Raw genomic sequence first — 43,976 nt, forward strand, 5'->3', positions numbered from 1 at the left:
CCCTCTGGGCCGGCGCCGTGGTCGCCGTGACCGTCGCGGCGGTGCCGATGACGACCGCGTTCGGCGCCGGCACGGTCACCACCACGTTCGTCAAGGCACAGGACTGGGGGACCGGTCACGAGGCGAAGGTGACCGTGACCAACGGCACCAGCGCCACGGTCGCCACCTGGCGCATCGAGTTCGACCTGCCGTCCGGCACCACCATCAGCAGCGCGTGGGACGCCGACGTCACCAGCAGCGGCAACCACTACGTCGCGGTCAAGAAGAGCTGGGCCGGAGGGCTCGCCCCCGGCGCGTCGTTCAGCTGGGGCTACAACGGCACCGGCGCGTACAAGGCGCCGCTGAACTGCACCGTCAACGGCGCGCCCTGCGGCGGCGGCACCCCGACGACCTCACCGACCACGACCGCGCCGCCCACCACGGCACCCCCGACCACGGCACCGCCCACCACCGCGCCGCCGACCACCGCGCCCCCGACCACCACCCCGCCGCCCAACACGGGCGGCAAGAAGGTCGTCGGCTACTTCGCCGAGTGGGGCGTCTACGGGCGCAACTACCACGTCAAGAACATCCAGACCAGCGGCTCGGCCGCGAAGCTGACCCACATCCTGTACGCCTTCGGTAACACCACCGGCGGTCGCTGCACCATCGGCGACAGCTACGCCGACTACGACAAGGCGTACACGGCGGCGGAGAGCGTGGACGGCGTCGCCGACACCTGGGACCAGCCGCTGCGCGGCAGTTTCAACCAGCTGCGCAAGCTCAAGGCGCTCAACCCGCACCTCAAGGTGATCTGGTCGTTCGGTGGCTGGACCTGGTCCGGCGGCTTCACCCAGGCCGCCCAGAACCCGGCCGCGTTCGCCGAGAGCTGCTACAACCTGGTCGAGGACCCGCGCTGGGCGGACGTCTTCGACGGCATCGACGTCGACTGGGAGTACCCGAACGCCTGCGGTCTGAGCTGCGACACCAGCGGTCCCAACGCGTTCAAGAACGTGATCGGCGCCCTGCGGTCGAAGTTCGGGTCCAGCGCCCTCGTCACCGCCGCGATCACCGCGGACGGCAGCAACGGCGGCAAGATCGACGCCACCGACTACGCCGGGGCCATCGGCAACCTCAACTGGCTCATGCCGATGACGTACGACTACTTCGGCGCCTTCGCCGCCCAGGGCCCCACCGCCCCGCACTCGCCTCTGACGTCGTACACCGGTATCCCGCAGCAGGGCTTCAACTCCGACGCGGCGATCCAGAAGCTCAAGAGCAAGGGCGTCCCGGCCAACAAGCTGCTGCTCGGCATCGGTTTCTACGGGCGGGGCTGGACGGGCGTCACGCAGGCCGCCCCTGGTGGCAGCGCCACCGGTGCCGCGCCGGGCACCTACGAGGCGGGCATCGAGGACTACAAGGTCCTCAAGAACACCTGCCCGGCCACCGGCACGATCGCCGGCACCGCGTACGCCAAGTGCGGCAGCAACTGGTGGAGCTACGACACTCCGTCGACCATCAACGGCAAGATGACGTACGCGAACAACCAGGGCCTCGGCGGCGCCTTCTTCTGGGAGCTCTCCGGCGACACCAGCAATGGTGAGCTCATCGGCGCCATCAAGGGCGGTCTCGGCTGAGCCGAAGGCCGACGCACCACCCCACACGGCGGGGAGGGGCCCGCACCGCCCCTCCCTGCCCGTGCCGAAGCGGCCCGGTCGACGCCCAGCGTCGGCCGGGCCGCAGGCCTTGGGCGGGTCGGGCCCGATGTGGCAGACTCGCGGCTCGGCAGGTTTCGATTTCCCTGGTCGACGGAGGTGGTCATGCGCTCGATCCACCGCGGGCTGGTGGTGGCCGCCGCCGCGTTCGTGCTGCTCCCGGCCTCGTTGGCCGGCTGCGGGATCGGCCGCGACGACGCCGACGAGCAGATCGCCAAGCCGAAGGGGTCCCCCGCCCAGGAGACCGCGGTCCAGCGGTCCCCCGCCGAGGAGGCCGCCGCCCGGTCCCGCGAGCGCGTGCAGGCGTACCTCGACGCGATGATCGCCAAGGACGTCGCCGCCGGCCGCAGTCAGCTCTGCGCGCTGCTGCACGGCGGGTTCGACCTCGCCGCCACCGGCCCGAACGGCGACTTCGCCGACCACTTCGAGGTGCCTGAGGCGACCATCACCGACGTCCGGTCGGGCAAGCGCGGGCAGGAGGTCAGCGTCTCGGTCTCGGTCATCGCCGGCAAGAGCAAGGTCACCCGCCCGCTGCTGTTCACCGTCACCCGCGACGGCGGCGACTGGTGCATCGCCGGTGAGGCGCCAGGGGGCCATCCGGCCGCCAAGCCCTCGCCCAAGGGGCTCGCTCCCTCACCCGCGTCCTGACCGGCGTCGGTGGGATCGATCTCCCACTTGCCGGAACCGTCACCCTCGCCGCCCGGTCACACCCACGGTCGCCGTACGCTTTCTCTCATGCGCCATGAGTGGCATCAGCTGAGCCATCCCGCGGTGGGCAGCCCGGGCCTGCAGACCAGCCGTCCGACCGTCGACTCCGCCGAGGACGCCGCCCTCGGTCTGGACCGCTGGCGGGAGCTGCCCCGCGAGCAGGTCCCACCGTGGTCCGACCCGGCCGCCGTCGCCGAGGTCTGCAAGGTGCTCGACACCGTGCCGTCGGTCGTCGCGCCCTACGAGGTGGACCAGCTCCGGCAGAAGCTGGCGCTGGTCTGCGAGGGCAAGGCGTTCCTGCTCCAGGGCGGTGACTGCGCCGAGACGTTCGCCGACAACACCGAGAGTCATCTGCTGGCCAACGCCCGCACCCTGTTGCAGATGGCCATCGTGCTCACCTACGGAGCGTCGCTGCCGGTCGTCAAGGTAGCCCGGGTCGCCGGCCAGTACACCAAGCCCCGCTCGCTGCCCACCGACGCGCGTGGCCTGCCCGCGTACCGCGGCGACATGATCAACTCGCTGGAGGCCGATCCCGCCGCCCGCGTCGCCGATCCGCAGCGCATGATCCGCGCGTACGCCAACTCGGCCGCCGCGATGAACATGCTGCGGGCGTACCTCGCCGGCGGGCTCGCCGACCTGCACGCCGTGCACGACTGGAACAAGGGCTTCGTGCGGACCTCCCCGGCGGGGGAGCGCTACGAGGCGATCGCCCGGGAGATCGACCGGGCGTTGGCCTTCATCCGGGCCTGCGGGATGACCGACGACGAGGCGCTGCGGACCGTCACCCTCTACTGCTCCCACGAGGCCCTGGCCCTCGAGTACGACCGGGCGCTCACCCGGGTCTCCGACCGTCGGGCGTACGGGCTGTCCGGGCACTTCCTGTGGGTCGGCGAGCGCACCCGGCAGATCACCGGCGCGCACATCGACTTCATCTCCCGGATCGCCAACCCGATCGGCGTCAAGCTCGGCCCGACGACCTCCCCGGACGAGGCGATCGAGCTGTGCGAGAAGCTCAACCCGGACAACATCCCCGGCCGGCTCACCCTGATCAGCCGGATGGGCAACCACCGGGTCCGCGACGCCCTGCCGCCGATCGTGGCCAAGGTCACCGCCTCCGGTGCCAAGGTGGTCTGGCAGTGCGACCCGATGCACGGCAACACCCACGAGTCGTCCAACGGCTACAAGACCCGGCACTTCGACCGCATCGTCGACGAGGTGCTCGGCTACTTCGAGGTGCACCGTGGCCTGGACACCCACCCCGGCGGCATCCACGTCGAGTTGACCGGTGAGGACGTCACCGAGTGCCTCGGCGGTGCCCAGGGCATCGAGGACCTCGACCTGCCCGACCGGTACGAGACCGCCTGCGATCCTCGGCTGAACACCCAGCAGTCGTTGGAGCTGGCCTTCCTCGTGGCGGAGATGCTCCGAGGCTGACGCTGCGACCCCTGTCGGCAGCCTGAAGCCTGGCTCCGAGGCTGACGCTGCGGCCCCTGTCGGCCGCCGAGAAGAATGACCGTGGCCAGGTGTGCGAGACCCGCCACCGGCTGTCGAGAGGATGACTGTGACTGAGCTTGTTGACCTGCGTTCCGACACGGTGACCCGGCCTACCGCCGGGATGCGCGAGGCGATGGCCGCCGCCGAGGTCGGTGACGACGTCTACGGCGACGACCCCACCGTCAACGCGTTGGAGGCGGAGGTCGCCGCGCTGTTCGGGCACGAGGCGGCGCTCTTCGCCCCGAGTGGGTCGATGGCCAACCAGATCGCCCTGCAACTGCTGGTGCCGCCCGGCGACGAACTGCTGTGCGACGCGGACGCGCACGTGGTCACGTACGAGATCGGCGCCGCCGCCGCGTACGGCGGGATCTCCTCGCGGACCTGGTCGGCCGTCGGCGCGGACATCGACCCGGAGGTGGTCGCCCGGATGATCCGTCCGGACGGCTACTTCGCCGTGCCCACCCGCGCGATCGCCGTCGAGCAGACCCACAACCGGGGTGGTGGCGGCGTGATCCCGCTGGCCACTCTGCGGGAGCTGCGCGGCGTCGCCGACGACGCGGGAGTGGCGCTGCACTGCGACGGCGCCCGGATCTGGCACGCGCACGTCGCCGACGGGGTGCCGCTGACCGAGTACGGCCGGCTGTTCGACACGCTTGCCGTCTGCCTCTCCAAGGGGCTCGGCGCGCCGGTCGGTTCGCTGGTGGTGGGCAGCGCGGAGAAGATCGAGCGGGCTCGGATGATCCGTAAGCGGATGGGCGGCGGCATGCGCCAGACCGGCATCCTCGCCGCCGCCGGCCGGTACGCGCTCGCGCACCACGTCGACCGGCTCGCCGAGGACCACGCCAGGGCGGCCCGGCTCGCCGAGGCGGTCGCGCCGTTCGGGGTGCTCGCCACCACGGTCCGCACCAACCTCGTTCCGCTGGACCTGACCAAGCACGCGTTGGACGCCCGCGCCCTGGCCGCCGCCGCGCGCGAGGAGGGCGTACTGATCTCGGTGCTCGGCCCCCGGACCGCGCGCCTGGTCACCCACCTGGACCTCGACGACGACGCGGTAACCCGCGCCGCGATCGTCCTGACCAGGGTCCTCGCCGCCTGACCCACTCCCTGTCGATCAAGAGCTTCGCGTCATCCGAAGACCGGATTTTGACGCAAAGCTCTTGATCACCACCACGAGCGGACGGGTGGGGGTACGGGTTAGGGGTTGAGGCGGGTCAGGGTTTCTATGTCGGCCCGGTGGCCCAGTTGCTTCTCGCTCGGGGTCTCCACGACCACGGGGACGCCGGCGGTGGCCGGGTGGGCCATCAGCTCGGCGAAGGCCGGCTCGCCGATGGTGCCCTTGCCGATGTTCTCGTGCCGGTCCCGGGTGGAGCCGCACAGATCCTTGGAATCGTTGGCGTGCACCAGCCGCAGCCGGTCCGGCCCCACGGTGGCCACCAGCGTGTCCAGGGTCGCGGTCATCCCGCCCTCGGCGGCCAGGTCGTGGCCGGCCGCCCAGGCGTGGCAGGTGTCGAAGCAGACCCCGAGCATCGGATGCCGGTCCACCGCGTCGAGGTAGGGCCCCAGGTGCTCCACCCGGGAGGCGAGGGAACGGCCGCCACCGGCGCTCGGTTCGACCAGCAGCATCGGCCCGCCGGCCTCGGCGGCCCGGTCGAGCAGGGGCAGCAGCTCCCGGCGGACCTGCCGCATCGCCTCCTCGGCGTACCCCTCGTCGACCGAACTGCCGGCGTGGAACACCACCGCCTGCGCGCCGATCGCCGCACCCCGGCGCAGCGCGTGCGCCAGCGTCAGCGCCGATCGCTCGACGGTGGCCGGAGTGGGTGAGCCGAGGTTGACCAGCAGCGAGGCGTGGATGAACGCCGGGATGCCCCGCTCGGCGCAGCCCTCGCGGAACAGCGCGTCCTGCGCCGGGTCGCCGGGCGGCAGCGCCCAGCCCCGCGAGTTGGAGACGTAGACCTGCACGGCTGCGGCACCGGTGGCGTCGACGTAGGGCAGGGCAGCCTTGGCCAGCCCGCCCGAGGTCGGGGTGTGCGCGCCCACCGGCCGCGTGGAGATCGCCGGCATCAGAAGCACGTGATGACGACCGGGGTGCCCGGAGGCACCTGCGAGTTCTCGCCGGGGGCCTGGATGCGAACCACCGCGTTCGGGTTGACGGCGACCGTCACCGGGAAACCCTGACTCTCCAGCACCTGCTTGGCCTGCTGGCAGGGCAGGTCGACAACCCGGGGCACCACGACCAGCGGCGGGCCCTTGCTGATCTCCAGCTTGACCTCGGTGCCCTTCTCCACGCCCGCGCCGTCGGCCGGGCTCTGCCCGAGGATCTCGTCCTTGGGCTTGTCGGAGTCCTTGAAACTCTCCACCGGCGTCAGGCCGAGCTGGCCCAGTTTGGTGCGCGCCTCGGTCAGGCTCTTGCCCACCAGGTTCGGCACCGTCACCGGTGCCCGGCCACGGCTCAGGATGAGCGTGATCTTCGTGCCCGGCTTGACCTCGGCGCCCACCTTCGGGGAGCTGTCCAGGACGACGCCGGCCGGCAGGGTGTCGTCATAGCGGGTGGCGCCCTTGGCGACCACCAGTTGCGCGTTGACCAGATCCGCCTCGGCCAGCTCGTACTCCTTGCCGATCACGTCCGGCACCGGGAAGCGCTCCGGGCCCAGCGAGAGGGTCAGGGTGATCGTGCCGCCCTTGACGATCTTGCTGGACGACGCCGGGCTCTGCCCCAGCACGCTGTCCTTCGGCGCCTTCTCGTCGAAACGCGGCTCCCCGTACGCCAGGGTCAGGCCGGCGCGGTCGGCCTGGGCCTGCGCGTCGGTCTTGCTCAGGCTGACCAGCTGCGGGGCGGAGGTGTAGCGGCCGACGCCGAACCACCAGCCGCCCAGCGCGGCCACCAGGCCCAGCGCCACCACCACGACCGCGACAGCCAGACGACCCTGCGAGTTGCTCAGCACCGTGTTGCGCAGCTCGGCGAACCGCGCACCCAGGCCCTCGGCGGGCTCCGGTGCTGCTCGCCGACGGCCCGGGCCCTGGCTGCCGCCCTCGGGCAGTCGCGCCCAGGTGGGCCGCTCCGCCGGGCGGATCGCGGCGACCATCATCGTCGGCTGGGAGACCGGCGGCTCGTCGGTCACCCGGCGCAGTACGGCGGTGCTGGTGCTGTTGACGCTGCCCAACTGGTCCCGCGCGACCTGAACCTCGGCCAGCAGCGCGCCGGCGTCGGCGGGCCGGGCGGACGGGTCACGCCGCGTGGCGCGCTGCACCACGGTGTCGAGCGCCGGCGGCAGGCCGGGCACCAGGGTCGAGGGCGCCGGCACGTCCCGGTCGACGTGCTGCCAGGCGACGTCCACCGGACGGTCCCCGTCGTACGGCACCCGACCGGTGAGCATCTCGAACAGGACGATGCCGGCGGAGTAGACGTCGGTACGCGGATCGGCCCGACCCTCGGTGACCAGCTCCGGGGCGACGTACGCCACGGTGGCCATCAGTTGGTTGCCCTGCTCGTCGTCGGCGCTGGCCTCGACCGCGCGGGCGAGCCCGAAGTCGGCCACCTTGACGACGCTGTCCACGAGGTTGGCGACGCCGCCGGTGGGCGCCTCGGCGACCAGGACGTTCTCGGGTTTGACGTCGCGGTGCACGAGGCCGGCCCGGTGCGCGGCGGCGATCGCGGCGAGCATCTGCTCGGCGATGGCCAGCGCCTCGTCCGGGTTGAGTCGGCGTCGCTCGGCCAGCACGTCGCGCAGCGTGCGGCCGCGGACGTACTCCATCACCAGGTACGGCAGGCCGGCGTGAGTGCCCTGGTCGTAGACCGCGACGACGTTCGGGTGGGTCAGCCGGGCGATGGTCTTCGCCTCGTCGGTGAACCGGGCCACGAAGTTGGCGACCCGGGCACGCGCCTCGGGCGCCTGGGTCGGGTGAATGATCTTGACTGCGACGGTGCGCTCGAGGCGTTCGTCGGTGGCGGTGTACACGGTCGCCATGCCGCCACGGGCCACGCGACCGCGAATGCGGTAGCGCCCGTCGATCAGCGAGCCCAGCAACGTGTCGGCGACCTGTGTGTCCATCGGCAGGCAGTCTATGTGTCCAGAGGGTGGGAGTTGAACAGGATGCTACAGCCCGGGGACGTACCCGGTCCGTCCCGTCGTGACCGCCACCCCGGCGGCGGCCCTGAGCCGCTGCTCACCGGCGGTGCCCACCCTGCGGACGCGGACCGGTGGTGCGGGGTGCCGGTGGTCCGCGCCGACGGCGGCGTGGCAGGGTGATCGGGTGACCGAATCCGTACCCGACCCCGAGCTCGCCGGCCCCACCGACCCGGCCGACTGGCTCGCCCTGCCCGACGTCGCCGAGCGGCTCGACGTGTCGATCAGCAAGGTCCACCAGATGATCCGCGACCGGGAGCTGCTGGCGGTCCGCCGCGACGGCATCCGCCGGATCCCCGCCGATTTGGTGGCCAACGCGACAGTTCTGAAGCACCTGCCCGGCGTGCTCAACCTGCTGGCCGACAACGGCTACGACGACGAGGCGGCGCTGCGCTGGCTCTACGAGCGGGACGACACGCTTCCCGGCAACACGCCCGCCGCGGCCCTCTCCGGCGACCAGGCCCGCGAGGTCAAACGCCGCGCCCAGGCCCTGGGCTTCTAGCCCCCCACCCCAGCCCCCGCACCGGCGCGCCCGTGCGTCCCGGCCTCGTCCTGGCCTCGTCCCGGCCTCGTCCCGGCCTCGTCCTGGCCTCGTCCCGGCCCCGTCCTGGCCCCGTTGATCATGAAGTTATTGCCCGCTGCCGCGGCGTGTCGCGGCAATAACTTCATGATCAACGCAGTGAAGGGGGTGGGGGCAGGGGGAGAGGGGGCGGGGGTTAGTCGGCTCGGCGGGTTGCGGCTATGGCCAGGTCTACCAGGGCCTGGCGGGCTTCGGTGTCCAGGTCGACGGCGGACAGGGCGGCCAGGGCGGTGTCGGTGAGCGTCACGATGCGCTGTTCGGTGCGGGTCAGGGCGCCGCTCGCGTGGATCAGCTCGCGCAGGCGGGCTACACCCTGCTCGTCCAGGTCCGGGTTGCCGAGCTGACCGAGCAGCAGCTCCCGGCCCGCGTCGTCGGTGGCCTCCACGGCCGCCGCCACCAGATAGGTGCGCTTGCCCTCGCGCAGGTCGTCCCCGGCGGGCTTGCCGGTCTGCGCCGGGTCGCCGAAGACCCCGAGCACGTCGTCGCGGAGCTGGAACGCCTCGCCCAGCGGCAACCCGTACGCCGAGTAGGTCGTCCGGACGTCCTCGCCGGCGTCGGCCAGCGCGGCGCCGAGCAGCAGCGGGCGCTCGACGGTGTACTTCGCCGACTTGTACCGGGCGACCTTGCTGGCCCGTTCCACCGACGTGTCCCCGGTGACCTGGGTCAGCACGTCGAGGTACTGCCCGACGGTGACCTCGGTGCGCATCTCGTCGAAGACCGGCCGGGCCCGGGCCACGGCCCGCAGGTCCAGGCCGGCGGAGTGCAGCAGCTCGTCGGACCACACCAGGCACAGATCCCCGAGCAGGATCGCGGCCGAGTCGCCGAACCCGTCCGGGTCGCCGCCCCAACCGGCCGCCCGGTGCCGGGTGGCGAACCGCCGGTGCACCGCCGGCTCGCCGCGCCGCGTGTCGGAACGGTCCATCAGGTCGTCGTGGATCAGGGCGCTGGCCTGCACGAACTCCAGTGCCGCGAGAGCGGTGAGAACCTCGTCGCCGTCCACCCCGCCGGCACCCCGGAATCCCCAGTAGGCGAAGGCCGGGCGCAGGCGCTTGCCGCCACCGAGCACGAACGCCTCGATCGCCTCCGCCACCGGGACGAGGGCCTGGTCGACTCGGATCAACCGGGCCCGCTGGCCGGCCAGGAACTCGGTGAGCGCCTCGTCGACCCGCTGCCGCAGGCCGGCGCGGTCGACGGGGGACACAGGAGCAGCGTGGGTCACGCCACGACGCTAGCGGGTCGCCACGGTCCGCGCCCCACCGCCACGCGTAGTCCCGCCGGCCCGGCCCGGGCCTGTCCGCGCACCGGCCGCGCCGTGTCGGCCCGATCCGCCGGCCGCGGGCGGACCGGTCCGCCGGGCGTGCACGGCCGCCTCGGCGAGGACCGCCGCCGGTACGTCCAGCACGACGGCGAGCCAGCCGAGCCAGAAACTGCCGGGTACGCGTCGCTGCCGTTCCCACCGGGACACCTCGTGACGGCTCAGCGTCGGCACGCCTGCGGCGGCGCACAACTCGGCGGCGGCACGCTGCTGGCTCCATCCTCGGGCCCGCCGATGCCGCACGAGCAGCGGCCCGAGCTGGGTGCGGTGCGGCGGTGGGGACGAGGTCACGGGCCCTCCCGGCGGACGTCGACGCGGTGCCACCCCGCCCGCGCGACGGGCCGGGCGCACCTCGGTTGCGTGACCCCCACGCCGGAGCCGGGCCGCCCCCGCCGCCCCTCCCGCGCCCCCCATTCCTACCCCGGGGGTACGACGACTTCTCCGCCGGCACCCAGGGAGGAGGCCGACATGTTCCTGGTCAATGGTCTCGGCTTCGCTGAAAAAGAAAGTCCTCTACCCGATCGGGTAGAGGACTTTCTGTGTTCGGAGTCATTGGTCACGAGCACCCTTGACGGCTTGTTCTCTCCGGAGCGCAGTCAGCTCAGGGCATCGGTCTTGACGACTGCAACGAAGGCTTGCCACTGGTCAGGGCCGAATACCAGCGCTGGCCCGTGCTGGTCCTTGCTGTCCCGGATAGCAACGACTCCCGAGAGGTTGTCAGCGACCTCAATGCATGCCCCGCCGTTGTTGCCGCTCTTCGTGCTCTTGCGCCAATGTGCGCTGGTCAGGTCCATGATGCTGCCGCTTCCCTGATGAGGTTGAGAGACTGCGCTCGGGGGAGCGCTTCGCCAACTATGCGCGACCACCGTCCCTCCAGGGTAGCGACTTCCTCTCGATCGTCGATGATCTGCGCTCTGACCTGCGCGTCGATGTGAGCTGCCCGGGTTCCATCGGGCAGTTCGGCCATGATGAACGGCCCGCCCAGCCCGGGATGCATCGGCGTACCCAGCGGGACGACGTGAACCCGTACGCAGGACAGTTCTGCGCAGGCAAGGATGTGCGCACACTGGGCACGCATCAGGGTGCCGTCGTCCTTGGCGTTGGCTGGCCGGCGAAGGACTGCTTCGTCCATGACGGCCACCAGCAGAGGGGGCCGTGAGCGGTGAAGGATCGACTGACGCTCAATGCGAGCTAAGGCGAATGCATCGACCTCCTCCAGGGTCAGTGACTCCATCTCCAGCGTTGCCCTGGCGTACGCCTCGGTCTGTAACAGCCCCGGAACCCACGCCAGCTCGAACCATCGAAGCCCCAACGCCTCCCGCTCAACGTCGACCCATTGACGGAACCATGAGGGCTCGCGCCTCTTGAGTACGTCCGGCCAAAGGTCCTTTACGTCCTTACCGAGGATGGCCGCTACTCGGGAGCGTGCTACTGGGCGGGGGATGCGTCCGCGGCTCACCCATCGCTGTGCCGTCTTGGGGTCTACACCGGTCTGAGCTGCAAGGCTCTCGGCTGTCTCGCCGGCTTCCGTCATGGCTGCGATGAGTCCGTGGTTCACAGCGCTCTCCTCATTGGACGTCCGTGACGCTCAATGAACATACATTAACGCAGTGTAGGGGTCCTATCGCTATCCGGCACAGTGCAGAAAACGACGATGCGGAGGGGCAGATGCACCGTTGGAAGTGGTTCCAGAGACCAGGCAGACCCGTGGATGTCATCGAGCGGACGAGCTTCCCCGAGCAGACAGGTGCGTACCGCGCCATTGAGGCACCCAAGCGAAGCAAGACGAGACGCCAGGCTGCGAAGCGTCGCAACCAGCAGGCCGGCCGTCATGATGCTTGAGGAGCCTCGACCGGAACCCCCGTTCCTCGTGATCATGGCTAGCTACGTGATCGACTTCCACCACCGCAACGTCTGCTCGAAGTGCACACCGGACGGCTCGTGCCCTCGACTGTGGAGGCCAGTGGACGCCTGAAGAGTTGGCGGGAGAGGAACAGTCGATGAGGCTCAATCCCGGTGACATTCTGCTTCTCACCAGGGAAGCGAGCATCCAGTTCACAAAGCCAATGACGTTCAGGGTGATCGGGGTAGTGACGGACTGGATCACCTATGACGGCTGGGTGTGGGTCGATGGTTATCAGCTGGACAAGAAGGGTGATGCCGTGGAGAGGCGGCGGATCTTCGTCCGGTCGGCGGGCTTGCAGGTCATCACTGCGGCAGTAGGCAACGGAAGGGTCAGGCGTCCACAACGACGATGACTCCGGCCTCGATCCGCTGGCGCAGCTCGTCAGCAACCTGTCGGCAGCGGCGTGGCTGCCGTTTAGGCACGTTCGTCACCGTACTCCCGATTTTCTTGACCCCTCGCTCATCGCTTGCTCACCATGACGCGCGGTCGGTTGGGACCGCTCGACTCGTGCGCACGGTGGGAAGCTTCTGGGTCCCGGTGGCGCCGCCCGCTAGAGTCGGGTCGTGGCGCTCGGTCTTCCCTCGGTACTCCCCAATCCGCAGCCGGCGATCGGGGCGCTCATCCGTGACCGCCAGCCGACGTTCTCGTTCGAGTTCTTCCCGCCCAAGACCGAGGCGGGGGAGCGGTTGCTCTGGCAGGCGATCCGCGAGCTGGAGTCGCTGCGTCCGTCGTTCGTGTCGATCACCTATGGCGCGGGCGGTTCGACCAGGGACACCACCGTGGCGGTGACCGAGCGGATCGCCACCGACACCACCCTGCTGCCGATGGCCCACCTGACCGCCGTCAACCACTCCGTGGCGGAGCTGCGGCACGTCATCGGGCGGCTCGCCGGGGTGGGGGTGCGCAACGTGCTGGCCGTACGCGGCGACCCGCCCGGCAACCCGGGTGGCGAGTGGGTCCGGCATCCCGAGGGCGTCGACTACGCCGAGGACCTGGTCCGGCTGGTCCGTGACTCCGGTGACTTCAGCGTCGGTGTGGCGGCCTTCCCGTACAAGCACCCCCGCTCACCCGACGTGGCCAGCGACACCGCGCAGTTCGTCCGCAAGTGCCGGGCCGGCGCCGAGTTCGCGATCACCCAGATGTTCTTCGAGGCCGACGATTACCTGCGCCTGCGTGACCGGGTGGCCGCCGCCGGCTGCGCCACCCCGATCCTGGCCGGGGTGATGCCGGTGACCCAGATCGGCACCATCGAGCGGTCCGTGCAGCTCTCCGGCGCGCCGTTCCCGCCGGCGCTGGCGGCACGCTTCGAGCAGGTGGCCGACGACCCGGAGGCGGTGCGTCGGCTCGGCATCGAGCAGGCCAGCGAGATGTGCCGCCGGCTGCTGGACGAGGGCGTACCGGGAATCCACTTCATCACCCTCAACCGGTCCACCGCCACCCGGGAGGTCTGGCAGAACCTCAGGGCCGGCGCGCGGGTGTGAACGCGGAGTCGGCGACACCTGATGCCCGGCACGACGGTTGATCCCCAGGTGGGCACACAGCTGAACTGGGACCAGTACGCCACGGCGTGGGCGCGGCTGCACGGCGGGTTCGACCCGCGGGTCGCCGCGCCGGTCGTACGCGCCTGGCTGCGGTTCGCCTACCACGTCGGGTACGTGCTGGGCCGGCTGCGGGTCGGCCCCACCCCGGTCACCGCTGCCGGGGTGCTGCTCTGCTTCTGCGTACCGCTGCTGGCGACCCGGCCGGACGACGGCCCGTTCCTCGGCGCGCTGTTCGTGCTGTTCGCCGCCGTGGCCGACAGCGTGGACGGCGCCGTGGCGGTCGCCACCGGCCGCACCACCCGGCTCGGGTACGTCTACGACTCGCTGGCGGACCGGCTCGGCGAGGTGGCGTGGCTACTGGCGTTCTGGCTGGTCGGCGCGCCGGGCGCGCTCGTCGTCGCGGCCGGCGCGCTGTCCTGGCTGCACGAGTACGTCCGGGCCCGCGCGGTCTCGGCCGGGATGCGGGAGATCGGCGCGGTGACCGTCGGCGAACGTCCCACCCGGGTCTCGGTCGCGCTGGCGGGCCTGGTGGTCGCCGGGCTGGCCGGTCTGATCGAGCCGGACCTGGCCGCCGGCACCATCACCATGGCGACCGCCGTGTGGGTGCTGCTCGCCGGCTTCGGGCTGGGACAACTGCTGTCCACCGTCCGCCGCGCGCTCCTCGACGCGGGCTGAGCGACCCCGCGGGCTGAGCGACCGGGCCGGCTGAGCGACCGGGCCGGCTGAGCGACCGGGCCGGCTGAGCGACCCCGCCGGACTACCAGGCGGGACCGATCTCGTCGGCGACGATCTGCGCGGAGAGGGTCACCATCGGCAGGCCACCGCCGGGGTGGCTGGAGCCGCCCACCAGCCACAGCCCGTGCGCCGGACCCCGGTTGGCCGGGCGGAGCAGACCGCCGGCGGTGCCGTAGATCGTGCCGCCCGGCGCCCCGGTCGCGGCGTCCAGGTCGGCCGGGGTACGGACCTCGCGGAACAGCAGCCGGTCCCGGACGTCCACGCCGCGTTCGGCCAGCACGTCCAGGATGCGGTCGGCGTACGCGTCCGCCAACCCGGGACGTCGCCAGTCGACCGCGCCACCGGCGGTGCCCTGCCGGGCGGCGTTGACCAGCACGAACCACGCCTCGTGCCCGGCCGGGCGGACCATCGGGTCGTCGGCCACGGTGACGAACACCGTCGGGTCGACCGCCGGCCGGGCCCGTACGCCCCGGCCGGGGTCGCCGAAGACGGCGTCGAACTCCGCGTCGTAGTCGCGCGGGAAGAACACGTTGTGGTGGGCCAGTCCGGTGCTGCCGGACACGCCGAGCAGCAGCACGAAACCGGCGAGGCTGCGGTCGGTCAGCGCGGCCAGCCGGCGCGGGTGCGGCAGCAGGTCGCGGTAGACGGTGAGGGCGTCGGTGTTGGCCACCACCACGTCGGCGGGGACCGGCGCGGCGACGCCGGCGAGGCGTACCCCGTGCACCCGTCCGCCGGTCGCGTCGATCCGGGTGACCCTGGTGTCGGTCTGCACGACCACGCCCAGGTCCAGGCAGCGCGTCAACAGCCCGTCGGCGAGCGTGCCCAGCCCGCCGCGCAGGTACCAGCCGCCGAAGGCCAGCTCGGCGTAGGGGACCGCGACCAGCGCCGCCGGCGCTCGGCGTGGGTCGGCGCCGGTGTAGGTGGCGTACCGGTCCAGCAGCATCCGCAGCCGCGGGTCGGACAGGTGGCCGCGGCCCAGGCCGCGCAGGGTGCGGCCCGGAGCGATGGCGGCCAGGTCGCCGATCCGCCAGGCCAGCGACGCGAGGTCGCGGGGGGAGTCGACAGTACGGCGCAGGATGTCCCGCGAGGAGGCCTCCCACACCCGTGCGGCCCGGCGCCACAGCCGTTGCCAGTCGGTCGCCGCCCGGTCACCGAAGGCGGCCCCGATGCGCGCGGCGAACTCCACCGGGTCGGCGCACGAGTCGAGAGTCGGGCCGCCACCGGGAAAGACGTGCCGGACGATCGGGTCCAGCGGGACCAGGTCCAGGTACTCGTCGAGCTTCGCCCCGGTCGCCTCGAACAGGTCGTGGAACACCTCGGGGAGGGTGAGCAGGCTCGGCCCGGTGTCGAAGTGGAACGCCCCGGCGGGGGTGTCGTGCGCGTACCGGCCGAGCTTGCCACCGACCGCGTCGGCGGCCTCGAAGACGGTCACCTGGTGCCCGGTGGCGGCCAGCCGGGCGGCGGTGGCGAGGCCACCCACCCCGGCGCCGACGACCACGATCCGCGCCATGCCGTGCCTCCCTAGCTGACCGGGCGGCCCCGCCAGGTGAGGCGGCGTCGCTTCCGCAGATGGTACGACCGTAGGGTCAACCAACCGAGGACCACGACCGACACGGGGTGTGCGAGCGCGTCGGGCCACCATTGACCCCCGGTCGCGCGGGCGGTGAGCGCCCGCCCGGCCACCCCCAGCAGGTATGCGATGAGCGCAACCATCGACACCCGGGGAGCTGTCCAGGCGAACCCCAGCGCGACCAGCGGCGGAGCGGTGTAGAGCAGCAGCAGCGCCGCCACCACGGCCGCCGCCGCGCTCGGGTGCCCGAACGACGCCCACAGCGACTTCGAGTACCCGTCGCGCAGTTGCGGCCAGTCGTCGTACATCCGGCAGGTCGCCAGCCGGGAGCCGTCGGCCAGGGCGATCCGACCCCCGGCCCGCTTGACCGCCCGGGCCAGCTCGACGTCCTCCAGGACCTTGTCGGCGACCGCGGCGTGCCCGCCGGCTGCGGTGTAGCCGGCCCGGTCCACCACCAGGAACTGCCCGCCCGCCGCGGCCAGTGACGGCCGCGGCGAGCACTCCATCGCCCGCAGCGGCAGGAAGGTCAGCCAGAGCCACTGCAACAACGGCTGGACCAGCCGGTCGGCCGCCGTCGCCACCACGATCCGGGGGTACGGCGACAGCAGCGTCACCCGGGCGGCGCGCAGCTCGGTGACGGCCGCCGCCACGGCGTGCGGGGCGAGCACCACGTCGGCGTCGACGAAGACCAGCGCGGTGGCGTCCGGGTCGGCCCGGGTGGCGAGCTGCCAGCAGGCGTGCGGCTTGCCCAGCCAGCCCGGCGGCGGGGTCACCCCGCTGAGCAGGGTGACCCGGGGGTCGTCGCCGGCCACCGCGCGGACCACGTCGGCGGTGCCGTCGGTGGACCCGTCGTCCAGGACCACGACGCGCAGCCCGGGCACACCCCGCTGGGCGAGCAGGGCACGCAGGCAGGGCGTGACGCGGGTGGCCTCGTCGCGCAGCGGCAGCAGGACGGCCACCGACTCGCCGACCTCGTCCGGTGCGTCGGTGGGCCGGCGCAGCCAGCGGGCGGCGTTGACCCAGGTGTGCGCGGTCAACGCGGCGACGGCGACCAGCAGGGCGTACAGGACGGTCATCGGGTCGCGTCGACGCCGGTACGGTCCGGCTGGTGGTCCTCGCGGCGGGTCTCGCCAGCCCGGCGGGCGCGCAACAGGGCCACCGTCAGCGGCACGGCGGTGACCGCCATGCCGGCCGCGCCCCAGAGCGCCGACGCGGGCAGGTCCAGGAAGACCGCGTGGGCCAGGATGCTGGAGAAGTACGTCCACAGGTAGAGCGCGACCATCGGGTGGTCCCGTCGGTCGGTGTGCTCGACGGCCGGGCCGGCCAGCGGTCGCAGCGCGCTCATCAGCAGCACCGCGAAGAGCAGCCAGCCCAGGTAGTTGCTGACCGGGATGCCCGTCAGGCCGGGCAGCGCGGGGGTGGCGTCGCGCCACACCCAGTAGCCCTCGGCGACCATCTGCGGGTCGAGGAAGAGGTCCCAGGCGGCCAGCCCCAGCGCGGCCAGCGTGATCCTGCCCACCCACCGCCCGACCGTCGTGCCACCACCTGTCGTGCCACCGCCGGTCAGGCGGACCGCGGCCAGCCAGGCCGGCCAGGCCATCCAGGTCCAGGCCAGCGGGATGATCAGCGGTACGCCGGCCAGCTTGGGGCCCAGCTCGCCCGAGTAGTCGTAGCTGCCGAACGGCACACCGGTGGCCACCCCGATCGCCTCGATCGCGAACCCACCGCCGGTGGCCACCGCGACCAGTGCCGCCGCCACCCGAGGGCCCCGGCTGAGCAGCGCGTGGCCGACCGAGAGCAGCCAGCCGAGCACGACGGTGGCCACGGTGAGGCCGGCCCGGGTCGCGCCGGTGGTCAGCGGGTAGCAGATCTGGGCGAACACCAGGACGCCGAGCAGCGTCCAGGAGATCCGCCGGGTCATGACGCCGGGGGCTCGAGCGGCAGATCCCGACCGAGTACGCCGAAGGGCCGCTCGTCGCCGGGGAAGTGGAAGTCGCGCAGCACGTCGACGAAACCGAAGCGCCGGTACAGTCGCCAGGCCCGCGAGGTCTGCTCCTCGGCCTCCGGCGTGGACAGCAGCGTGGTGTCGCCCTCGGCCATCGTGAGCAGCGCCCGCAACTGGCCGGCGCCCAGGCCGTGCCCCTGCGCCGGCGGGCGTACGTGCAGCTCCACCACCTCGAAGCAGTGGGTGAGCCAGCGCTTGCGGGTCGGGCCGTCCAGCGCCCGGTGCACCTGGTCGTGCCACCACTGGCCGGAGCTGCCCAGATAGCCGTACCCGAAGCCGGCGAGGTGACCCTCGCTGGTCAGGCTGGCCACGGCCCGGAAACCGGGTCGGCGGACGTGGGTGGCGATGTAGCCGCGCCGGGCCTCCAGCAGGTCGGTGCGGTATCCCATCGCCTCGCCGTAGACGGCGACCACGTCGTCCAGCCGTCGGACGAGATCGTCCGGCGTCCAGCGCACCAACCTCATGCCCGTCCACCCTTCACTGTCGCCTGGTCGCCGTCGGCGACCCACCCGAGGACCGTCCGGTCGCCGACCACGTCGCGTACCTCGAACCGGGCGAACAGCTCCTCGGCGTACCAGCCCGCGGTGGGGGTTCGCATGATCGCCGCCCGATGCTCCGGGTGACGGTACGCGAACGCCACCAGGTCCGTCGGGTCGCGCCACACACTGACCGTGCCCTGCCATCCCAGCGGGGCCTCACCGACGCCGAAGCGGGCCAGCAACCCGGGCGCGTCGCGCAGGGCGGCGGCCACCGGCGGGATCGCCCGCCAGAAGGTGGCCGCCCGGCGGGCCCGTAACCGGGCGCGGGTCAACGCCAGCACCGGACCGGTCACCCGACCGCCCGGCGGTTCGCCGAACGGTCGCTGACCGGACCACTCGCCCCGGCTGCTCAGCGGGCGCAGGTCGACCCGGGCCTGGGCGTGGGCGATCCGTGCCCAGGCACGCCCGACCGGCGAGTCGTCGAAGCCGGCCGCCGCGGCGGGGGAGTCCCAGACGGTCAGCGCCGCCCATCGGGTCAGGTCGGCGTCCCCCGGCCCGAAGCCGGTGCCGGTCCCGGTGCCCAGCAGCTTGCCGAACCGTACGCCCGGCAGGGCGCGCAGCCGGCGCGGGTCCACCGCCATCCGGGTCAGCGCCCGGGGCAGCGCGTTCCGGGCGGTCCGCCACACGTGCAGGGTGACCAGCTCCGGTACGGCGTCCTGTGCCGCCCGCACGTTCGGGTGTGGCTGCATCCCGTCATTCTTCCCGGTCCGCGTGTGCCGCTTCACCCCGGCACACGTCACAGCGAGTCCTGGCGCGTCACACGTTGCATTTTCGTCGGAGGGGAGGTGTACTGTCAGCAGCAGTTAGAACGAGTGTTCGATTGCCTCGAACGTTCGTTCCAACCAGCCGGAGCGCGGTGTTTCGCGGCACCAGCTCCGGCCCGGTGCGGCTCCGCGGGCCGCACCTGGGTTTCCGGGCAGTCGCGAGCCCGGTCCCATCAGGCAGGAGCGTCGCCCGCCGCCCACGACCCCCGGGCGGCGGGCGACGAACCCGCCGGTACGCCGGCCGGGTGTGGTGTGGGGAAGCATCCACACCCGGCCGGCCACCCCCGGTGCGTCTTCCTCCGCACCACCCGACCTCGGCGTCTCGCCGGCGGCACCACCGCCCCGGCTCACGCCCCGGCCATGTGGAGGAGACAGTCCATGCCGACCAACCCGGCTCAGGCACCGACGGTGCCGGCGCACGTCCTGCCGCACCGCACCCCTGCCCAGCTCCTCACCCTGGCCCGCCGCGGGCTGGTCGAGGCCGGCCAGACCCGACCCGACGGCCTGCGTTACGCGGCCGCCCACCTGGCGGCGCTGCGCGCGGCGGCCGCCCTGCTCGCCGCCCGGGCCCGCCCCGCCCCGAGCCGGCGCAACCGGATCACCAGCGTCTGGGTCCTGCTCTGCGCCGTCGCCCCCGAGCTCGACGAGTGGGCCCGTTTCTTCGCCGCCGGGGCCAGCAAGCGCGCCGCCGCCGAGGCCGGCATTCCCCGTGTGGTCAGCGCCCGGGAGGCCGACGATCTGCTCCGCGCCGCCGAACAGTTCGTCACGGTGGTGGAGACCGCGCTCGGCGTGGCCCACCAACCGGCCCTGGACGGCCTCGCGGCGTGAGACAGCCGTGACGCCGGCCGCCTGGAAGGGAAGCCGGGCGGCTGGCGTCACGGTGCGTCGGTCCTGATCTGTTCCACAGCAACGACGGGGGGTTGGTCCCATGGCGGGCCGCATGGTGGTCGGTTCCGCCGCGCTGGCCGATCTGGTACGCCCGGCGAGCGCACCCGATCCGGTCGGCGGGCACCGCGTGCTGCCGGTAGCGCCCGAACTGACCGGCCTGTTGCCCAACCGGGGCCTACGCCGGGGCAGCACGATCGCGGTCGCCACCGGTCAGCCCCGACGCAGTGGGGGCACCTCGCTGGTGCTCGCCCTGCTGGCCGAGGCGTCCCGGGCCGGTTCGTGGTGTGCGGTGGTCGGAGTGCCGACGTTCGGCGCGGGCGCGGCAGCCGAGCTGGGCATCTCCCTGGACCGGCTGGCCCTGGTGCCGAATCCGGGTCCCGAGTGGGCCACGGTGGTCGCCGCGCTGATCGACGGGGTGGACGTCGTGGTCACCGCCGTACCGGCCGCGGTCTCCGCCTCGGTCGCCACCCGGCTGGCCGCCCGGGCCCGGCAGCGCGGCAGCGTGCTCGTTCCGTACGGCCGCTGGGACGGCGCGGACGTGACGTTGCAGGTGGTCCGCGGGGTCTGGGAAGGGCTCGGCCAGGGCCGGGGGCGGCTGCGTCGCCGGGAGGTCACCGTGTCGGCGCGCGGGCGTGGAGCAGCCGCTCGTCCCAAGGAGATCAAGGTCTGGCTTCCCGGCGCCGAGCTCACCCGCGTCATCCCCCGGACGGTGCGGTCGAGCGTGGACCGACCGTCCGTACCGCTCGCCCTGGTCGGGTCGGGGTGACCGGCTCGCCGACCCGGACCCTGCTGCTGTGGTGCCCGGACTGGCCGGTGCTCGCCGCCGAGATCGTCGACGGGGTTCCGGCCACCGGTCCGGTCGCCGTGCTGCACGCCAACCGGGTGATCGCCTGCTCCGAGCGGGCCCGCGCCGACGGCGTACGCCGAGGGTTGCGCAAGCGGGAGGCGCAGGGCCGTTGCCCGCAGCTCACCGTCGTGGAATACGACCCGGCCCGGGACGCCCGGGCGTTCGAGCCGGTGGTCGCCGCGCTGGAGGAACTGGTCGCCGGCGTCGAGGTGGTCCGTCCGGGGGCCTGTGCGGTTGCTGCCCGGGGCCCGAGTCGCTATCTCGGCGGCGAGGAGGCGGCCGCCGAACGACTCATCGAGCACGTCGCCCAGTCGTGTCTGGTGGAGAGCCAGGTGGGCATCGCCGACGGGGTGTTCGCCGCGGGGCTGGCCGCCCGCGCCGGCCAGGTGGTGCCGCCGGATGGGACGCCGGCGTTCCTGGCCGGGATGCCGGTCGAGGCGCTCGGTCGGTCCGCGCTGGCTGACCTGCTGCGCCGGCTGGGGGTGCGGACCCTCGGTCAGTTCGCCGCGCTACCGGCCGGCGACGTGCTGGCCCGATTCGGGTTCGACGGCGCGCTGGCCCACCGCCTCGCCGCCGGCCGGGACCACCGGCCGCTCGCCGTCCGGCAGCCGCCGGCGGACCTGACGGTGACCTCCGGGTACGACGAGCCGATCGACCGGGTCGACGCGGCGGCGTTCGCCGCCCGGGCCCTGGCCGAGCAGTTGCACGACCGGCTCGCCGGGCACGGGCTGGCCTGCACCCGGCTCGGCATCGAGGCGGTCACCGAGCACGGGCAGGAACTGCACCGGGTGTGGCGGCACGACGGTCTGCTCACCGCCGCCGCCATCGCCGACCGGGTGCGCTGGCAGCTCGACGGCTGGCTCTCCGGCAGCAACGGCCGCGCCGGTGCCCGACCGGCCCGCCCGACGGCCGGCATCATCCGACTGCGGCTGATCCCGGACGGGGTGATCGCCCAGGGTGGCCTGCAGACCGGTCTCTGGGGGGAGACCGGCGAGGAACGGGAACGGGCGCACCGGGCATTGAGCCGGGTACAGGGCATCCTCGGTCCGGAAGCGGTGGTCACGGCGGTACTCGGTGGTGGACGTTCCCCGGCCGACCAGGTGCGACTCGTGCCGTGGGGCGACGAGCGGCTCCCCGGCCGCCCCGACGTTCCGCCGTGGCCGGGTCGGCTGCCGCCGCCCGCGCCGGCCGTGGTGCTGCCCAGCCCACTCGCCGCGACCGTGCACGACGCCGACGGCGAGCCGGTGGTGATCAGCGCGCGGTTGGCGGTGAGCGCCGCCCCGGCGCGGCTGGTGGTCGGCGTCGGCCGGCCGGCGGAGATCGTGGGTTGGGCCGGGCCATGGCCGGTGGACGAGCGCTGGTGGGCGCCGACCGAGGCCCGCCGCCGAGCCCGGTTCCAGGTCAGCCTCGCCGACGGTGCCGCTCTGCTGCTCGCCGTGGAGGCCGGGCAGTGGCTGGTGGAGGCGATCTATGACTGAGCCGGGCCGGTCCATGACCGGCGTCGGTGGGACCGGCGTCGGTGGGGGAGCGGATGTCCCGATGAGCGTGATGACTCAGAGGCATCAAGATGCCTGTGAGTCATCACGCTCATCGCACCCATCGCCGCCGGCGGTGCGGTCGCTGTCGTGCTCGGTCAGCGCGGCCGGAGCGGTTGGATGAGCTTCCACAACCCGAAGATGCCCTGGTCGGAGCTGGAACGCGTGCTCTCCGGTCGGGCCGGCGGCACCCGAGCTGACGGCAGTCGAGGAGGCAGAGGCGAGCGGCACCTGCACGTGGTCGACCCGCTCGCCGTGGACGCCGACGGCGGTGACTCCCCGGCCTGGAGCCGCCACCGCGAGCGGTACCAGCCGCCGGAGCTGGCCCGCCCCGACGGCGTGGTGCCCTACGCGGAGCTGCACGCGCACACCAACTTCAGCTTCCTCGACGGTGCCAGCCACCCGGAGGAGCTGGCCGAGGAGGCGGCCCGGCTGGGGCTCACCGCGCTCGCCGTCACCGACCACGACGGCTTCTACGGGGTGGTCCGCTTCGCCGAGGCGGCCCGCACGTTGGGTCTGCCGACCATCTTCGGCGCGGAGCTGTCCCTCGGACTGCCCGGCCCGCAGAACGGCGAACCCGACCCGCACGGCGCGCACCTGCTGGTGCTGGCGCACGGCCACGAGGGGTACGCCCGGCTGGCCACCACCATCGCCCGCGCCCAGCTACGCGGCGGGGAGAAGGGCCGCCCGGTCTACGGGGACCTGGAGGAGGTCGCCGCCGAGCTGCGTGACCACGTGCTGGTGCTGACCGGCTGCCGCAAGGGGCACGTGCCGGGTGCGCTGCTCACCGAGGGAGTGGACGCGGCGGCCCGCGAGCTGGACCGGCTGACCGCGCTCTTCGGCGCGGAGACGGTGGCCGTGGAGCTGACCGATCACGGGCATCCCGTCGACGCCGACCGCAACGACGCGCTCGCCGAGCTGGCCGCCGCCGCTGGGCTACCGACGGTGGCCAGCAACAACGTGCACTACGCCAGCCCCGGCCGGCGTCGGCTGGCGACCACTGTCGCCGCGGTACGGGCCCGGCGCAGCCTGGACGAGATCGACGGCTGGTTGCCCGCCGCGGCCACCGCCCACCTGCGCAGCGGCGCGGAGATGGCGGCCCGGTTCGCCGCGTACCCGGGTGCGGTGGCGCGGGCTGCCGAGTTCGGCGCCGAGCTGGCCTTCGACCTGCAACTGGTCGCGCCGCAGCTACCGGCGTACCCGGTGCCGCCGGGGCACACCGAGATGAGCTGGCTGCGCAAGCTGACCGCCGACGGGGCGCGGGAGCGCTACGGGCCGCCGCAGGCGCACCCGACGGCGTACGCGCAACTCGAGCACGAGCTCAACATGATCGAGGAGCTGGGCTTCCCCGGCTATTTCCTGGTGGTCTACGACATCGTCACGTTCTGCCGCGAGCAGGACATCTACTGCCAGGGTCGGGGATCGGCGGCCAACTCGGCGGTCTGCTACGCGCTGCGGATCACCAACGTGGACGCCGTCCGGCACCGGCTGCTCTTCGAGCGGTTCCTCGCTCCGGAGCGGGACGGCCCTCCGGACATCGACGTGGACATCGAGTCCGACCGGCGGGAGGAGGTGATCCAGCACGTCTACACCCGGTACGGCCGGGAGCACGCCGCGCAGGTCGCCAACGTCATCTCCTACCGGCCCCGTTCGGCGGTGCGGGACGTGGCCAAGGCGTTCGGCTTCTCACCCGGTCAGCAGGACGCGTGGAGCAAACAGATCGACAGGTGGGGTTCGGTCGCCACGGTCGACGTCGAGGGCATCCCGGAGCAGGTGGTGGAGTACGCCAACGAGCTGCAGACGTTCCCCCGGCACCTGGGCATCCACTCCGGCGGGATGGTGATCTGCGACCGGCCGGTGATCGAGGTCTGCCCGGTGGAGTGGGGGCGGATGCCCGGGCGCAGCGTCCTGCAGTGGGACAAGGACGACTGCGCCGCCGTGGGCCTGGTGAAGTTCGACCTGCTCGGCCTCGGCATGCTCTCCGCGCTGCACTACGGCTACGACATGATCGGCATGAGTCTGGACCTCGGCGACATGACGCTGGACGACCCGGAGGTCTACGACATGCTCTGCCGGGCGGACTCGGTCGGGGTGTTCCAGGTGGAGAGCCGCGCCCAGATGGCCACCCTGCCCCGGCTCAAGCCCCGCGAGTTCTACGACCTGGTGGTCGAGGTGGCATTGATCCGTCCCGGCCCGATCCAGGGCGGTTCGGTGCACCCCTTCATCCGGCGTAAGAACGGCCAGGAGCCGGTGACCTTCGCGCACCCGTTGATGCGCAACGCGCTGGAGAAGACCCTGGGCGTGCCGCTGTTCCAGGAGCAGTTGATGCAGCTCGCCATCGACCTGGCCGGTTTCGACGCGGCCGAGGCCGACCAGCTGCGCCGGGCGATGGGCGCCAAACGGTCGATCGAGCGGATGACCCGCATCGCCGACCGGCTCTACGCCGGGATGGCAGAGCGGGGCATCACCGGCGAGTTGGCCGACGACGTCTACCGCAAGCTCACCGCGTTCGCCAGCTACGGCTTTCCGGAGAGCCACGCGATGAGCTTCGCCTACCTGGTGTACGCCAGCTCCTGGCTCAAGCGCTACCACCCGGCGCCGTTCCTGGCGGCGCTGCTCAACGCCCAGCCGATGGGCTTCTACTCACCGCAGACCCTCGTCGACGACGCCCGCCGGCACGGGGTGGAGGTCCGCCGCCCGGACATCAACGCCAGCGGAGCCCTGGCGGTGCTGGAGTCCACCCCGGACACCCGATGGGGCAGCGAACCGGGGGAGCCGCCGCACGCCTGGGGGTTGGGCGGTCCGGCCGTCCGGCTGGGGCTGTCCAGCGTACGTACCCTCGGATCTGACGTGGCCGAGCGGATCGAGGCCGAGCGGACGGCCGGCGGGGCGTACCGCGACATGCCCGATCTGGCCCGGCGGGTCGGCCTCACCGCGGCGCAGCTGGAGGCGCTGGCCACCGCGGACGCCTTCGCCTGTTTCGGGTTGACCCGGCGGGAGGCGCTGTGGGCCGCCGGCGCGGCGGCCCAGGACCGACCGGGCCGGCTGCCCGGCACGGTGACCGGCGCGGCGGCGCCCGTGCTGCCCGGCATGGAGGCCGTGGATCGGTTGGTCGCCGACGTGTGGGCCACCGGGTTGTCGCCGGAGAGCCATCCGGCCCGGTTCATCCGGGGACAGCTCGACGTGCTTGGCGCGGTGCCGATCGCCCGACTCGGGCGGGTGGAACCGGGCCAGCGGATCAGGGTCGGCGGCATCGTCACGCACCGGCAGCGTCCGGCGACGGCCGGCGGGGTGACCTTCCTCAACCTGGAGGACGAGACCGGGATGCTGAATGTCACCTGCTCACCGGGGCTGTGGCAGCGCTACCGGCGGGTGGCCCGGACGAGCGCCGCGCTGGTGGTCCGGGGGCGACTGCAACGGCACGAGGGGGTGACCAACCTGGTCGCCGACCGGCTGGACGCGATCGAGCCGCCGGTCCGCCCCGCCTCCCGTGACTTCCGCTGATCCAGTGATTCACATTACGGTTTCTGGCGCCCGGGAGCGGGAGACTCGTCCTGAGCGGGCAGAGCGGCCCGTGATCCGTGAGGGGGACTGACAAGTGATGGGAAATCACGCGTACACCGGCGGTGGAATCGCCAACGCCCGACGGACCCGGCTGGGTACCGGCTGGATGCCGTCGCACCTCACCGACCCCCGCGAGTACGAGGTGACGAACGGTCCGGTGGCCAACGAGCGTCGATCCCGGGCTGAGGACGCGGTCGAGGGCACCGAGTCCTGACCACTAGGCTCGACCGGGTGGAGCAGACCCGAGGCCGGTTCGCCGCGCCGCCGCTGACCCCCCGGACCGCCGTGATCTGGTCGGTGCTGCGCGCCGAGCTGGACCGGCGCGGCGCCGCCGAGCTGACCGTCCTGGACGTCGGCGGCGGCACCGGCGGTTTCGCCGTCCCGCTGGCCCGGGCCGGGCACCGCGTCACCGTCGTCGACGCGAGCCCCGACGCGCTGGCCGCGCTCACCCGCCGGGCCGCCGAGGCCGGCGTCGCCGACCGGATCGTCGCCGTGCAGGGCGACGGCGACGCTCTCGCGGGGCTGGTCGAGCCGGCCGGCGTCGATCTGGTTCTCTGCCACGCCGTCCTGGAGGTCGTCGACGACCCGACGCCGGTGGTCGCCGCGCTGGCCACCGCACTGCGCCCGGGCGGCGCGGCGAGTGTCCTGGTGGCGGGTCGGGCCGCCGCCGTGCTGGGCCGCGCCATGAACGGGCACCTGGACGTCGCGGCCACGCTGGCCGCTGACCCGGCCGGCAGCGCCGGGCCGCGCGACACCCTGCGCCGCCGCTACGACGCCGCCACGGCCGGCGCGCTGCTCACCGCCGCCGGGCTGGAGGTCGAGGACATCCACGGTGTACGCGTGCTGGCCGACCTGCTGCCCGCCGCGGTGTCCGACGGACAGCCCGCAGCCCTGGTCGAGCTGGAACTGGCCCTAGCCGCCCAACCCCCCTACCGGGACCTGGCCGCCCAACTGCACCTGTTCGCCCGCCGACCGGCATGACCGGGCCGGTTCCGCCCGCCGACGGGCATCCGCCGGGTGGGGGTGGCCCGGCGGTCGACGTCGCCCCGCCGCTGACGATCCTCGCACCGGACCAGGCCGGCGGACGGCTCGCCGACGTGCTGCCCAGCGCGCTCGCCGTGCTCGGCGTGCCCGACTCGCCCGACCCGCTCGGGCTGGCGTCCGCCCTGGCCGGGGTACGCCGGATCGCCGTCCTGCTCGTCGACGGGCTCGGCTGGTACCAGGTGCCGACCGCCGCCCCGTACGCGCCGACCCTCGCCGGGTTGGCCGCGACAGTGGGTCGGCCGATCATCGCCGGGTTTCCGTCCACCACACCGACGAGCCTCGTGACGCTGGGCACCGGCGTCGCCCCCGGCGCGCACGGAGTGCTCGGCTTCACCGTGCGCGTGCCCGGCACCGACCGGGTCCTCACCCACACCGACTGGGCCGCCGACCCGCCACCGCTGCGCTGGCAACCGGTGCCCACCCAGCTCCAACGGGCCCGCGCCGCCGGCGTGACGACGACAGTGGTGAGCCGGCCGGAGTTCGGCGGCAGCGGGTTGACCCTGGCCGCCAACCGGGGCGGTGACTTCCGGGGCGCCGCCGGGGCCGACGAGGTGGCCGCCACCATGTTGGCCGCGCTGTCGGCCGGCGACGGGCCGACCCTGGTCTCCGGTTACCACGCCGACCTCGACCGGCACGGGCACCTCAGCGGGGTCGACTCGGGTCCGTGGCGAAGCGCCGCCGCCGAGGTGGACATGCTCCTCGCCCGGTTGGTCGACGGGCTGCCGTCGGACGCGGCGCTGCTGGTGACCGCCGACCACGGGCAACTCGACATCCCCGTGGCGCACCGCTTCGACCTGGACACCGATCCACGGCTGCGCGACGGGGTCCAGGTGGTGGCCGGCGAGGCCCGGGTGCGCTACCTGCACGCCCGGCCGGGCGCGGTCGACGACGTGGTGGCGGCCTGGTCGGCGGTGCTCGGTGACGCCGCCCGGGTGCGTACCCGTGGCGAGATGGTGGACACCGGCTGGTTCGGGCCGGTGCCCGAGGAACACCTGGGCCGGATCGGCGACGTGGTGGTGACCTGCAACGACACGTACGCCGTCATGGCCAGCCGCACCGAGCGGCCGATGGCGTCGAAGCTGGTGGCGTACCACGGCGCGGACACCGCCGCCGAGCTGACCGTGCCGCTGCTGGTCGTGCGGGGCTGACCGGCGCGCGGTCCGGCCCCTCGGCCGGTGGTGCTGTCGTACCCCCGGGTTAACCTGCCGGGATGGGTCGCAGCCAATCGTTGCCCCGGGGCGACGATCCGCGCTTCGGGCCGGACGCCGACGACTCCGCCAGCGGAATCCTGCACGTCGACATGGACGCCTTCTTCGCCTCGGTGGAGGTGCGCGCCCGACCCGAGCTGCGCGGCCGGGCGGTCGTGGTGGGCGGCGTCGGCCCGCGCGGGGTGGTCAGCTCGGCCAGCTACGAGGCCCGCCGCTACGGCGTACGCAGCGCCATGCCGACCTCCCGGGCCCGGGCCCTCTGCCCACACGCCGTCTACCTCCCGCCGAACTTCGCCGCGTACTCGGCCGCGTCCCGGGCCGTCATGCAGATCTTCCGGGACGTCACCCCGCTGGTCGAGCCGCTCTCCCTCGACGAGGCGTTCCTCGACGTGACCGGCGCGCGGAAGCTGTTCGGTTCGCCGGCCACCATCGCCCGGCTGATCCGCCAGCGGGTCGCCGACGAGCAGCGGCTGACGTGTTCCGTCGGGGTGGCGCCGAGCAAGTTCGTGGCCAAGCTCGGCTCCACCCGGGCCAAGCCCGACGGGCTGCTGGTCGTACCCGCCGGGCAGGTCCTCGACTTCCTGCACCCGCTTCCGGTGGACGCGTTGTGGGGGGTGGGGGAGCGGGCCGCCGAGACGCTGCGCCGGCTCGGACTGGCCACCGTCGGGGATCTCGCCGAGGCCCCGGTCAGCATGCTGCGCAAGGCGGTGGGCGCGGCGTCCGCGACACACCTGCACGAGCTGGCGTCCGGGCGCGACCCGCGCCGGGTCAGCCCCGAACACGTCGAGAAGTCGATCGGCGCCGAGGTCACCTTCGACGCCGACGTGGCCGACCCGGTGGAGATCCGCCGCGCCCTGCTCGCGCTCAGTGCCAAGGTCGGCGTCCGACTGCGCGGCGCGGGCCAGGTCGGTCGTACCGTCACCCTGAAGGTACGGCTGGCCGACTTCCGCACCGTCAACCGCTCGCGCACCCTCGGCGTACCCACCGACACGGCGCGCGAGATGTTCGACACGGTCTGGGCTCTCTACACCGCGCTGGACCCGGGTGAGCGGATCCGCCTCGTCGGTGTCCGGGTGGAGGGGCTCACCCCGGCGCAGGGCGCGCCCCGACAGCTCACCCTCGGCGCGCCCGAGCGCGGATGGCGGGAGGCGGAAGCTGCCGCGGACGCCGCTGCTGCCCGATTCGGGCGGTCCGTCATAGGTCCGGCCAGTCTGTTAGGCGACCGTGACGCCCATCGAAAGGAAAATCCACCCCACCCGTAGGTCGTCCCGCTTTCCGACGCGCGACCCCCCTCGTAGACTTGCGGGTAAGCAGCCGGTTGGCTGCCACGGTCTGTCGGCCCGAGTGGGCCCGACCAACGTGACCGGGGAGGAGTGCCGTGCCGCTCTCGGAGCACGAGCAGCGGCTGTTCGAGCAGATCGAGCGGTCGCTTGCCGAGGACCCCAAATTCGCCTCGGCCGTGCGCGCCAGCGATCCGCGCTTCCACGCGCGGCGTCGCCTGCTCGTCGCTGCCGGCGTGATCATCGCTGGCTTGGCTCTACTGGTCTACGGCGCGGTGATCAAGACTCCACCGCTGGCGGTGGCGGGCTTCGTCGTCATGCTGGCGTCAGCCGCGTTCGCGGTGCAGTCGCACCGGCGGGCGCAGTCACCCGACCTGCACGTGGTGGGTGGCACGACGAGTCGTCGTTCCCGCGGTGGCCGTCCCGGTCGCCGCCGGTCGATTCTGGACCGGATGGAAGACCGGTGGCGGCAGCGCCCGGAGGGGCACCGCTGAGCCCGTCCCGCCGCTGAGGCGGGCCGTACACCGCGACGAGCGGGTCGCCGGGAAGAGCCCCGGCGACCACCGACGTATCCGCGCGCCCAACCACCCCCACGCCCCCCGCTCCGCGCTCGCGGCTCCGCGCACCCCCCATGTCGCGCCGATCTTGCAGTTTCTGTTGTCCGTATGAGTGGCATTGCCCCTTATGCGGCGACACAAAGTGCAAGATCGCTGGGGCTGGGGCTGGGGCTGGGGCTGGGGCTGGGGCTGGGGCTGGGGCTGGGGCTGGGGCTGGGGCTGGGCTGGGCTGGGCTGGGCTGGGGCGGCGGGCGACAGCCCGCCGCCCCACAGCACGGGCGTCGGTCAGCGGGCTGCGCGGTCGGCCAGTATCCGACGCGGGTTCCAGCGCAGTAGCCGGTAGCGGACCCGTCCGGTCCACGCCACCAGACGGCCGGAGGCGTCCGCGAGGGCGATCCGCCAGCGCAGCAGCACGGACGGCGGCAACGCGGTGGCGAGCAGGCGGGTCCGCCGATCCGCGCTGGAGGACAGCGCGCCACGGACCGCGCGCAGCGCCGGCGGCAGCGGCTCACCGGTCAGCGGGTCCCGCGCGTACCTGGCCCGTTCCTCGGCACGGCCGAGCAGCCGGGCCGCGCCGACCGCCTCGCCGTCGTCGGCGAGAGCGTCCCGGACCAGTCGGTCCGCGGTCGCCCGGGGCGTCTCGGTCGAGTCGACCCGGACCTTGAAGTCGACGAGCGTGTCGAGCAGCTCCGCCCAAGCGGCGTGGGCGTCCGCGCGAGCGCGACCGGCGTCCGCCTCGACCACCATCAGGCGTGCGTCGTCGGCCGGCGGCCCGTCGCCCGGGACGGTGGTGGCCGTCGTGGTGGCCGCCCGGCCGCCCCGCCGCCGCCGCAACGCCAGACGACGAAGCGCCGGCACCGCGAGCAGTGCCACCAGCGCGAGTACGCCCGCCAGCCACCACGGCCAGACCGGTGCCGGCTCGTCCGGCGTCGATCCGCCCAGGGAGAGCCCGGAATCGGTGTCCCGGTCGGCGTTGTCCGGACCGGCCGGCCCGGCCGACGAGTCCGCACCGGTCGGGCTGTCCGTGGCGCCGGTCTCCGGGGCGGACGGTTCGGGCGCGTCCGTGTCCGGAGCCCAGGCGGACCGGGTGGAGCCGGGAACCCCGTACGCCGGGGTGGCGTCGAACGGCACCCAGCCGACACCGTCGAAGAAGACCTCGGTCCAGGCGTGCAGGTTGAGGTTGGTCAGCGTGTACGTGTCGCCGTCGCGCTTGCTGCCGTTGGTGAAGCCGAACGCCACCCGCGCGGGGATGCCGGCCGACCGGACCAGCCAGGCCATCGCGGCGGCGTACTGCTGGCAGTAGCCGACCTTGTTGGTCAGGAAGTTGACGATGTCCTGGCCGCTGCTGCCGCTCTCGGTGCTGAGCCGGTACTTGAAGCCGTTGTCCGCCGAGAAGTGCCGGTAGATGGCCAGCACCCGGTCGTAGTCGGTGCGCTTGCCCTGGGTCAGCCCCTGGACCAGCTCCTCCACCTCGGGCACCGGGCCGGGGGTGGCGGTCTGCTGCCGGCGGACCGGGTGGTCGGCCGGCAGCGGCTTCGCGGCCCGCAGGGTCGCCGGGCTGTACGTCGAGCGGATGTAGTCGAACGTGTACTTGCGCCCCCGCGAACTCTCCCGGTTGGAGAAGACGATCTGCTGGTTGGGGTCGTAGAGCCAGTTGCCGTTCAGGTCCTGGGTGCGCACCGGTTCGGCGTACACCGGCATCAGCGACATGCTGAGGTTCTTGGTCACCTCGACGCTCGCCCGGTACTCGGTCTGCTGCACCCCGGGACCGACCCGCTCGTTCGGGTTGGGCAGATCGCGGTTCACCGGCCGGCCGCTCGCCGGGCGGGCCTGGAAACCACTCGGGCGCAGCTCGTCGGCGACGGCGTACCGCAGGTAGAACGGGTTCGGCTCGGACGTGGTCACCTTGACCAGGTCGGCCACCTCGGACTGGTTGAGCTGACCGGCGAGCGACGCGAACAGGTCGATCCGGCCGGACGAGCCGCCCGCGCCCCGGCCGGTGCCGCTGCCGTTACCCGTGCCCTCGGTGAGCCTGTTGAGCAGCCCACCGCTCAGGCCCGGGACCGCCAACGGCAGCACCACGGCCAGCACCACGCCGACCACGGCGAGCCGACGACCGGCGGCGGCCAGCGGGGACGCCTCCCACACGTCCACGTCACGACCGTCGCCGGTGAACCGCCGCCCGAACCGGCGTACCCGGTCGACGTTGTCGGTCACCAGCAGCCACAGGTAACCGGCGGCGCCCACCACGAACGGCGCCGGGGGGACGCTGTCCACGTAGACGGCGACCGGCACCGAGTAGATCGCGAGCATCGGCAGCCCGGCCAGCGCGGGCCGCCGCAGCCCCACCGCCAGCACGTCCACCAGTACGGCCACCCCGCCGACGCCGAGCACGGTGATGAACAGCAGCGGGTCGGTGTCCGGGACTTCGACGCCGTACGAGCGCATGTCCTGCGCGGAGCCGGCGAGCAGGTCGGCGAAATGCGCGATCGTGCTCGGCGTGGGCAGGACGGCCAGCAGCTCACTGCCGCTGGGGAACAGCCAGGTCAGCGCGAGCAGCAGGGCGGCAAGCATGCCGAGCACCTGACCCCAGAGTGGCGCGCGGACGAGCCGGGTCAGCGCGGCCACACCGGCCACCACGGCGACCGCGATCGCGCACTGGATCAGCCACGTCCAGGTCTGGAAGATGGCCGACAGCGGCGCGGCGGCGAGCAGCGTCGCGGCGGCCGCCACCGCGCCGGTGTTCCGGCTGGCGATCATGAGGGGAACCTTCCGTTCATCGCACCCGGCCAGCGACCGTCTCGGCCAGCGCGGCCCGCAGGGCGAAGCCCTGGGAGCCGCGGCCCGCCTGCGGCCACAGCGCCGGCAGTCGGCTGCCGTGGTCGGCGCCGACCACCCGCCAGCCACTGCGCACCATGGCGAGCACGGCGGCGCCGTGCGCGTGCTCCGCCTCGGCGCGAGCCTTCTCGGGGAGGCTCAGCCAGGTGGAGCTGTCCAACAGGAAACCGACACACGTCGCACCGTTGCCGCGGAGCCCGGCCAGTAGATCGGCCTCGGCGACGCTCACCGTGCCGAACAGTCCGATGATCAACCCGCCGTCGGCGCGCTGCCGGACCCGCTGCACCAACTCGGTCATCTCGGCCCGCTGGTCCAACCGCACCTCGGCCAGGTGGTCGAGCACCGCGCCGTCACCGCCGCCCTCGGAGGCGTCCACGTCGACTCCCGAGCCGGTGACCAGGCGCAGCTTGTAGCCGGCCTGGCGCAGGTGCACGGCGATGCTCGCGGCGGCCGAGACCGCCCACTCGAAACTCGCCGTCGGCCCGTCACCCCGGTGGCCGTACGCGCGGGTGTCCAGCACGACCGTCGCCCGGCTCTCCCAGGGCTGCTCCTCCCGGCGCACCATCAGCTCGCCGGTACGGGCCGTCGACTTCCAGTGCACCCGGCGCAGGTCGTCGCCGCGCCGGTACTCCCGGGTCGCCGCGTCGTCCTCGCCGTGCACCGCCACCGAACGCGCCCGGCTGTCGCCGCTGCCCGCGTACTCACCGGGGAGCCGGACCGACGGCAGCGGGGTGACCTGCGGGATGACCGTCAGATGGTCGGTGCTGGGAAAGGCGCGGGTGAGCTCGCAGAGACCGAACGGGTCGGTCATCCGGACCACCAGCGGACCCACGTCGTAACGACCGCGCACATCGGCGCGGACCGTGTACGCCACGGAGCTGGCCTGGTGTGCGCCGAGCCGTTCCAGCACGACGCGGGGCCGGCTGCCCAGCGCGTAGGGCAGCCGGTCCTCCAGCAGCAGGGTGCCGGTGGGCAGCCGGGAGAGGTTCTGCAGGCGCAGCACGACCCGCGAGTTGGCCCCGACCGGAACCCGGTGCGGGTCCAGCGACCGGTTGCAGGCCAGCTTGTAGCGGCTGCGGCCCACGTAGGCGGCCGCCAGCAGGGGCAGGATGGCCAGCAACAGGGCCACCCGGAGCAGGTCCTTCTCGCCCAGGATGACGGCCGAGACCGCCGCCGCGACCGCAGCCGCCAGGAACGAGCGCCCGCGGGTCGTCAGCCCGCGTAGCCCGGCACGCACGTCACGGCCTCCGCGGCTCGTAGGGCGGGCGACCGTTGCCGGTGGCGGGCCGGGTGTCGTACGGGTTGCGCTGACGGTCGTGCGGCAGGGGCAGTCGGTGCACCAGCTCGGAGACGATCGCGTCGGTGGTACGCCGGGCGAGCTGCGCGTCGGCCGTCGGGATGATCCGGTGCGCCAGCACCGGCACCGCAAGCGCCTGCAGGTCGTCCGGGAGGACATAGTCGCGACCCTCCAGCGCGGCGACCGCCCGGGCCGTGCGCAACAGCTGCAGCGTCGCCCGGGGGGACGCGCCGAGGCGCAGGTCGGGGGCCTCACGGGTGGCGGTGACCAGGTCGATCGCGTACTGCTTCACCGCGTCGGCGACGTGCACCTGCCGGACGGTGGCGATGAGCTGCCGGACGATGTCGGCGTCGGAGACCGGGCGCAGTTCGTTCAGCGGGTCGGTGGCACCGTGCCCGTCGAGCATCGCCAGCTCGGCGCCGGCGTCCGGGTAGCCCATCGCGATCCGGGCGGTGAAACGGTCCCGCTGCGCCTCGGGCAGCGGATACGTCCCCTCCATCTCGATCGGGTTCTGGGTGGCGATGACCATGAACGGGGTCTGGAGCTGGTAGGTCACGCCGTCGACGGTGACCTGCCGTTCCTCCATGCACTCCAGCAACGCCGACTGGGTCTTCGGCGAGGCCCGGTTGATCTCGTCGCCGACGACCAGGTTGGCGAAGACGGCGCCGGGACGGAACTCGAAGTCGTGGGTCTCCTGGTTGTAGACGCTGACGCCGGTGACATCGCTGGGCAGGAGGTCCGGGGTGAACTGGATCCGGCGGACCGTGCAGTCGATGGACCGGGCGAGGGCCTTGGCGAGCTTGGTCTTGCCGACGCCGGGAACGTCCTCGATGAGGAGGTGGCCCTCGGCGAGCAGGACGGCCAGAGCCAGCCGCACGGTGGCGGTCTTACCCTCGATGACCTGCTCGATGTTGGCCACGATGGCCTCGCTGGCGGCGCGGAACTCGTCGTGCGGCAACAGGCCGCCCACCTCGTCCCAGGTCTGTTGTGTCACGGGCCTCCTCCTCGTCGCCGTCACGGCAGCTCTGTAGAGAGCACCTGGACCCGCCGTTGGGTTCGCGACGTCGAGCCTCGTTTGCCGCAGGGATCTCACTGGCCTCTCAGGCTAACCATGTTTGTCGTTATCGCCGACCCCCGCAGGTAGTCCGCCGGTTACGCCCCGATATTCGCCAGCTCGGGGGAACGGGTCCGACCCCGCCCGGCGGCCGACGGGCGGAACCGTGCGCGCGGTACACTGCGGGGCATGGCCGGAGTCTTCCTGCTTCTTACCGGGCCGTGCTGATGCGCTGAACGCGCGACAGCACGGCGGCCCCTCCTGCGCGAGGGGCTTTTTTGTGCCCGCCGCCGGTCCGGCCCGGCGGTGCCGAGACGAAGCGAAGCGAAGCGAGGAGAGACGATGAGCGAGGCAGCCGCACCGGCGGGCGACATTCCCCCGTTCCGATACACCGCGGCCATGGCCGACGAGATCGAGACCCGTTGGCAGGACACCTGGGCGCGCGAGGGCACCTTCCACGCGCCCAACCCGACCGGCCCGCTGGCCGATCCGGGCCACCCCCGGGCCGGCGCGGAGAAGCTGTACGTGCTGGACATGTTCCCCTACCCGTCGGGCGCCGGCCTGCACGTCGGCCACCCGCTGGGCTACATCGGCACCGACTGCTACGCCCGCTACCAGCGGATGGCCGGGCGCAACGTGCTGCACGCCATGGGGTTCGACGCGTTCGGGCTGCCCGCCGAGCAGTACGCGGTGCAGACCGGCACCCACCCGCGGACGACGACGGTCGCCAATATCGAGCGGTACAAGGCGCAGCTGCGCCGGCTGGGGCTGGCGCACGACGAGCGGCGCTCGGTGGCGACCATCGACACCGACTTCTACCGCTGGACACAGTGGATCTTCCTGCAGATCTTCAACTCCTGGTACGACCGCGACGCCGGCCGGGCCCGCCCGATCGCCGAGCTGATCGCCGAGTTCGAGGGCGGCAACCGGGCCACCCCGGACGGCCGTGCCTGGGCCGAGCTGAGCGTCGCCGAGCGCCGCCAGGTCGTCGACGACCACCGGCTGGCGTACGTCTCGCAGGCGCCGGTGAACTGGTGCCCCGGGCTGGGCACCGTGCTGGCCAACGAGGAGGTCACCGCCGACGGTCGCTCCGACCGGGGCAACTTCCCGGTCTTCAAGCGCAACCTGAAGCAGTGGAAGATGCGGATCACCGCGTACGGTGACCGGCTGCTGGACGACCTGGACAGCCTGGACTGGCCCGAGCCGATCAAGCTGATGCAGCGGAACTGGATCGGCCGGTCGACCGGGGCGCACATCGACTTCGCCACGGCGGGGGAGCCGATCCGGGTGTTCACGACCCGCCCGGACACCATCTTCGGGGCCACCTACATGGTGCTGGCGCCCGAGCACGAGCTGGTCGACGCGCTGGCGCCGGCAGCCTGGCCGGACGGCACGCGGGACGCCTGGACCGGCGGGCACGCCAGCCCCGCCGAGGCCGTCGAGGCGTACCGCAAGGCCGCCGCCGCGAAGACCGACGTCGAGCGGCAGTCCGACTCCAAGGAGAAGACCGGCGTCTTCATCGGCGCGTACGCCACGAACCCGGTCACCGGCGGGCAGATCCCGATCTTCATCGCGGACTACGTACTGGCCGGCTACGGCACCGGCGCGATCATGGCGGTGCCCGCGCAGGACGAGCGCGACTGGGCGTTCGCCGAGGTCTTCGAGCTGCCCATCGTGCGTACCGTGCAGCCGGCGGAGGGCTTCGACGGCAAGGCGTACACCGGTGACGGCCCGGCCATCAACAGCGCCGCGCCCGAGCGCGGCCTGGACCTGGACGGCCTGGGTGTCGCCGACGCCAAGGCGGCGATCATCGCGTGGCTGGAGGCGAACGGGCACGGCACCGGCGCGGTGACCTACCGGCTGCGCGACTGGCTGTTCTCCCGGCAGCGCTACTGGGGCGAACCGTTCCCGATCGTGTACGACGAGACCGGCGCGGCCATCGCCCTGCCGGAGGAGATGCTGCCGGTCGAGCTGCCGGAGGTCGACGACTTCTCCCCGAAGACGTTCGCGGCCGACGACGCCGACAGCAACCCGGAGACCCCGCTGTCCCGGCGGCGCGACTGGGTCGAGGTCGAGCTGGACCTGGGTGACGGACCGAAGCGCTACACCCGCGAGACCAATGTGATGCCGCAGTGGGCCGGTTCCTGCTGGTACGAGCTGCGCTACCTGGACCCGACCAACAGCGGACGGTTCGTCGACGCGGAGAACGAGCGCTACTGGATGGGCCCGCGCGGCGAGGGCGACTGCGGCGGCACCGACCTGTACGTCGGCGGGGCCGAGCACGCCGTGCTGCACCTGCTGTACGCGCGGTTCTGGCACAAGGTGCTGTTCGACCTGGGACACGTGTCGTCGTTCGAGCCGTTCCGCAAGCTGTTCAACCAGGGCATGATCCAGGCGTACGCGTACACCGACTCGCGCGGCAGCTACGTGCAGGCCGAGGACGTCGTCGAGCGCGACGGCGCGTACTACCTGGAAGACCTGGTGGTCAACCGCGAGTACGGCAAGATGGGCAAGTCGCTGAAGAACGTGGTGACCCCCGACGACATGTGCGCGGCGTACGGCGCGGACACCTTCCGGGTGTACGAGATGTCGATGGGCCCGCTGGAGGTGTCCCGTCCCTGGGAGACCCGGGCGGTGGTCGGCTCGTACCGGTTCCTGCAGCGGGTGTGGCGGGCGGTCGTCGACGAGCAGACGGGCGAACTGCGGGTCACCGACGACCCGGCCGACGAGGCGACCCGCCGGCTGCTGCACACGGTGATCGACGGGGTCCGCGGCGACATGGACAACATCCGGTTCAACACCGCGATCGCCAAGCTGATCCAGCTGACCAACGGGCTGACCGCGCTGTCGGCGACGCCCCGCGAGGTGGCCGAGCCGCTGGTGCTGATGGTGGCGCCGTTCGCCCCGCACGTGGCCGAGGAGCTGTGGCGCAAGCTGGGCCACGACACCTCGCTGACGTACGCGGACTTCCCGACCGCCGACCCGGCGCTGCTGGTGGCCGACACGGTGACCTACCCGGTGCAGGTCAACGGCAAGGTCCGGGGCCGCGTCGAGGTGCCCGCCGACGCCGCCGACGAGACCGTCCGCGCGGCGGCCCTGGAGGCGGTGGCCACGTCGCTGGCCGGCAAGGAGCCCCGCAAGGTCATCGTGGTGAAGGGCCGAATGGTCTCCGTAGTCGCCTAACCCCACCCCACCCCACCCCGCCCGGTCTCGGCCCCGTCTCCACCCCGCCCCGTCTCCGCCCCGCCCCGTCCCCGCCCCGTCTCCGCCCCGTCGATCTTGCAGTTTCTGTTGACGTTCCGCCCCCTGTGTCAGGGTTTGTCGGGACAGAAAGTGCAAGATCGGCGAGGGCCGGGGGCGAGGGCCGGGGGCGAGGGGCGAGGGCCGGGGGCGAGGGGCGGGGGCGGTTAGGCCGGGATTTGCCGGCGACGTCGTTCGGCGCGCCACCATTGGTGTACGAGCACGACGCTGGCGATCAGACCGAGGCTGGCGGGGGCGGCGGCGTACCAGTTGACGTGCCCGGGGGAGCTGACGGCCGCGCCGATCGCCGCGTACCCGAAGGCGGTCGGCGCGGAGGCGATGACGCTGCCGGCCAGGAACGGCAGCACCCGGGCGCCGCTCGTGCCGTAGCCGTAGCTGACCAGTCCGAAGCCGGCGATCGGCAGCAGCCGGACGGTGACCACCCCGAACACGCTCTGCCGGGCGAACCAGCCGTCGAGGCGTGCCAACCGACCGCGTACCCGTTCGGCGACGAACTCCCGGCCCAGCAGCCGGCCGATCGTGAACCCGATCGCCGCGGCCACCAATGCCGCGCCCAGGGCGTACGCGGCGCCCTCCAGGGGGCCGAAGATCGCGCCTGCGGCGAGCGTGACGAAGGTACGGGGAACCAGCGCGACCAGCAGCAGTGCACCGCCGAGGATCGCCGCCACCGGCGCGAAGTCACCCAACTGGTCGGCGAGCGCCGGCAGCCGCGCCGGGTCCGGTCGGGGCGCCAGGAGCAGCAGCACCCCGCACGCGCCGATCAGGACGACCAGCAGAGCGAACCGGGCGGCCGACGGCTGCCGGAGCAGCCGCCGGACGGTGCGGATCATGCCCGGGCGGCGGCCACCGCTGAACGGCGCTCGTTGCGGAGCCGGTCGGGCCAGGCGTCGTCCAGGGGCGGGAGCTGATGTGCCCCGGTGGCCCAGCGCAGCAGCAGGTCGGCCAGGGCCGGGTTACGCGCCAGCGCGGGCCCGTGCGAGTAGGTGCCGAGGAGCTTGCCGCGCCAGGCGCCCTCGGTGGCGCCGTCGTTGCCGATCCCGGCGGTGACCCGCGCCAGGGGGGAGACCTCCGGGCCGAGGTGGGTACGCCCGCCGTGGTTCTCGAAACCGGTCAGCGCCGGCAGGCCCAACCGCGGGTCGATCTCACCTGCCAACTCGCCGACCGCCCGGCTCTCGCCCCGGTCGGACCGCAGGTCGAGCAGCTCCAGGCCGCGGCACTGCACGCCCTTGGCGAAGAAGGACGTCCCGAGCAGCTGGTAACCGGCGCAGACGCCGAAGACCACCGAACCCTGGGCGACCGCCCGGTGCAGACCGCCGTCGGCGAGGAGCCGCTGCGCGCCCAGCGCCTGCGGGCCGTCCTCGCCGCCGCCGACGAGGTAGATGTCGGCCGTCGCGGGCAGTTGCTGGTCGGAGCGGACCTCCAGTACCTCGACCGGCATGCCGCGCTGGCGGGCCCGCCGGGCCAGGATCAGCGCGTTGCCCCGGTCGCCGTAGGTGGACAGCAGGTCCGGGTAGATCCAGACGATGCGCAGGCTCTCAGTTGACACGGTCCAACTCCGCTCGGATGTCCTGGAACGCGGTGTAGTTCGCGATGACCTCCAGCCGCCCGGGCGGGACCGACCGGACGGCGTCGTCGAACGTGCGGACGTGCTGGAAGGGCACGTCGTTGACGTCCAGCCGAACCGCCAGGTCGTATGCCCGGTCGCCGGTGATCAACACCTGCCGGCCGCGCAGCGGTGCGAAGTCGACGTCGAACAGCCAGGAGGTGTCCAGCCCGTCGGGGTCGCGCGCGTTGATGGAGAGCAGGGTCGGCGCCTCGTCGGCCATGTCGAACGCCTCCAGCCAGCTGGCCGGGTTCTTGGCCAGCAGCAGCCGGATGTTGCGACCGTCCCTGTCGACCTGCGCGTACCGGCCGGCCACCGAGGTGACGATGCCGAGGCGGGACACCGCGTCGACGGGGCGTACGCCGAACTCGGACGCCACGGCCAGCGCGGTCGCCGCGTTGCCCAGGTTGACCTTGCCGGGTAGTTGGAGGGAGACCTTGTGCCAGGCCCCGGTGGGGTCGAGCACACCCTCGTCCTCGACGACCCAGTGCGGCTCCGGGCGGCGCAGGGCGCAGCCGGTGCACCACCACTGGTCGCCGGAGCGCGCGATGGTGGAGCCGCACTCGGGGCAGACCCAGGAGTCGTCGTGCCAGCGCTGGCCGGCGCTGAACCAGGTCACGTGCGGCGGGTTGATGCCGCGGGCCGGGTCGGCCGGCGGCGTGGCGGCCCAGACCACCATCGGGTCGTCGGCGTTGGCCACCACCCGCACGTTGGTGTGCCGCACCAGGGCCGCGCGCCAGAGCTGCGCCATCATGGCGACCTCCTTGGCGCGGTCGAGCTGGTCGCGCGAGAGGTTGAGCAGCGCGACCACGTGCGGCTCGGTCGACTCCAGCACCTGGGCGAGGTAGTGCTCGTCGACCTCCAGCACCGCGTAGGGGGTGCTGCCTGCCTTGGCCAGCGCCGAGGTGTGCCCGCTGGGCATGTTGGCGCCGAAGGAGTTGGTGGCGACCCGGCCGAGCACGCCGACCGCGGCGGCGGTCAACCGAGTGGTGGTCGTCTTGCCGTTGGTGCCGGAGACGAGCGCGATGGCGCGTCCGGCCGACAGGTGCGCCAGCAGGTCCGGGTCGATCTTCAGCCCGATCCACCCGCCGATCACCGAACCGTCGCCACGACCGGCGGCCCGGGAGAGCGCCGCGGCGGTCCGTGACACGGAGCTCGCCACCTTGGCCCGTAGGGGCATTTTCGCGTCCGTCACGCGAGCGAGGTTACCGGACCGCCCGCCTCGCCAGATCGCCGCCGACGGGGAACCGTTCGGCCGTGGCGTTCGTGCGGGAGGTCGGCCCGCGCTCCACCGGACGGAGTCGATCTATGTCGGAAAGCGGACCACGCCGGGCGGGCGCCCGGGCCCTCCACTGCGCTCCACCCCCTGTGACGTGCGGTTTTGCGAGCGGATCGGACGCGCCACGCGGGCGAATCTGGTTGCAGGTGGAGGGAAGTGGAGTAGAGTGGGGCCCAATGGTGAGGCCGGGAGGGCTCACCGGCCCGGGGGGTCAGCGGCGCCGCGAACGCCGCTCAAGGGCGAGGGGGTTGGGCCGATGTTCCTCGGCACCCATACCCCACGCCTCGACGAGAAGGGCCGGTTGATCCTTCCGGCCAAGTTCCGGGATGAGCTGGCGGGGGGTGTCGTGGTCACAAAAGGGCAGGATCGCTGCCTCTATGTCTTTCCGACACCCGAGTTCCAGCGGATAGCGGAGCAGTTGCGCGCGCAGCCGATGACACACAAGGCGTCCCGGGCCTACAGCCGGGTCTTCTTCGCGAGCGCGCACGACGAGGTGCCGGACAAGCAGGGCCGCGTGACGATTCCGGCGCACCTTCGTGCGTACGCGGCGCTCGACCGTGACCTGGTGGTCATCGGCGCGAGCACGCGGGTGGAGATCTGGGACAAGACCGCCTGGGAGACCTACCTCGCCGAGAGCGAAGACGACTTCGCCGACATCGAGGAGGGGGTGCTGCCCGGCGGTCTGTAGGGCGGAACGGCGCCCGACGTACTGCGAGATCTCCAGCCGCTTTCGAGTTCCTGGCATCACTTCCCCGGTGCCAGGCGCACGATCCAGTCATCCGGCGAGAGCCGGTGTCGGGCGGGAGCGGATGGGGATCTGGCGGTACGACGGCAGCGCCGTCTCCACGGCAGGCGCGCGACAAGAACGGACGTTTCAACCAGTGGGGGTCATCATGGGGGAGTTGCGCGGCACGCACGTGCCGGTGCTGCTCGAGCGGTGTCTCGAGCTGTTGTCCCCCGCGCTGGGTCGAGGCGGCCGGACGGTGCACGTCGACGCGACGCTCGGCCTGGCCGGGCACGCGGAGGCGGTGTTGGAGGCACACCCGGAGACGGTCCTGATCGGGCTCGACCGGGACACCGAGGCGCTCGCCCACGCACGGGTGCGGTTGGCGCGGTTCTCCGACCGGGTGCACCTGGAGCACGCCGTCTACGACGAGCTGCCCGAGGTGCTCGAACGGCTGGGTTATCCGGGCATCGACGGGATCCTGTTCGACCTGGGTGTCTCGTCGCTGCAACTGGACGCGCCCGACCGCGGGTTCGCGTACGCGCAGGACGCGCCTCTGGACATGCGGATGGACCAGACCCGGGGGGTGACCGCCGAAGAGGTGGTCAACACGTACGGCCATCCGGACCTGGCACGCGTGCTGCGGGTGTACGGCGAGGAGAAGTTCGCCGGTCGGATCGCCTCGGCGATCATCCGCGAGCGCGAGCGCGCCCGGATCACCTCGTCCGCGCGCCTGGCGGAGCTGGTTCGGGATTCGATTCCGGCACCAGCGCGACGAACGGGTGGGCACCCGGCAAAGAGAACGTTTCAGGCTTTACGGATCGAGGTAAACAGAGAGCTGGCAGCGCTGGAGACAGCGCTGCCGTCCGCGCTCGACGCACTGACCGTGGGTGGTCGCATGGTGGTCCTGTCCTACCACTCGCTGGAGGACCGGCTCACCAAGGCGGCGCTCGCGGACCGGGTCCGCAGTAAGGGCCCGGTCGACCTCCCCGTCGAGCTTCCCGGGTCCGGTCCGACGTTCCGGCTGCTCAGCCGGGGCGCCGAACTGGCCGGGGAGGCGGAGGTCACCGCGAACCCGCGCGCCGCCTCGGTGCGGCTGCGGGCCGCGGAGCGACTCGACCCGAACGCGACGGAGCAGGGGCGGACCGACCGCGAACGGTCCCGCCGACGAGTGAAGGCGATGCACCAACCGGGGACGGGGTCAGCGGGATCCGTGGGGGATCCAGCGGCGCCGGCGGACGGCAGAGGGACGGATATAGAGGGGGAGGGGACATGAACATTGACAAGCGCGACCGCCGGGACATCACCGGCGGCGGGCAGCGCGCACCGCGGTCGGGGGGCCGGACCGCGGCGGAGCGAGCCCCGCGCGTGGGGAACGGTACGCCACGCATCGATCGGGTCAACCGGCAGGGGGAGACTCGCGCCCGGGGGGCGCGCGAGTTCCCCACCCAGGGCAGCGCCGCGCTGCGTCCGGCCGAGAAGGCGACCGCCACGGCGACGGCCCGCTCGCCGCGGCTGCGGGTTGCGCCGCCGCCGCCGGTGTCGGTGCCGCGTGCGCCGTTCGCGGCGCTGATCGTGCTGCTGGTCGTCGGGGGGGTCTTCGGCATCCTGGCGGTCAACACCAAGATCAATGAGAACGCGTTCCGGCTGGAGAAGCTGCAGCAGCAGCAGGCCCGACTGGACCTGGAGAAGCAGCAGCTCGACAAGGAGATCGCCGACGCCAAGGCGCCGGGAAACCTGACCGCCGAGGCACGTCGTCTGGGCTTGGTGGACGCCGGTGAGCCGGCGTACATCCGGATGCCGGACGGCAAGCCGATCGGCGTGCCGAAGCCGGCGACCGGCGAGCCGTCGGTCACCAGCCAGGGTGCGGGAGGCTGACCGGTGCCACCAAGGTCGGACGAGCCGCGCCGGGACCCCACAGGGTCCCGGTGGCGAAGTTCCGCGCCGCCCGGCGGATCTGGGCCCGGCTCATGCGTGACGACTTCGGCGCCAACAATCCGAAGTCGATGATGCTGCGCTTCC

38 protein-coding genes and 1 pseudogene (1 of these 39 running past the window's edge) are annotated in these 43,976 nt (G+C 72.8%); 22 read left to right on the forward strand and 17 right to left on the reverse strand.

The genetic code is table 11. From position 1 onward, the window contains the following. The 4 genes from ABZV06_RS17760 to ABZV06_RS17775 form a co-directional block, all read left to right on the forward strand. A protein-coding gene (locus tag ABZV06_RS17760) for a glycosyl hydrolase family 18 protein (RefSeq protein ID WP_355622604.1) crosses the window boundary here: on the forward strand, nucleotides 1-1,616 show its 3' portion. It extends 22 nt beyond the left edge of the window; the window shows 1,616 of its 1,638 coding nt (coding positions 23-1,638); its start codon lies beyond the left edge, outside the window; it ends in the stop codon at nucleotides 1,614-1,616. Nucleotides 1,617-1,799: 183 nt separating this feature from the next. After that, entirely contained in the window at nucleotides 1,800-2,342 is a 543-nt protein-coding gene (locus ABZV06_RS17765; RefSeq protein ID WP_355236546.1) for a hypothetical protein, read from the forward strand. Between the two features lie 87 nt (nucleotides 2,343-2,429). Then, a complete protein-coding gene (locus ABZV06_RS17770) occupies nucleotides 2,430-3,836 on the forward strand; it encodes a class II 3-deoxy-7-phosphoheptulonate synthase (RefSeq protein ID WP_355236549.1) in 1,407 nt (468 codons plus the stop codon). 127 nt (nucleotides 3,837-3,963) lie between these two features. Then, nucleotides 3,964-4,992, forward strand: a complete 1,029-nt coding sequence (locus ABZV06_RS17775; RefSeq protein WP_355236553.1) for a GntG family PLP-dependent aldolase — start codon at nucleotides 3,964-3,966, stop codon at nucleotides 4,990-4,992. Between the two features lie 98 nt (nucleotides 4,993-5,090). On the opposite strand, the gene ABZV06_RS17780 is transcribed toward ABZV06_RS17775, so the two are convergent. Continuing rightward, complete coding sequence (locus ABZV06_RS17780) at nucleotides 5,091-5,957, reverse strand: deoxyribonuclease IV (protein WP_355622606.1); 867 nt, start codon at nucleotides 5,955-5,957, stop codon at nucleotides 5,091-5,093. Beyond that, nucleotides 5,957-7,945 (reverse strand): Stk1 family PASTA domain-containing Ser/Thr kinase, encoded by a 1,989-nt coding sequence (gene pknB, locus ABZV06_RS17785; RefSeq protein ID WP_355236559.1) that lies wholly within the window; start codon nucleotides 7,943-7,945, stop codon nucleotides 5,957-5,959. Before pknB ends, ABZV06_RS17780 begins: the two co-directional genes overlap by 1 nt. Before the next feature lie 202 nt (nucleotides 7,946-8,147). On the opposite strand from pknB, the gene ABZV06_RS17790 reads away from it, so the two are divergent. Then, nucleotides 8,148-8,522 carry an Rv2175c family DNA-binding protein gene (locus tag ABZV06_RS17790; protein ID WP_355236987.1) on the forward strand — a complete coding sequence of 125 codons (375 nt, stop codon included), beginning with the start codon at nucleotides 8,148-8,150 and terminating at the stop codon, nucleotides 8,520-8,522. 214 nt (nucleotides 8,523-8,736) lie between these two features. Here the strand turns inward: ABZV06_RS17790 and ABZV06_RS17795 are convergent, their stop codons facing one another. The 4 genes from ABZV06_RS17795 to ABZV06_RS17810 form a co-directional block, all read right to left on the reverse strand. Further along, nucleotides 8,737-9,819: a polyprenyl synthetase family protein gene (locus ABZV06_RS17795; protein ID WP_355236562.1), complete on the reverse strand. Its 1,083-nt coding sequence runs from the start codon at nucleotides 9,817-9,819 to the stop codon at nucleotides 8,737-8,739. Between the two features lie 9 nt (nucleotides 9,820-9,828). Further along, nucleotides 9,829-10,206, reverse strand: a complete 378-nt coding sequence (locus ABZV06_RS17800) for a helix-turn-helix domain-containing protein (RefSeq protein WP_355622609.1) — start codon at nucleotides 10,204-10,206, stop codon at nucleotides 9,829-9,831. Between the two features lie 305 nt (nucleotides 10,207-10,511). Next, nucleotides 10,512-10,709 (reverse strand): DUF397 domain-containing protein, encoded by a 198-nt coding sequence (locus ABZV06_RS17805; protein ID WP_355622612.1) that lies wholly within the window; start codon nucleotides 10,707-10,709, stop codon nucleotides 10,512-10,514. Further along, entirely contained in the window at nucleotides 10,700-11,473 is a 774-nt protein-coding gene (locus tag ABZV06_RS17810) for a DUF5753 domain-containing protein (RefSeq protein ID WP_355622615.1), read from the reverse strand. The genes ABZV06_RS17805 and ABZV06_RS17810 overlap by 10 nt, the downstream gene beginning before the upstream one ends. 442 nt (nucleotides 11,474-11,915) lie before the next feature. Between ABZV06_RS17810 and ABZV06_RS17815 the strand changes: the two genes are divergently transcribed. The 3 genes from ABZV06_RS17815 to ABZV06_RS17825 all read left to right on the forward strand — a co-directional run bounded on the left by ABZV06_RS17815 (nucleotide 11,916) and on the right by ABZV06_RS17825 (nucleotide 14,037). Next, on the forward strand, nucleotides 11,916-12,173 hold the full coding sequence (locus tag ABZV06_RS17815) for a hypothetical protein (RefSeq protein ID WP_355622618.1): 258 nt from the start codon (nucleotides 11,916-11,918) through the stop codon (nucleotides 12,171-12,173). 211 nt (nucleotides 12,174-12,384) lie between these two features. Then, complete coding sequence (metF, locus tag ABZV06_RS17820) at nucleotides 12,385-13,302, forward strand: methylenetetrahydrofolate reductase [NAD(P)H] (RefSeq protein WP_355236571.1); 918 nt, start codon at nucleotides 12,385-12,387, stop codon at nucleotides 13,300-13,302. A 21-nt stretch (nucleotides 13,303-13,323) separates the two neighbouring features. Further along, nucleotides 13,324-14,037, forward strand: coding sequence for a CDP-alcohol phosphatidyltransferase family protein (locus ABZV06_RS17825; RefSeq protein WP_355236574.1), 714 nt, complete (start codon nucleotides 13,324-13,326; stop codon nucleotides 14,035-14,037). An 82-nt stretch (nucleotides 14,038-14,119) separates the two neighbouring features. On the opposite strand, the gene crtI is transcribed toward ABZV06_RS17825, so the two are convergent. From crtI to ABZV06_RS17850, 5 genes are read right to left on the reverse strand one after another with little or no spacing between them, the layout of a single operon-like run. Then, entirely contained in the window at nucleotides 14,120-15,607 is a 1,488-nt protein-coding gene (gene crtI, locus ABZV06_RS17830) for a phytoene desaturase family protein (protein ID WP_355622621.1), read from the reverse strand. Nucleotides 15,608-15,618: 11 nt separating this feature from the next. Further along, nucleotides 15,619-16,743 carry a glycosyltransferase family 2 protein gene (locus tag ABZV06_RS17835; protein ID WP_355622624.1) on the reverse strand — a complete coding sequence of 375 codons (1,125 nt, stop codon included), beginning with the start codon at nucleotides 16,741-16,743 and terminating at the stop codon, nucleotides 15,619-15,621. Next, nucleotides 16,740-17,588: a carotenoid biosynthesis protein gene (locus tag ABZV06_RS17840; RefSeq protein WP_355622627.1), complete on the reverse strand. Its 849-nt coding sequence runs from the start codon at nucleotides 17,586-17,588 to the stop codon at nucleotides 16,740-16,742. Before ABZV06_RS17840 ends, ABZV06_RS17835 begins: the two co-directional genes overlap by 4 nt. After that, nucleotides 17,585-18,136 carry a GNAT family N-acetyltransferase gene (locus ABZV06_RS17845; RefSeq protein ID WP_355236586.1) on the reverse strand — a complete coding sequence of 184 codons (552 nt, stop codon included), beginning with the start codon at nucleotides 18,134-18,136 and terminating at the stop codon, nucleotides 17,585-17,587. Before ABZV06_RS17845 ends, ABZV06_RS17840 begins: the two co-directional genes overlap by 4 nt. Continuing rightward, a complete protein-coding gene (locus tag ABZV06_RS17850) occupies nucleotides 18,133-18,900 on the reverse strand; it encodes a monooxygenase (RefSeq protein ID WP_355622630.1) in 768 nt (255 codons plus the stop codon). Before ABZV06_RS17850 ends, ABZV06_RS17845 begins: the two co-directional genes overlap by 4 nt. A gap of 453 nt (nucleotides 18,901-19,353) precedes the next feature. Here ABZV06_RS17850 and ABZV06_RS17855 point away from each other — a divergent pair, with 453 nt between their 5' ends. The 9 genes from ABZV06_RS17855 to ABZV06_RS17895 all read left to right on the forward strand — a co-directional run bounded on the left by ABZV06_RS17855 (nucleotide 19,354) and on the right by ABZV06_RS17895 (nucleotide 29,835). Beyond that, on the forward strand, nucleotides 19,354-19,803 hold the full coding sequence (locus tag ABZV06_RS17855) for an SAV_6107 family HEPN domain-containing protein (protein WP_234589090.1): 450 nt from the start codon (nucleotides 19,354-19,356) through the stop codon (nucleotides 19,801-19,803). Nucleotides 19,804-19,903: 100 nt separating this feature from the next. Beyond that, the gene (locus ABZV06_RS17860; protein WP_355236593.1) at nucleotides 19,904-20,629 is read left to right on the forward strand and encodes a hypothetical protein; all 726 of its coding nucleotides are present in this window, start codon (nucleotides 19,904-19,906) and stop codon (nucleotides 20,627-20,629) included. After that, entirely contained in the window at nucleotides 20,626-22,188 is a 1,563-nt protein-coding gene (locus ABZV06_RS17865; RefSeq protein ID WP_355622632.1) for a DNA polymerase Y family protein, read from the forward strand. The genes ABZV06_RS17860 and ABZV06_RS17865 overlap by 4 nt, the downstream gene beginning before the upstream one ends. Nucleotides 22,189-22,365: 177 nt before the next feature. Continuing rightward, nucleotides 22,366-25,749, forward strand: a complete 3,384-nt coding sequence (locus ABZV06_RS17870) for an error-prone DNA polymerase (RefSeq protein WP_355622634.1) — start codon at nucleotides 22,366-22,368, stop codon at nucleotides 25,747-25,749. 94 nt (nucleotides 25,750-25,843) lie between these two features. After that, nucleotides 25,844-26,023 carry a hypothetical protein gene (locus ABZV06_RS17875; RefSeq protein WP_355236602.1) on the forward strand — a complete coding sequence of 60 codons (180 nt, stop codon included), beginning with the start codon at nucleotides 25,844-25,846 and terminating at the stop codon, nucleotides 26,021-26,023. Further along, nucleotides 26,020-26,790 carry a methyltransferase domain-containing protein gene (locus ABZV06_RS17880; protein ID WP_355236990.1) on the forward strand — a complete coding sequence of 257 codons (771 nt, stop codon included), beginning with the start codon at nucleotides 26,020-26,022 and terminating at the stop codon, nucleotides 26,788-26,790. Before ABZV06_RS17875 ends, ABZV06_RS17880 begins: the two co-directional genes overlap by 4 nt. Further along, nucleotides 26,787-28,001, forward strand: coding sequence for a nucleotide pyrophosphatase/phosphodiesterase family protein (locus ABZV06_RS17885; protein ID WP_355236605.1), 1,215 nt, complete (start codon nucleotides 26,787-26,789; stop codon nucleotides 27,999-28,001). The genes ABZV06_RS17880 and ABZV06_RS17885 overlap by 4 nt, the downstream gene beginning before the upstream one ends. A gap of 62 nt (nucleotides 28,002-28,063) precedes the next feature. Then, nucleotides 28,064-29,323, forward strand: a complete 1,260-nt coding sequence (locus tag ABZV06_RS17890) for a DNA polymerase IV (protein ID WP_355236607.1) — start codon at nucleotides 28,064-28,066, stop codon at nucleotides 29,321-29,323. Nucleotides 29,324-29,439: 116 nt separating this feature from the next. Further along, nucleotides 29,440-29,835, forward strand: a complete 396-nt coding sequence (locus tag ABZV06_RS17895; RefSeq protein WP_355236609.1) for a DUF3040 domain-containing protein — start codon at nucleotides 29,440-29,442, stop codon at nucleotides 29,833-29,835. A 348-nt stretch (nucleotides 29,836-30,183) separates the two neighbouring features. Here the strand turns inward: ABZV06_RS17895 and ABZV06_RS17900 are convergent, their stop codons facing one another. The 3 genes from ABZV06_RS17900 to ABZV06_RS17910 are packed head-to-tail and all read right to left on the reverse strand — an operon-like array spanning nucleotide 30,184 to nucleotide 35,027. Then, the gene (locus ABZV06_RS17900) at nucleotides 30,184-32,658 is read right to left on the reverse strand and encodes a DUF3488 and transglutaminase-like domain-containing protein (protein ID WP_355236612.1); all 2,475 of its coding nucleotides are present in this window, start codon (nucleotides 32,656-32,658) and stop codon (nucleotides 30,184-30,186) included. A gap of 16 nt (nucleotides 32,659-32,674) precedes the next feature. Then, nucleotides 32,675-33,973, reverse strand: coding sequence for a DUF58 domain-containing protein (locus ABZV06_RS17905; RefSeq protein WP_355622636.1), 1,299 nt, complete (start codon nucleotides 33,971-33,973; stop codon nucleotides 32,675-32,677). Nucleotide 33,974: 1 nt separating this feature from the next. Further along, the gene (locus ABZV06_RS17910; RefSeq protein WP_355236618.1) at nucleotides 33,975-35,027 is read right to left on the reverse strand and encodes a MoxR family ATPase; all 1,053 of its coding nucleotides are present in this window, start codon (nucleotides 35,025-35,027) and stop codon (nucleotides 33,975-33,977) included. Nucleotides 35,028-35,429: 402 nt separating this feature from the next. Between ABZV06_RS17910 and leuS the strand changes: the two genes are divergently transcribed. Further along, the gene (gene leuS / locus ABZV06_RS17915; RefSeq protein WP_355622639.1) at nucleotides 35,430-38,270 is read left to right on the forward strand and encodes a leucine--tRNA ligase; all 2,841 of its coding nucleotides are present in this window, start codon (nucleotides 35,430-35,432) and stop codon (nucleotides 38,268-38,270) included. A gap of 224 nt (nucleotides 38,271-38,494) precedes the next feature. On the opposite strand, the gene ABZV06_RS17920 is transcribed toward leuS, so the two are convergent. Genes ABZV06_RS17920 through ABZV06_RS17930 form a run of 3 tightly spaced genes read right to left on the reverse strand, consistent with a single transcriptional unit; the run spans nucleotide 38,495 to nucleotide 41,131 of the window. Then, on the reverse strand, nucleotides 38,495-39,178 hold the full coding sequence (locus ABZV06_RS17920; RefSeq protein WP_355622642.1) for a VTT domain-containing protein: 684 nt from the start codon (nucleotides 39,176-39,178) through the stop codon (nucleotides 38,495-38,497). Next, nucleotides 39,175-39,894: a glutamine amidotransferase gene (locus tag ABZV06_RS17925; RefSeq protein ID WP_355236627.1), complete on the reverse strand. Its 720-nt coding sequence runs from the start codon at nucleotides 39,892-39,894 to the stop codon at nucleotides 39,175-39,177. Before ABZV06_RS17925 ends, ABZV06_RS17920 begins: the two co-directional genes overlap by 4 nt. Continuing rightward, nucleotides 39,884-41,131: a MurT ligase domain-containing protein gene (locus ABZV06_RS17930; protein WP_355236993.1), complete on the reverse strand. Its 1,248-nt coding sequence runs from the start codon at nucleotides 41,129-41,131 to the stop codon at nucleotides 39,884-39,886. Before ABZV06_RS17930 ends, ABZV06_RS17925 begins: the two co-directional genes overlap by 11 nt. Nucleotides 41,132-41,486: 355 nt before the next feature. On the opposite strand from ABZV06_RS17930, the gene mraZ reads away from it, so the two are divergent. The 4 genes and pseudogenes from mraZ to ABZV06_RS17950 all read left to right on the forward strand — a co-directional run. Next, complete coding sequence (mraZ, locus tag ABZV06_RS17935; RefSeq protein ID WP_355236630.1) at nucleotides 41,487-41,918, forward strand: division/cell wall cluster transcriptional repressor MraZ; 432 nt, start codon at nucleotides 41,487-41,489, stop codon at nucleotides 41,916-41,918. 205 nt (nucleotides 41,919-42,123) lie between these two features. Beyond that, nucleotides 42,124-43,230, forward strand: coding sequence for a 16S rRNA (cytosine(1402)-N(4))-methyltransferase RsmH (rsmH, locus tag ABZV06_RS17940; RefSeq protein WP_355622651.1), 1,107 nt, complete (start codon nucleotides 42,124-42,126; stop codon nucleotides 43,228-43,230). Next, a complete protein-coding gene (locus ABZV06_RS17945) occupies nucleotides 43,227-43,832 on the forward strand; it encodes a septum formation initiator family protein (protein ID WP_355236633.1) in 606 nt (201 codons plus the stop codon). The genes rsmH and ABZV06_RS17945 overlap by 4 nt, the downstream gene beginning before the upstream one ends. Before the next feature lie 50 nt (nucleotides 43,833-43,882). After that, nucleotides 43,883-43,976 (forward strand): annotated as a pseudogene (locus tag ABZV06_RS17950) (methylmalonyl-CoA mutase family protein); the annotation flags it as partial.

The sequence above is a fragment of the Micromonospora sp. NPDC005172 genome, from assembly GCF_040608555.1.
Taxonomy (GTDB): Bacteria; Actinomycetota; Actinomycetes; order Mycobacteriales; family Micromonosporaceae; genus Micromonospora.

What these genes read in the sequence shown, in the direction of transcription:
- ABZV06_RS17765 (WP_355236546.1), top strand. Translation starts at nt 1,800, where the DNA reads ATGCGCTCGATCCACCGCGGGCTGGTGGTGGCCGCCGCCGCGTTCGTG.
- ABZV06_RS17770 (WP_355236549.1), top strand. Translation starts at nt 2,430, where the DNA reads ATGCGCCATGAGTGGCATCAGCTGAGCCATCCCGCGGTGGGCAGCCCG.
- ABZV06_RS17780 (WP_355622606.1), bottom strand. Translation starts at nt 5,957, where the DNA reads ATGCCGGCGATCTCCACGCGGCCGGTGGGCGCGCACACCCCGACCTCG.
- pknB (WP_355236559.1), bottom strand. Translation starts at nt 7,945, where the DNA reads ATGGACACACAGGTCGCCGACACGTTGCTGGGCTCGCTGATCGACGGG.
- ABZV06_RS17805 (WP_355622612.1), bottom strand. Translation starts at nt 10,709, where the DNA reads ATGGACCTGACCAGCGCACATTGGCGCAAGAGCACGAAGAGCGGCAAC.
- ABZV06_RS17815 (WP_355622618.1), top strand. Translation starts at nt 11,916, where the DNA reads ATGAGGCTCAATCCCGGTGACATTCTGCTTCTCACCAGGGAAGCGAGC.
- ABZV06_RS17825 (WP_355236574.1), top strand. Translation starts at nt 13,324, where the DNA reads ATGCCCGGCACGACGGTTGATCCCCAGGTGGGCACACAGCTGAACTGG.
- crtI (WP_355622621.1), bottom strand. Translation starts at nt 15,607, where the DNA reads ATGGCGCGGATCGTGGTCGTCGGCGCCGGGGTGGGTGGCCTCGCCACC.
- ABZV06_RS17835 (WP_355622624.1), bottom strand. Translation starts at nt 16,743, where the DNA reads ATGACCGTCCTGTACGCCCTGCTGGTCGCCGTCGCCGCGTTGACCGCG.
- ABZV06_RS17840 (WP_355622627.1), bottom strand. Translation starts at nt 17,588, where the DNA reads ATGACCCGGCGGATCTCCTGGACGCTGCTCGGCGTCCTGGTGTTCGCC.
- ABZV06_RS17845 (WP_355236586.1), bottom strand. Translation starts at nt 18,136, where the DNA reads ATGAGGTTGGTGCGCTGGACGCCGGACGATCTCGTCCGACGGCTGGAC.
- ABZV06_RS17850 (WP_355622630.1), bottom strand. Translation starts at nt 18,900, where the DNA reads ATGCAGCCACACCCGAACGTGCGGGCGGCACAGGACGCCGTACCGGAG.
- ABZV06_RS17855 (WP_234589090.1), top strand. Translation starts at nt 19,354, where the DNA reads ATGCCGACCAACCCGGCTCAGGCACCGACGGTGCCGGCGCACGTCCTG.
- ABZV06_RS17860 (WP_355236593.1), top strand. Translation starts at nt 19,904, where the DNA reads ATGGCGGGCCGCATGGTGGTCGGTTCCGCCGCGCTGGCCGATCTGGTA.
- ABZV06_RS17870 (WP_355622634.1), top strand. Translation starts at nt 22,366, where the DNA reads ATGAGCTTCCACAACCCGAAGATGCCCTGGTCGGAGCTGGAACGCGTG.
- ABZV06_RS17885 (WP_355236605.1), top strand. Translation starts at nt 26,787, where the DNA reads ATGACCGGGCCGGTTCCGCCCGCCGACGGGCATCCGCCGGGTGGGGGT.
- ABZV06_RS17890 (WP_355236607.1), top strand. Translation starts at nt 28,064, where the DNA reads ATGGGTCGCAGCCAATCGTTGCCCCGGGGCGACGATCCGCGCTTCGGG.
- ABZV06_RS17900 (WP_355236612.1), bottom strand. Translation starts at nt 32,658, where the DNA reads ATGATCGCCAGCCGGAACACCGGCGCGGTGGCGGCCGCCGCGACGCTG.
- leuS (WP_355622639.1), top strand. Translation starts at nt 35,430, where the DNA reads ATGAGCGAGGCAGCCGCACCGGCGGGCGACATTCCCCCGTTCCGATAC.
- ABZV06_RS17920 (WP_355622642.1), bottom strand. Translation starts at nt 39,178, where the DNA reads ATGATCCGCACCGTCCGGCGGCTGCTCCGGCAGCCGTCGGCCGCCCGG.
- ABZV06_RS17930 (WP_355236993.1), bottom strand. Translation starts at nt 41,131, where the DNA reads ATGCCCCTACGGGCCAAGGTGGCGAGCTCCGTGTCACGGACCGCCGCG.
- mraZ (WP_355236630.1), top strand. Translation starts at nt 41,487, where the DNA reads ATGTTCCTCGGCACCCATACCCCACGCCTCGACGAGAAGGGCCGGTTG.
- rsmH (WP_355622651.1), top strand. Translation starts at nt 42,124, where the DNA reads ATGGGGGAGTTGCGCGGCACGCACGTGCCGGTGCTGCTCGAGCGGTGT.
- ABZV06_RS17945 (WP_355236633.1), top strand. Translation starts at nt 43,227, where the DNA reads ATGAACATTGACAAGCGCGACCGCCGGGACATCACCGGCGGCGGGCAG.